We start from the raw sequence: 57671 nt of genomic DNA on the forward strand, positions 1-57671 counted from the left end.
ACATTTCTATCCCCGTTGATCTTTAGCTTTGGAGACGAAAAAGGAACTGTAAAAATATAACTCATAACCCACTGTCATACTTTTTAGGTCCTTATGTCAGGGTTATTGCAACGCTAGTGCATTCTATACAACTAAATGGGAAGAAATCGGCAGCAAAACGGAGTTAATTGCACTTGGTACACTTATATAAAGTTCATCCTGCTAAAAGGAGCGCATCGTCCTTTTTTAACTGTAGAGAATACATCTAAAGCCAATAATAGGAGGTTACACTGCGTTTTAATTGTAGTAAATACATTTATCGGGCCAATAGCGCTTAAGCCACCCTCATACGGATTCCGTCTTGAGGGTTTTTTGCATGTGAAAAAACAGCCTACGATTCGTTATTTTTAAGATGGCTTTCAGTCGTGTTTATAACGATTGAGAAATTAACTATCCCTTCAACATACGATTCGTTCGAATTCGCATCCAATCCCTAACGATTAGTTAACATCGAAATGAAACATGATATAATTTGCCCAGGAGGCGGTCTTATGGATGAATTGGATATCAAAATTCTAAAGCTGCTGGAAGAGAACGGGAGGCTGTCCCATGAAGAGATCGGCAAGCTGCTGCATATCTCGCGGCCCTCGGTGCATCAAAGAGTAGGCAAGCTGGAGAAGAACGGAGTCATCAAAGGCTACAAAGGGATTGTGGACTGGGGCAAGCTGGACCAGAAAATCAAAGTCATGATCTCAGTGAAGGTGGTCAGCCAGAGCTTCAAGGAAACGGCAGGCAAGATCATCGGCCTTCAAATCCCTGGAGTGACCATTATAGAATGCCAGCGGCTGGCGGGAGAATGGTGCATGCTGCTCAAAGTCAGAGTGAGCTCACCGGAGCAGCTTACGCTGCTGCTGGATGAAATTCTCCGAATTCCTGATATCAAGGAAACCTCGACGACTTTTATTTTATCTACTATATATGAGGATGGCATAACGGGAGTTTAACAGACGCTCAAGTCTTGAGGTTATACAAATTTTTATAAGAGAGGAAGGTGCAGTATGCGGCAAAAAAATAAAGCGAGCGCGATGTATGGGGTTGGCATTGCGTTATTGTCCGTTTATTTATTTTGGGGAGGAACCTATGTCGGCATGAAGCTCGCGATTGAGACGATGCCGCCGTTTCTCATGGCAGGGGTGCGTTTTTTTACAGCGGGAGTTGTTCTGTATGTGATTTCAAGACTAAGCGGTGCCAAACGCCCGGCTGGACGTGAGTGGAGGTCTTCGGCAATTGTCGGCGCACTGCTGCTGCTTGGGGGTAATGGGCTGGTGGCCTGGTCGGAGCAGCGGGTATCCTCGTCCATTGCCTCTCTGATCGTTGCTGCTGTTCCCGTCTGGATGATGCTGTTCGGCTGGTTCGGCCGCGGCGGCAAACGTCCAAATACCGGCATCATCGCCGGGATTGTGCTCGGATTGCTGGGCATCGCCGTGCTGGTCTTCCAGCCGGGACAGGGGGAGAGCAGCACCGCTACCGACATGATCGGAATTATCACTCTGCTGGCGGCCTCCCTGAGCTGGGCTGCGGGTTCCATGTACTCGCGCAGCGCCGCAATGCCGGCGTCTCCGCTCATGTCAACGGCGGCGCAAATGCTGACAGGCGGCACGCTGCTAATAATCTTTTCCTATTTTACCGGTGACTGGTCCAAACTGGATATCTCGTCAATCTCCCTTCGTTCATACGCTGCTCTGGGTTATCTGATCGTCTTTGGCTCTATCGTTGGGTACACGGCCTACATCTGGCTGCTCAAGAACGCCGATCCTACACTGGTTTCGACCTATGCCTTCGTCAATCCGGTGGTGGCTGTGTTCCTTGGCTGGCTGCTGGCGGGAGAGCAGCTTACCATGAACACGTTGGCCGCTGCCGTAATCATTATCGCTTCCGTAATTTTGGTGACCATTTTCCGCGGCAGGCCGCAGAAGGCAAGAACTCAAGCAGCGCTTGATATACAAAAGCAACAGCAGTCGATACACTGAGGACATCACAGCCGAAGGGGTGGAAGCAATGTTCGATATGCAAAAGGTAGGCAGGAATATCGTTAGGTTAAGAGGAGCCGCAGGGCTCACGCAAATGGGACTCGCGGATAAGCTTGGGATCAGCTATCAGGCGGTCAGCAATTGGGAGAGAGGCACAAGCATGCCCGATATCTCCAAGCTCCCGGAGCTGGCGGAAATCTTTAATGCCCGCATCGACGAGATTCTGGGTGAAGGGAAGGGAACCCGATTCATCGGGAGTATGCTGGACAATAACACGGAGGATTATTTCCAGCAGAATGCCGTATCCGCCGAAGAACTTTCGGAGATTGCACCGTTACTTCAATTGGAGCAAATCGGCGAGGCGTTTGAGCATGTAAAAGAGAGTGCGGCTGTCAGCGATCTCCTCGCACTTGCTCCTTTTCTCAGTGAGGAACTGTTAGATGAATGTGCGAAGCAGGCTTTTGAAAAAGAAGGTGCAGGAGTGCTGCCGCAACTGGCCCCGTTTATCAGCGAAGAGACGCTGGATGAACTCGCCAAGGAGATTCTGGCAAAAGAGGGCTCAAAGTCACTGCCGCCGCTGGCCCCGTTTATCAGCGAAGAAACACTGGACGAACTCGCCAAGCAGATCCTCGCCAAAGAAGGTGCAAAGGCACTGCCACCGCTGGCCCCGTTTATCAGCGAAGAGATGCTGGACGAACTCGCCAAGGAGATTCTCGCCAAAGAAGGCGCAAAGTCACTGCCGCCGCTGGCCCCGTTTATCAGCGAAGAGATGCTGGACGAACTCGCCAAGGAGATTCTCGCCAAAGAAGGTGCAAAAGCGCTGCTGCCGCTCGCTCCATTTATCAGCGAGGGAATACTCAGCGAATGGGGCTCGCGGGCGTTTGCCAAGTGACCGTTGTCTGGGGATTTCATCAAATGTGCTACAGCCAAAAAGCAGGCTCACGTCATAATAAACGTGGGCCTGCTTTTAACTTTACAGGGGATTGTGCTTCTCCTTCATTGTGATAAGAAGTGCAGAAGGACTAAGGCCTCGAGCGAACAGTCGCTGGGGGCTTCAAAGGGAGTGAAGTGGAATTAGTAGACCTAAATGTGCTAGAAATCGCCTCCGCATAGGTATTAGTGGGAATTAGTAGACTTAATTGGGCGAATTCACCTGTTTTCGTGCGGATTGGCCGAATTAGGTATACTTTTTCCAACATGCGCTTGTGGGGGAGAGGGATGGGGGGATTTAAGTTTACTTTTTCCACTTGGGTTTGCCGCCGCTCTCCAAGATGGCCTGGAGTTGCTGGGAGGAGTATGGGTTCACCAATCGAGCGGTAATTCCAGTAACCCCCAACCCCAACCCCAACCCCAACCCCAACCCCAACCCCAACCCCAACCCCAACCCCAACCCCAACCCCAACCCCAACCCCAACCCCAACCCCAACCCCAACCCCAATAACCCGGCAAAGCTGTCCGGTTAAGGATGGCGTTGCCGGGTTGCAATATTTATAAGTTTATACAATAAATTACCGTTTCTACCGTTGAAGCAGCTATTTTTCCACTGCAACAAAGTGGAACAGCTTGCTCTGGAAATCGCCGTGCAGCTCCGGCAGGAGTAGTCCGGCATACATCAGCCGGTCGCCGCCGTATACAGCCCCGGTCTCCTTGAGCACATAGTCCTTCTCCGGGTCAAGCCCCTGAAGGCGCAGGCGCGGGCGGCTGGTATTCGGTCCGGCCAGGACGCGGAAGTAGCCGGCCAGAGCCTCAGAGCGGTCTGCCGCGACGAACATCCAGGCCGTTTCGTTGCCCTCGAACGGCGAGAGCAGCCGGTACATGTCGCCCTGCTGGACAAGGGAGCGGATTTTCTTGTAGAAGGCGACCTGTGCAGCAGCTTCCGCCTGCTCCTCAGGCGTGAAGCGGGTCAGGTCCAGCTCATAGCCGAAGTTGCCGGACATCGCCACATCGCCGCGCATGGAGAGCGGAGTGCTGCGGTGAACCTGATGGTTTGGCACAGCAGAGACATGCGAGCCCATGCTGCTGGCAGGATAGACGATGCTGGTGCCGTACTGAATCTTTAGGCGCTCGACGGCATCCGTGTTATCGCTGGTCCAGGTCTGCGGCATGTAATGGAGAATACCCGGATCGAACCGGCCGCCGCCGCCGGAGCAGCTTTCGAACAGCACATGCGGGAATTTGGAGGTGATTTCCTCCATCACCCGGTACAGCCCAAGCATATAACGGTGGGCTGTTTCTCCCTGGCGCTCAGGCGGCAGAGCCGCAGAACCGATCTCGGTCATATGGCGGTTCATATCCCATTTGACATAGGTGATCGGAGCCGAAGCCAGTACGCTGCTGACCGCTTGAATAATATAATCGCAGACTTCCTGACGTGAGAGGTCGAGAATGAGCTGGTTGCGGGCCTGACTGCGTCTGCGGTCCGGCACGTGCAGGCACCAGTCGGGATGGGCACGGTACAGCTCGCTGTCCGGGGAAATCATCTCCGGCTCGAACCATAGGCCGAACTGCATACCGAGCCGCCGGACGCGTTCCACCAGATCAGGCAAGCCCTGCGGTAGCTTGCGCTTATCCACGAACCAGTCGCCCAGCGAAGTGGTGTCGTCGTCGCGGCGGCCGAACCAGCCGTCGTCGAGCACGAACAGCTCGATGCCGAGCTCCCCGCCGGCACGGGCGATATCCTCGATTTTATCCGCATCGAAGCCGAAGTAGGTGGCTTCCCAGTTGTTGATCAGCACCGGACGGGGCTCGTCTCGGAACAATCCTCTCGCCAGACGGGTCCGGTACAGCCGGTGATACGTCCGGGACATGCCGCCGATGCCCTGGTTCGAGTATACCAGCACAGCTTCCGGTGTCTGGAAGCTATCGCCAGGGGCAAGCAGCCAGCGGAAGCCGAACGGATTGATGCCCATAGTCACCCGGGTAGTTCCGTACTGATCCACGTCGGCATGCGCGCTGAAGCTGCCGCTGTAGACCAGGCTGAAGCCGTAGGCCTCGCCGCTCTCTTCTCCGGTCTGCGGAGAGAGCAGGGCGAGGAACGGATTCTGCTGATGGCTGCTTGCTCCGCGCTTGCTGTCAATGCCCTGCCGGCCGTTGTGCAGCGGGGAGCGGACCAGATGGCGCTCCCGGGCCCAGGACCCGGACAACTGGATCAACTCGTAGTTGTCATGGGGGAAGTCGAGGGCTACCGACAAGGCACGGGTCAGCTTAAGCGGCCTGCTTCCGGTATTGGTCAGCCGCGCGGAGCGGATAATGGCGTCGAAGCCGTGCATTACCGTGTAGGACAGCTCGGCGCGCAGGCCTGCGGCGGCATCCTCCAGCACCAGCCGCAGCGTTTCTGCTTCTTCATCGCTTTCGGCATACACGGCAGGCAGTCCTTCGAGCGCAGGTTTTCCCTTGAGGATGCTATAGGATACATAGGTTAGCTCTGTTACCGAAGTGCCGTTTGCCAGCTCCGCTTCATAAGCAGGCTCCCGGAAGTCGCCCGAGCCATATCCCGGATATTCCTGGGGCAGCAAGTCCAGAGAGAACGCAGGCTCCTTGGGATCAACGGCGCTGCTGAAGCCCATCAATCCGGGGGCAAACAAATCGGAAACGTCTGAGGTGCGCAGCTTTTGTCCCCAATGCAGATGAGCAGGGTAAGCGCCGCGCACAAGGCCGAATATATAGCTGGTATTTGCGGTTTGCAGATGAAAGATTTGATGCTTGGCATCGTACATAATGGACAAAGTAACAACCTCCTGGAATATGCAGTATAAGCGTAATATGGATAGACAGCCTCATTATAAGTCCGTTCCGCAGCCAAGCGTATGGAGAAAAGCAGAGTCCATATGGACGAATGTCGTCTTTTTGCTGGACAGGGTTATTCCACTTGCCGTAATCTTTCCACGATAGTAGCTTTGGCCAGCATTCGATAAGAGCTTAGGGTTACCGTAAAGGCGATAATCCCAAGAAGCGGAATGACCAGAATAAATGGCAGCCAGCCCATACGGAATACGGTGAACGCGATGTTGTCTGCTATGCTCTTGGAAATACTGTAGGTCAAAAATACGCCCAAGCTGGAGGTAATGGCTACCGTGAATAGCACATTGTACATCCCTTCATAGATCAGTACTCTTTTCAACTGGCGTTTGGTCATCCCAATACTCTCCAGCAGCGCAAATTCGTTCCTGCGGCTTATCACCCCGGTCAGCACGGTATTGATATAGTTGACTATTCCAATCAATGCGATTACAAAGCTAAGCCCATATCCGACTGTTTGGAAAATACGAATAAATCCGCCCAGCTCATCCTTGTAGTCTGCTCTTGATTTATATACTAGCTCATCTGTAGCGGATGTAAGGCCCTTCACTGTTTGTTCTACACTGTCCAGCTTGGACGAGTCCACATGAAGTGTTGCGGATAATGCCAAAGATGGCTTGCTTTTCGTTGGCAGGGTCCTGTCTAATTCCGAAGAAGGGAAGAAGGCATTGTACCCATTCGCAGAGAAGGCCTTTGTTGTGGCGGCATATAGGGCATTATACTTCAGCACGGCCATTACCTCATAGCTCTTTCCAAGGCTGTCGTATTGAATAACGTCACCAGGGTGGTAGTACACTGTATTTTCTTCAGGCGTAACCAGCGATTCCGTGATCAGCACGTAGTTGCCGGAGTCAAACTTTTGTTTATCGAAGGTGCCTTCTACTACATCCTTTTGTACCAAATCATACCAACCGGAATCTATCCCATATAGCTTAAGCCAAACGAAGCCTTCTTTCATTGTGGACACGATAAGCGGGTCCGGTTTGGGAACTGCGGTCAGTGGGTCCAAAACCGCGCGTATGTTATCGTCAACAGGATACAGTTCGGAATTATAATAAACTCTGTCCACACTCTCGACTCCGTTAATCTTGCTCAGCTTGCTTCGGAATTCCGCCGAGAGACTATAAGGATCGCCCTCCCGGTCCCCTGCACGTGTGGTAATTGCAGTATTATTGATTACTAAATCACCATTAATAAAAGAAGACAGGTACTTATTGACATCCAGCGAGGAGATTACAGTAAAAATAATGCTGAACAGGATAATGCTTAAGGAGAGAGAGGTCAGCATAAGGAACAGCTTTTTTTTATTCCGGAACAGGTTGGAAAAAGCAATGCTGTACAGCTTCGCCCCGCGTCTCGAGCGTTTGTGAATCCGGCGTCCGCTGCTTAGTCCCGTGAATTTGACCGCTTCTACCGGAGCAATCCGCGCGGCCATCCGGCCAGGCTTGTTCGCGGCGATCCATACCGTGAGATAAGAGAACACAGCCGCTCCAGCAAAGATCCATGGACTGGCCGAATAGGAAGGCTCAACCGACTCACTGGATAGAGTGCTAAGCATGGGGACCAGCAATCGTCCAATCCAATACCCTGAAGCCAGACCAATAGGCAATGCTGCAATATACAGGAACTGTGCCTGAATGCCAATCATCCGTTTGAGCTGTTTGGGAGTGGAGCCAATAGCCTTCAGCAGTCCATAAAACTTCACATCCCGTACTACGGATATGTAAAAGATATTATAAATGAGCAAATATCCACTAAGCATGATGATGAACACGACAGCTATATAAGGGATTAAGGTGAGGATATTCTCCGAGAGTGAAGAAGTGCTGTATGCCCAGTTCACCCCTAACGGTACGTCGAGGCCTGTATCCTTGAGTACCTTATTGAGTTTCTTTTCGATATCAACAGCGTTGTTGAACATCACCGCCAGTTCAGAAGTGTTCACGTAGGAGTTGCTGGCTTTGGAAAGGACCGGATCGATAGAGGACAGGTTCTTCTTGACAAAGGCATCCGAGACAAAAGCCAGTCCCGCAAGCGCCAAATGCTCATCTGCTTCATAGAAACCTGAAATGACAAAATCCTGCCGGATGACCCGTTCGTTAGTATCGATGTCGAGGGATACCTTCTCGCCGAGCGCATGCTTGACTCCAAACTTGTCCATGGCCCAGGTATTAAGGACAATCTCATTTTCGGCGGCAGGCAACCTGCCTTCAATGAATTGGATAAATCCGTGTTTCGCATAGCTGCTGTCGATCCGCTTAACTTCTATCGGACTGTCCTTGAACACTGGATTGATGATGTTACCTGCGTTAAGCGAAATACCGTATTCACGTATCGAAGAGTGTTTCTTAAGGATTTCAACCTGGGCCGGAGTTAAATATTTGAAGCTGCCGTGGAAATCAGTGCCCACTGTTTTCATCTGTGTCAGTTCCATAGACTTATTGAGACTCATTGCCATCGTGAAAATCGAAGTAATTAATAGGGTAGTCAGAATGACGGCACACATGACGGCCAGATTTCGTATTGGATTTGCTCTAAGGCTCTTTAGAGAAAGACGGTACACGATTTTTCGATTATTGGTCTCTATCATAGCGGGCTTGCTCCGGGGGCAGGGGCGCTGCCGGATACGATTCTGCCGTCTTCGATTCGAATGATCCGGTCGGCTGTCTGGGCAATATTCTCATTATGAGTAATCATTACAATAGTCTGGTTGAATTTCTCGCTCATCTGTTTCAGTAGAATAAGCACTTCCTGGCTGGTTTTGCTGTCCAGATTGCCAGTGGGCTCATCTGCAAGGATGATAGAGGGCTTGGTGGCGAGTGCCCGGGCAATGGCGACACGCTGCTGCTGTCCCCCTGAAAGGTTGGACGGCAGACTGTGGATCTTGTCCTGAAGTCCCAAAGCCCGAATGACTTCATCCAGATATCCCTGATCTATCTTACTGCCGTCGAGCTCCAGGGGGAGCAGGATATTCTCCAGTACATTCAGAATGGGAACCAGATTATAGCTCTGAAAAACAAAGCCAACCGATCGCCGTCTGAAAATTGTTAGCTTCTCATCGCTCATCGTAAAAATGTCATTCCCATCCACAAATACCTTGCCTTCCGTAGCCCGGTCCAAACCGCCAAGCATGTGCAGCAAGGTGCTTTTTCCGCTGCCGCTGGTGCCGACAATAGCAACAAACTCCCCTTTCTCCACGCTAAGGGATACATCATCCAGGGCTTTGACCTTCTGAGTGCCTTTTCCGTAGTACTTCTTCAGATTTTCCATTCTTAATATGGGCATTAGTTGTCGATCCCTCCAGTATCTGTTGTTTACCCTCCCAAGATAGCAGATGATTCTAACTGGTCCATGTCTGAAATCTGACAGTAACGACACATTTAGAGCTGCGGCAGAAAAATGGAGATGACCGTACCTTTGCCGGATTCGGATGCAGCAGCAATGAAGCCTCCCTGCAGGGTAATTATTTTTCGCGCCAAAAACAACCCAATACCGACGCCTTCATATTCTCGTGCCGCCTGCCCGCGGTAGAAACGTTTGAAAATATGCTCAAGTTCATCTTCGGGAATTCCGATTCCGGAGTCTGAAATATCAATGCGGGTGAACATTTCATTGCTTGCAGCTTGAATGGTTATATTGCCGCCTGGTCTGGTATATTTCACGGAGTTCTCCAGCAGGTTGAACAAGGCTTCACCCGTCCAGGACAAATCGTGCCGGGCTTTGATTATCGGGTCACAATCCACATGAATGGAGATCTGTTTGTTCTCCGCACGGGTGTGAATTTGGTTTATAGCTCTATTCACCGTCCGTAGTACGGAGTTCGTCTTGCTGTTCAGCGTAATCATGCCTGACTCCAGCCGCGACAACTTAACTAAGGAAGAGATGAGCCAGTCGAGCTTCTCCGATTGAGTTTGAATCTGTTCCACCATGAACCGGGTGTCTTCAGAACCTTCAGGCCTCTCGGCAAGCAACTGGCTGTACAGCATGATATTGGAGAGGGGAGTTTTGGTCTGATGGGAAATGTTGGAGATTAACTCTTTCATGTTGTTCTTCTCGGTTTCCAGGCTCAGGCCGCTGGCTCTGGAAATTTCTATGTACCGCATTAATTTATGTTCCAATGAAGAGAGGGCGGTTTCCTCGAAGGGGGTCATGGGCTTTCGCCCCTGAATAGCCCCATCTATCATTTCGTCCATCGTTTCGATGAAGGCTGAAATTTGACTCCGCAGCAACCTGTTCCACACCCCGCCCAAGGCCAGCATCGTGACTGCAAAGAGAAAGGTGAGCCGAAGGAAGGCGGGGGCCGTTCCTCCCAGACTAGTGGCTGTCGCCGCATATCCCAAGACCAGCGTAACGAATATTGCGGAGAAAATCAGATTAATCCGCTTGGAACGTTGTACCTGCCGGCTTTTCTTCATGGATTCTGCCTTTCTGTCCACATATACCCGAGACCATAGATCGTTTTTATATATTTCGGTGTAGAAGGATCATCTTCAATCTTGGCCCGCAACCTTTTTACCGCTACTGTAAGTGCATTCTCATCTACAAAGTCCGCCTCCTGGGACCAGATTTTGTGGATTAACTGCTCTCTGTCCAGAATATTTCCGGGATTTGATACCAGAATTTTCAGGAGCTTCTGTTCCGTTTTGCTAAGGAGCAATGGCTCTGAGTTCTTATAATACTCCATCTTTGCAAAATCAAAGCTTAGGGGTCCAAGCGTAATCTTGTCACCGCTGAGAGACGCTGCTCTTTTGAGGACAGCCATCACTCTTGCCCGCAGAACCATAAGGCTGAACGGCTTGGTGATGTAGTCATCGCCCCCCAGCTCAAACCCTGTAACTATATCAGGCTCCATGTCATTGGCTGTCAAAAAAATGATGGGCACTTGAGAGGATCTGCGAAGCTTTTCACAATAGTCCAGTCCGCTCCCGTCCGGGAGATTGATATCAAGAATAATCAGGTCAATTTTCTGTGAAGAGACGATTTGCTCTGCAGTTGCGATGTCATAGGCTTGTTCGATATGCAGATCATTATGGGAAAGGGTGAGGGCAACCCCCTTATTGAGGCTGCGGTCGTCTTCGACGATTAGTAATCTTGTCATGACTTCATACTCCTTCGTTCTTTAAGGTGCGGTTACAGCTACAACAGGTGTACTGGAATAATTATACACAGCAATCCAGCAGCAAGTCTCTTGTAAATGGAACACCATTTCTTTGATGCCCTGAATTCGGCAGCTTGAACAGCCAAAATGAACCCGGTCCAGTACCCGGTAGTCTGCGGTCGCAGAGCCTCCCCGACTAAGGTCCAGTACATAAAACCGTCCTCGGTCTGTTTTGAAAGTCTGCGAATTACCCTAGAATAAGGCTATAAGGTTCAAGGTTAACGAAAGGCGGTGAGAAAAAATGCAAAGAAGACAAGGTAATGGACTTGCGATTATCCTGATCGTGCTTGGAGCGATTATGCTGATGGGGATTGCCCTTCCTTTGATCCACGGAGTTTTCAGACTGCTGTTCCCGGTATTGCTGGTTGTTCTCGGGTACTACGGAATCAAAAGCGGACGCAAAATTATCGGTTGGGTGGTAATGTTCATCGGTGTTATGTCCCTGATCGCCAAGCTTTCCTGGATCATCGGACCGCTGCTCGGTATCGCGCTGGTGGTTTGGGGCATCTCGGTGCTGAAGGGCAAGAGCAACAGAACATATTAATGTTCGAAAATTACTTATTAAGAAGCAGGGAGGGAGCAGGAAATCATGAGTGTTTTTCGCCGCATGAGGGATATTACCGTAGCTAACTTGAATGAACGACTGGAGCAGAGCCAGGACCCGGTGAAGCTGATTGATCAATTTCTACATTCAACCCGTGAGGAAATCGCCGAGGCCGAGAGGCTGTACCAGCAATACGCAGCTCATACAAAGCAGCTGCAGCAGCAGGTAAATCAGGCGACGGCAATGAAAAATAAACGTGAAGAGCAGGCACTGCTGGCGCTGAAGGCAGGCGAGGATCATCTGGCCAAGCTGGCGCTGCAGGAGAAGATCATTCACGAGGAAAAGCTGGAGCAGTACAGCGGTCTGCTGGAGCAGAGCCAGCAATCACTTTTTGAGCTTGAAAGCCAGCTTAACGAGCTGAAATTAGAGTATCAGACAGTGTACAGCAAACGCCAGTATTATGCAGCACGGATGGAGTCGCTGCGGCTGCAGCAGCGCATGAACCAAAGAGCCACTGCTTACGGCAATGGCGGTGACGTTCCCAAGATGTTCGGCCGGCTGGAAGACCGGATGACGGATTGGGAGCTGGAAGCGAACAGCCTGCGCGATTTGCGTCGCATGGGACAGGAATATGCACTGCAGGCTGGAGAAACGGTGGCCACTATCCTGGAGAGAGAAATGGCCAGGCTGAAGGAGAAGCTGAACAACGATGGAAAGGAGTAGGACTATGACCCGATTGTATCGTTCAACCCGTGACAAGGTGATGACAGGGCTGGCTGGTGGATTGTCCGAGACGCTCGGTATCGACTCCACGCTGTTCCGGATTCTGCTGCTGGTCAGCATTCCTTTTACCGGCGGAGCAACAATTCTGGTGTATTTCATCGCAGCAATTGTTATTCCAAAGGAGCCTACCCAGTATAATCCCTTCGGACCTGGGCCCGGAGCACCGGGCGGACCTTATGGCGGACCCTACTCAGGCAGACCTGAGCATGGACGCGGACCTCAAGGCCCTCAGGGTCCTTACGGACAGGGAGGATATGGCCCCTACGGCGGCCATCCGGGCTATAACCCCGGTTATGACAAAGCTAATGCTAATCCGGCACAGGACTCCGGTCTGGATGCCATGATGAAAGATATTGAGAAGAAGGCCCTGCAAAAAGAAGTCGAAGAACTCAAACAAAAACTTGCTAAATACGAGAAGGGAGAAGTGTAAATTATGGGAGTATTTCAACGGATTAAGGATATGACGAAAGCGTCGGTTAATGACCTGCTGGATAAGGTAGAGGACCCAATTGTAATGCTGAACCAATATCTGCGCGATATGGAGGCTGAAATTCACGAAGCTGAGGTTACCGTAGCGAAGCAGATGGCTAATGAGCGGCGCATGAAGCAGCGTGTTGAGGAAGCCGCCAAGGTATCCGGACAACGTGCGGCACAGGCTGAGCTGGCACTGAAAAATGGCCAGGAGGAAGTTACCCGCAAGCTGCTGGAAGAAAAGATCTACTTCGACCAGAAGTTCACCGAATACAGCGAGCTTCATGCTCAGGCAGAGGCTCAGGCCAAGGAATTGGTACAGCAGCTGCATGATATGAAGGATGAGTTCTACAAGCTGCGCAACAAGCGCAACGAGCTGGTATCCCGGGCTCAAATGGCTAAGGCCAAGAAGCAAATGTCGCAAATCAGCAGCGTTCATGCTATCGAAAGCGGCAGCGCATCGCTCGGCTTCCACCGCATGGAAGAGAAGATTATGCAGCTTGAAGCGGAAGCAGATGTTCTGCGCGCCCCTTACAGCCCTTCATACGCCAAACCGGTTGATGCCGAAAAGCAACTGAAAGTAGATGAGCAGCTCGCCGCACTCAAGAGCAAGCTGAACGCAGCTCCTGCGTCCCCATCTTTGGATAAAAAAGAAGAATAAAGCCTGTTCCTAAACACCAGGCAGATATGATATGCTGTACAAGGTAAAGCCATACGGTATGGATTCCCATACCGGTATGGCTTTTGTAGCGGGATGCGGCAACAGGTGCAGAATATAAATTGCTTAAGAAGACAGTTTTGCTTCGCAAAACTTAGCTTATGCTTACGAAGATAGTTTTGCTTCGCAAAACTTTTAGGAGGTGCGATATGGATAAACGGAACCGTATGCTTGCCATCGGACTGATCGGGATTGGCTGTATGATGATATTTGGCAAATGGCTCGGATTTTTCTCCATTGTCGCGCTTCTGCTCCTGCTGCTGGGGGTTTACCGGACGACGTCGGGCAAGGTGAAGCAGGGCTACAGGCTGCTGGGAGTTGGCGCCGTATTGCTGCTTCTGGACCACATGGTGCTGGTGCTGGCGATATGTCTGATTTCTCTGGGATTGTTTTTTGTCAAATCCAAAAGGATGCAGCGCAGGGGCGGGTTTATGCAGAAGCAGAGCTTCTCCTCCAGATTCGACTGGGATCTTTCGCCGTGGGTGATGCGCAGTCTGAGCGCCTGGCATGTGCTGGGCGAGGCGGATGTTGATCTGTCGCTGGCGATGGCGGAGGATCGGGAGACAGTGATGGTGTTCCAGGGGATCTTCGGAGACATGGATATCCATCTGTCCGAGAATTATGGAGTGGAGATCGAGGCGTTTGTGCTGTTCGGCTCCATTGAATTCGGCAGTCACCGCGATACAGGAATGCTGAACCGGCTGAACTGGAAGTCTGCCAATTATGATAGCTGTGAGCATAAGGTGAAGATTAATATTTCTTATATTATGGGTGACCTGGATGTGCGGTCGGACTGACCGCACTGCATTTGTTCAAAGGAGGAGGGCTCCCGCATGGATAAAAAAAGCAGCAACATGGTGACGCGCAGCATGGGCGAGGGGGCTCTCTTCTCCTTGGTCATGCTGCTGGTTATCCTGTACATTATGTATACATACGGATATTTACAGCCGTTTGAGGATTGGAAGATCGGCGTAAGAACAGCGGTGACGCTGATCCTGCTGCCGGTGGTCTTTGGGACGGTTTTCGGCTTCTATCAGAGCTTCCGCACCAAACACAAGCTGGAGCGGCTGCGGTCGACGCTGGTCTCTTGGGAGAAAGGCAACCTGACTCCGGCTATGCCGGAGCTGGGCAATGATGAGCTCGGCAGGCTCAGCGAGCAGCTTGGCCGGATCAGCGGTAAGTGGGAAAATCAGGTGAACACGCTGCAGCGGCTGTCCACCAATAACGCCAAGCTTGCCGAGCAGGCCCGCGTATCGGCAATTATGGAGGAGCGGCAGCGCCTGGCGCGCGAGCTGCATGATGCCGTGTCGCAGCAGTTGTTTGCCATCTCGATGACGGCAACGGCGGTGGGGCGGACGCTGGAGAAGGACTTTGACAAGGCGCAGCGGCAAATTGCGCTGATCGAGGAAATGTCGGCGGTGGCCCAGTCCGAGATGCGCGCGCTGCTGCTGCATCTGCGTCCGGTCTACTTGGACGGCAAGGGGTTGCGGCAGGGGCTGCAGGAGCTGATCAAGGAGCTGGAGATCAAGGTTCCGATTCATATCGTGTTCGAGATGGACCCGGATGTGCAGCTGATGAAGGGCGTCGAGAACCATTTGTTCCGCATTGTGCAGGAGGCCATCTCCAATACACTGCGCCATGCCAAGGCGGAGAAGATGGAGATCCGGCTGCACCGCCGTGGCGATACTGTCCGGCTCACGCTGCGTGATGACGGGATCGGCTTCGAGATGGATGAGAGCAAGCAGACATCCTATGGCTTGTCCAACATGCAGGAGCGGATTAATGAGACCGGGGGCTCGATCCAGTTCATCACTGCTCCCGGCAAGGGCATGCGGATTGAGATTACCGTACCGTTAGTCAATGAATAGGAGGCAAGGACAGCCATGGAGATGGAAGAGATAAAAGTACTGCTTGTCGATGATCATGAAATGGTCCGGATCGGACTTGCCGCGGTGCTTGGCACCGAGGATGGAATCGAAGTGGTGGGCGAGGCCGGAAGCGGAGAAGAAGGGATACGGCTCGCCCAGGAATACAATCCTGATGTGGTACTGATGGATTTGGTTATGGAAGGCATGGATGGCATTGAAACGACAAGACAGCTCCTCAAGCTGTACCCGGATTGTAAAGTGATTGTGCTGACCAGCTATTTGGATGATGAGAAAATGTACCCGGTGATTGAAGCGGGCGCATTCAGCTATTTGCTGAAGACCGCCCGGGCCAGTGAGGTAGCGGATGCGATCCGCGCTGCCGCAAGAGGCCAGTCGGTGCTGGAGTCCCAGGTAGCCTCCAAAATGATGAACCGCTTCCGTTCCAGCGCCAAGGGCAGCGAAGCTCCGGCCTACAAGGAGCTAACTGAACGCGAGATGGAGGTACTGAAGCTGCTGGCTCAAGGCAAATCCAATCAGGATATCGCCGATCAGCTTATTATTGGCATTAAGACTGTGAAATTTCATGTTACGAATATTCTCGCCAAGCTGGGTGTGGAGGACCGGACCCAGGCGGCAATTTACGCATATAAGAACGGACTGGCTGAATAGCCGCAGGTATATAATCTCTCTTCTTGGATATCCTGTTTAGTAGATTACTAGACCGGATAGAAAGGGAGATTGTCAATGAAGAACAGAGGGACAAGCAAGGGAACGCTGCTGCTGATTGGATTATGTACGGCGGCAATTCTGCTGGCCGGGTTTCGCAGCGTGGGAGCTGCCGGAGCACAGGATACGCTAATGAGAATGACTTCAACAGTTGCTTCAACCGCCGGTCAAGCTGCTCTTCCCGCTTCAGCGCAAGCCTCCTCACAGGAGCTCAACCCGAAAGAGGCATCCGGCACTGCCGGGCCTGCAAGCTCCCTCGCACTTTTAACCACACTTGGCAAAGAAGCTGCCTTACCTGGTTCCCCGCTTCGCCTCGTATTTAAATGGCAGGGCGAATATAGCGGCGCGGTATCCGCAGCGGATACCGTGCAGAGCCTTGTGGCACAGCTCGGGCTTGGAGCTGTCAGCCGTGCTGACGAGAACGGCCATATGACCTCGCGTGCCGCCGCCACTCTTGCCGGTGCGCAGGTCTCGCTGTTCTGGAGCGAGCTGGGAGAGGGACGCAGCTATGTGATCTTAACCCTGGAGACGGCGGACCTGCTTAAGTCGCCGGAGCTTCCGGCCGCTGCGGAGAGAGCAGGACGGGAGCTGGCACAGGCGGGCATTGCCGCTGAGTGGAATGCCTCCCTGCAGGGCACGGCGAAGGATCAGGGCGAGCCGCAGGACGCACTTTTTTCGATAGAGCAATCCATTAACACCCGGCTTCAGGGCATGAATGCGGCAGAAAGCTATGAAGATGAGTCTACATACAGCCGCTCCTACAGTGTTCCTGGCCTTGAACGCACCGTAAGCAGCGGCAGCCATAAGCTTGCTCTCCAGGTGGCTGTTCATAAGAACGGCAACAATAATACGAATCGGGTGACGCTTGGATTTCCTTTGATTACTATCGAGTACTAATGAAATTGGCAAGCTGATAATGGGCATAACTAAGCATTAAGGCTCCGCGTTGCGGAGCTTTTTTCTTAAGGGTATAATATGCTGTGAGCAGCAATTTTATCGTTATATAAGCGGGAGCGCACAAAAGGATAAGAAAATGTAATGGAAATTTGCGAAATCCCGAGAAAAACTGTCAGGAATGTGATGGCATCCTTATCGCGGATATGATAAAATGACATCACGTCGTCGTACGTATTTTATTAACTGACTGACGTTGAGAATGATTGTCAACTATATTACATACAGAGAGATGAGGAGCCATGGCTGAAAATCAAACCCTTGATGCACTGCATACACCCGGAGCTGTATTTTTTATCTTTGGGGCAACCGGCGATCTAGCCCGGCGTAAGCTTTTTCCGGCGATTTACAGTTTGTACCGTGAAGGCAAGCTGACCCGTGATTTTGCGGTAATTGGCGTGGCTCGGCGTCCCCGTACCCAAGATGAATTCCGCGAAGACGTGAAGGAATCCATTCATGAATTTTGCCGTTATCAGGCGGGCGATGATGCGGAATGGAATGAATTCGTACAGCATTTTGAATACAAATCCTTGGACATTAACAATATTGAGGGCTTCCGTGAGCTGAACGCACAGACGGAGGCGCTGGAGGAGAAGTTCCATATTCCGGGCAACCGGATGTTCTACCTCGCCTTGGCACCTGAGCTGTTCGGCAGTGTCTCATTCAACCTTAAGGCTGGCGGCATGCTGCAGAGCCGGGGCTGGAACCGTCTCGTTATCGAGAAGCCGTTCGGCTATAATCTGGAGTCCGCTGAGCAGCTGAACGAGCAGATTCGCCAGGTGTTCAAGGAAGAAGAAATCTACCGGATTGACCATTACCTGGGCAAGGAAATGGTGCAGAACATTGAAGTCATCCGTTTTGCAAATGCGTTCTTTGAGCCGCTCTGGAACAATAAGCACATTGCCAACATTCAGATTACCCTCGGTGAGACCGTCGGTGTGGAAGAGCGCGGCGGGTATTATGATCATGCCGGAGCGCTGCGCGACATGGGTCAGAACCATATTTTGCAGCTCCTAACGATGATCGCTATGGAACCGCCAAGCCGTCTGCTGGCCGAAGATATCCGCGACGAGAAGGTGAAGGTGCTGCGCTCGCTGCGTCCTTACGCTTCCTCCGATGAGGTCCGTGAGAATGTGGTGCGCGGACAATATACCCAAGGCCTCCACAAAGGCAAGACGCTCCCGGCTTACCGCCAGGAGGACAAGGTTGATCCTGAATCAAATACCGAAACGTATTTTGCTGCGCGTGTGTTTGTAGATAATTTCCGCTGGGCGGGTGTTCCGTTCTATATCCGTACCGGCAAACGCCTTCCTGTGAAAACGACGGAAGTGGTTGTGGAGTTCAAGGGTATGCCAACCAACGTTTATTTGGGCCAAAAGCATAAGCTGGAGCCGAACCTCCTCGTAATCCGTGTCAATCCGATGGAAGGCATCTATGTGAAGATCAATGCCAAGAAGCCAGGCTCAGAGTCGGAGATTCAGCCGCTCGCGATGGATTTCTGCCAGAGCTGTCTGGTCGGCATCAACTCACCGGAAGCCTATGAGCGTCTGCTGCATGACGCGGCACGCGGCGATTCGACCTACTTCACCCGCTGGGATGAAGTCTCATCCGCCTGGTCCTTCGTGGACCGTATCGCCAATGCCTGGAAAGAAGGCCCTGGCGATCTGGCTTCTTATCCAGCCGGTTCCTGGGGTCCTGTGGAAGCCGATGAGCTTCTGGCCAAGGAAGGTTTCCACTGGTGGCCGGTCAACGGACAAGATGAAGACAATGTGGTATGGCAGGTTAACGCTTAGTTAAGCCTGTAAATGATATATGGTGTGAAGTGAATCCCCCTGCAGACGCTGCAGGGGGATTTTTTGCTGTTTAGGTAATTATGATTTCTCTTTCTTGTAGATAAGATATGCATAAAGTTGGGGATAAGTAGATGTGAATTCAGCGAATTAACACAAATGAGTGGAAATCAGTCGGATTCGATCGTCTTCATGTTGGATAACCATAGTGAATTTTTTGCATGACTGCACTTCTTGCAATAGAAATACGTATTATTTTGCGTCGAATCGCCTTCTGTTGTATTTCGTGCAGTAGATTTTCGGATATAGAGTTAAAAACAGCTTTTCCAAGGGATTCTAATGTACAGAGTGCAGTAGATTGAATTTTTCGAAGGATTTATGGGTCATCTGCTGTAGAGAATGCAATAGAATGCGAGTTCGAAGCTACCTGCTTTTTTAAGTTCAAGTGATATAGTTGGAAAAAGGGAACTTATTTCTCCCCAAAATCAACCATTGTGAGTTTTAGGTGGAAAAAGGAAACATAATTGGGTCATATTCCTTCGTCAAGAACAAAATGAGCTGAATTAGTTAACCTTTTTCCACTTTGCAGCTGCTTTTGTCCGAAGAAAAATAAAAAGAAGCGGCGCCTCCCGACAAAAGAACGACGCCACTTCCCAGACGCAATCACAACTGAAAGGCAGACTGCATAAATATCCTAACATGTGCAGGTTCTCCTTTCAAGGAGTTGCGAATCCAACTGTTATCTCCACAGATCCTGAATATCGCCCATTAAATCGAAAGATATCTGAAGCGGTCGAGAACTGGAAAAATAGGCTTTCGGAGCAGGGTTTCGAAGACCTGGAAGAATTGCTTTATCTGTGTGGACAAGCGGATTCCATGCAGACCAGGGCGGCATTTTTGCATGGTTTCAAGCTCGGTTCAGCAATTATAATGAAGTTATGACTGGAAAAGAGGAGCTTGTCCGGCATAGAAGCTAAGTCATCTGGGTAACAATTTTTAAGTTGCTGCTTCCGCCGCCTTTTATGTAGATAATCCTTGCCCGATTTTGTTATACTGAGAAGGATGCTTTCACTAAGAAGCGGAATTGTAACTCAAGAGGCACTACAGAACTACAAATTCACCAATGAAGGGGTTTGTACGAATGAGCAGAGCACCGATTTGATGGATACCGGTAATTGAGGCAGAAGCATGAATTTATATATGAAGGGATATGTGCAATGAATAAGGCACCGGATCAGAAGCTGCAACAGGAAGTGGACAAACGCAGAACGTTTGCGATCATTTCCCACCCGGATGCGGGTAAAACAACACTCACGGAGAAGCTGCTGCTGTTCGGCGGCGCGATCCGGCTGGCGGGTTCGGTTAAGGCCCGTAAAGCAAGCAAGCATGCAACAAGTGACTGGATGGAAATTGAGAAGCAGCGCGGGATCTCCGTAACCTCCTCCGTCATGCAGTTCGACTACATGGATCATCGGGTGAACATTCTGGATACTCCAGGTCACCAGGACTTCAGTGAAGACACCTACCGTACTTTAACGGCTGCGGACAGCGCAGTCATGCTGATTGACGTGGCAAAAGGTGTGGAAGCACAGACAATCAAGCTGTTCCAGGTCTGCGCCAAACGCGGAATTCCGATCTTTACATTCATCAACAAGCTGGACCGCGAGGGCCGCAGCCCGTTCGAGCTGATGGAAGAGCTGGAGAATGTGCTGGGCATCCGCTCCGTACCGATGAACTGGCCAATCGGCAGCGGACGGGAGCTGTGCGGTGTGTACGACCGGATGAAGAATCAAGTGGAGCTGTTCCAGGGCGACGACCACTCTGTAATCAAGGTGCAAAAGGTAGACAGCTACAACGATCCCGTTATCCGCGAGATGGCCGGAGAATACCTGCATGACCAGCTGTGCCAGGATCTGGAGCTGCTCGATGTGGCAGGGGATGCTTTTGACTATGAAAAAGTACTGCGCGGAGAGCTGACACCGGTGTTCTTCGGCAGTGCGATCAACAATTTCGGCGTGCAGACCTTCCTGGACAACTTCCTGGACCTGGCACCGAAGCCGGAGCCGCGCCGCAGTACCGAAGGTTCTGTAGAGCCGACTAACGAGAAGTTTACCGGGTATGTGTTCAAAATCCAGGCAAATATGAACCCGGCCCACCGTGACCGGATTGCCTTCCTGCGAATCGTGTCCGGCAAGTTCGAGCGCGGAATGAGCGTAAAGCATGTGCGTGCAGGCAAGGAGATCAAGCTGTCCCAGCCGCAGCAATTCCTGGCCCAGGACCGCGACATTGTCGAGGAGGCTTTTCCGGGGGATATTATCGGTCTGTTCGATCCGGGGATTTTCCGGATTGGGGACACGCTGAGCCAGGCCGGGGATATCGAGTTCGATGAGCTGCCGACATTCTCGCCGGAGATTTTCTCCAAAGTAAGCATTAAGAACGCGCTCAAATCGAAGCAGTTCCAGAAAGGAATCGACCAGTTAACCGAGGAAGGCATGATTCAGGTGTTCCGTACGGTCAACTTCGACGATATTCTGCTGGGCGTTGTCGGACAGCTGCAGTTCGAGGTATTCGAATACCGCATGAAGGGCGAATATGGCGTGGATGTCCAGCTACAGCGGATGAGCTACCAGTTCGCGCGCTGGATTGTGGACGAAGACAAACCAGACCCAAGCAAGTTCCGCATCAACTCCACGCTCGTCACAGACAAGAAGGGCAACTATGTTGTGCTGTTCGAGAATGAGTATGCGATGCGTACCGCTATGGAGAAGAATCCTACAGCCAAATTCCTGGAAACTGCTCCTTGAGTAAAGAGAATGTAGAACGAGAGCAGGTTGTGTGAGCTGAACAAGCTGCTGATTAAGTAGCGCGGTTCTTCCTTAAATAAAAATCTTTCTGCTAAAAAACCTCCGCCTTCACGTGTGCAGCTGCAGCGTGGATGGCGGAGGTTTTTGGCTCATTGGCTTTCGCTAGGAGGTGATGGACCCTGGTGTGATTGTCTCCAGATGCTTATGCAGCATTGAGACCAGCGCATCCTGCTTCGCGTGATCGAGATCCTTCCACATCATTTCAAAAACAGCGCCAAGCCCGGGAAGCGCCGCTTCCGGTCCGTCTACAGAGCCTTCAATCATCTGCCGCAAATCGGCTTCAGACTGTCCGTGTACTTTATGGATAATCGCCTGGCGTAAATCAATGGTAACCGGCATAAGTGTTCCTCCTCAAAGTTGTGTGACTCAACTAGATAAGTTGAACTAAAGAAAACATAAAAAGGGCAGAAGTGACGAAGGGGAAGTTTGGATACTTACGGAGCGGAGGCGTCCGCCTGAGAGCTTTCCGTAGGAAAGCTGGCCGTATGATTAGGGTGTCTGCGGATTTCCACCGCGAAGAGCGGTATAAATCAAGAAATCTGCAGACGGGCAGCGACCGGAAGTCCAAACATTCCCCGTAGTTACGACCAGACCCCATATGAAAATCTATAGTTCAACTTATATAGATTGCTTGTTCTAATATGCCCTGCGGCCGCGATGAAAATTCAAGTTTGGGTATGCTTATGCTATACTGTGTGAGATGCAAATTGTGAGCGGGAGGAACGGATATGGCTGCGAAAAAACAATATGCCATTATCGGCATGGGGCGGTTCGGTTCAAGTGTTGCAAAAGCACTCAGTGGCATGGGATATGATGTGCTGGCCATAGATGCCGATGAGCAGCGCACACAGGAAATCTCGGGAATTGTAACCCATGCCGTATCTGCGGATTCCACGGATGAAGAGGCGCTGCGCGCGCTGGGCATCCGCAACTTTGATGTGGTGGTCGTGGCGATTGGCGAGGATATTCAGGCCAGCATTTTGACGACACTGATTCTGAAGGATCTGGGCGTACCGGCGATTCTGGTCAAAGCCAAAAGCGAGCTGCACGGCAAGGTGCTCAGCAAGATCGGTGCGGACAAGGTGATTTATCCTGAACGGGACATGGGCTTGCGGGTGGCGCATCATTTGGCCTCGCCTAACATTCTTGACTACATCGAGCTGTCGCCGGATTACAGCATCCTCGATATGAAGGTCTCCGGAGCCATGCTGGGCAAAAATCTGCTGGAGCTTAACATCCGCGCCAAATTCGGCTGCAATGTCATGGCGATCCGCCAGGGTGAGGAAATGAACATTTCCCCCAGAGCGGAGGACCGTCTCGTTGAAGGGGACGTACTCGTTATCGTTGGCCGGAAGGATAATTTGGCGAAGCTGGAGATGGCGTATCAATAAGCGTGACAATAGAAAGGTAGGACCACATGGAAATTATGTCTCCGCAAAATACGCGGGTAAAGGAATGGGCCGGGCTGCAGGAGAAAAAGCACCGTGACAAAGCCCGTAAATATATTGTGGAAGGCATCCACCTGGTGCTGGAGGCGCTGCTGGCTGAAGCCGATGTGGAATGCCTGGCTTATGATCTTGACAAAGGCATGCCGGCTGAGCTGAAGCCTCATCTTCAGTCGGTGCAGGGCATGGAAGTGATCGGTGTCTCGGCGGCGGTCATCGCCAAATGCAGCAGCACAGGGTCGCCGCAGCCGGTGTTTGCCATTGTGCGCAAGGAGCAGCAGGGATTGGAGGCAATCCTGGACAAGCAGGATAGCTGGGTCATCGTGCTGGACGGAGTTCAGGACCCCGGCAATGTGGGGACAATCATCCGCAGCGCAGATGCCGCAGGCGCGGACGGAGTCATCCTCGGCCTGGGCTGCGCCGATCTGTACAATCCCAAGACCATCCGTTCCACGATGGGCTCGATGTTCCATCTCCCGGTAGTGGAGGGAGATTTGAGTGTCATTCTGCCGCAGGCACGGAAGCGCGGCGCCCTGCTGGTCAGTACTTCACTTACGGGAGTGGATTCCTGCTACACCCATGATTTTCACGGCAGCCAGTGGCTGCTGATCGGCAGCGAAGGCCAGGGTATCTCGCCGCAAACCGCCGCCCTCGTCGACAAGAGCATCATCATCCCGATGGCCGGCCGCGCCGAATCGCTGAATGCAGCGATGGCGGCAACGATCCTGCTGTTCGAGGGGATGCGGCAGCGGGGGGCGGCTGTGTAGAACTGGATAATTTGTGAGTTGTAATTCACTTTGACACCGTTTGTAACGTAGTTTGGCACCGATTAGTAACTTCGTTTTGGCATAACAAAGTCAGTCCTGATAATCAAGAAACCCTTGGTATATCAGGACTTTTTTATAATTCTCAATTTATTTTCACAACAGGTTTTTCCATGGCTGATGAACTGGAAGGTACAATTGGCATAAAGCGTAATCTGGATGCGCAGTCTTAGCGATCTGGGGTCTGGTAAAAGTAAGCAGCGATAGAGACTGTTATCTCAATCTGTTCTGTATTTGGTTGTTCATTTGAATGGATTTAACAGCTATTGGAACAAACCATTCTTCACATTCCTAATATAACATGGTATATTAGGTTATGTCATTAAGAGAGAGTTGCAATGGAGGTACTTGATTATGGCTAATGACTCAGGTTCGAAGCCGATGTACGAAATGATTTTTCAAACGCTTCGGGAGCGGATAACAAGGAATGAATATAAGATCGGTGACCGGGTCCCGTCTGAGAAAGAGCTCTGCAGTGAGTTTGGGGTCAGCCGGATTACCTCAAAAAAAGCGTTGAAAATGCTGGCTGAAGAGCAGTTAATCATACGTCAGCCGGGCAGAGGTTCATTTGTAGCGGATTCAAATTCTGCTTTGCTGAAACCATATGACAACCAGCAGACCGTCCGGACAGCCGGCAAGAAAAGAATTATCGGGCTGGTAATTACGAATTTCAGCGATATGTACGGCACAGAGCTTATATACGGGATGGAAGAAGCTTCACGGGAGAATGACTGCTTCCTTGTTGTGCGGCGGTCCTTCGGGATCCCGGAATTAGAGGAGAAGGCGATCCAACAGTTGTTGGGACTTGGGGTAGACGGTCTGATCATCTTCCCTGCACAAGGAGAATACTTCAGTGCCGAAATTTTGAAGCTGGTGATTCAGAAGTTTCCGTTTGTTATGATCGACCGGTATTTGAAGGGGATACCAGCCTCCTCAGTCAGTACTGATAATGTTCAGGCTGCCAAAGAGGCGACTCGTTATCTCTTCGAACTGGGACACCGGCATATCGGGTTTCTCGCACCGCCGCCGGCAAATACAACGACAATAGAGGAACGGATCGATGGTATCATTGAAGCCCATGTGGAGCACAACCTGCTGGTGGATCGCGAAATATGGATGGAAACGATTACTTCTACGATGCCGAATGTATTTGATCCGCAAGCCCGCGTAGATGATGTAAACAAGCTGGTGGAGCATCTAGAGAAATTCCCCAATATTACTGCACTGTTTGCTGCGGAATATAATATTGCTCTGCTGGTGGAAGAGGCGGCAGGCAAGCTCGGATTACGCATACCAGAGGACTTGTCCGTCATTTGTTTTGACAGCCCTGAGTCCCATGAGGGTTGCCGGATTACGCATATGCGGCAGAACCAGTTCAGCATCGGCAAGCAGGCATTCGAAATTGTCCTTAATATGCAAGGGAATGAGCAGCCAATTACGCGGATTCTTTTACCGGCGACATTAATCAAGGGGAAATCCGCATCGTCTGTCAAAAAGTACTGACCGGGAGCGCAGTGCTTTATAACAGGAACGAAATCAAAGCCTTCAAAAAGAAGGCTTTTTTTGTTATATGATTAAATATATTACATTGATTTTGGTACTAATATATCAATAAGACATATTCTATTATGAATATACCAATAATTATATTGACATATTAATATTATTTGTTTACTATGATGAAAGCGCTTGAAATTGATATATTAACAATCTGGAGGTGCCACTTTCAACCTTGAAACTGCAGAATGAAATCCCAAAGTCAGTATATGGTCTGATTGAAAAGGTGAAAAGAGAGCTAACTGACTCACCAAAACTCGCAAAAATGTTTGAGGACTGCATTATTAATACGATTGGAACGACAATTTCACGAAAACCAGATGGAACAACATTTGTTATAACAGGTGATATACCAGCTATGTGGCTGCGCGATTCAGCCGCTCAAGTTCGTCCTTATCTGCTGCTTGCGGCAGAAGATCCGGGGATGGAAGAGATGATTGCCGGTCTGGTCAGACGGCAGATGAAATATATCCTGCTTGATCCATATGCGAATGCCTTCAACGAACAGCCAAACGGCAACGGACATCAATCGGATCTTACCGAGATGAGTCCATGGATATGGGAGCGCAAATATGAAATTGATTCTCTGGCCTATCCCATTCAGCTGAGTTATCTGCTGTGGAAGAATAGCGGCTGTGTTACCCAATTTGATGAGAGCTTCCATCGGGCTGCATTTGAAATAATTAAGTTATGGAGAGTGGAGCAGCATCATGAGACACAATCGGCCTATCTGTTCCAGCGTTTGGATGCACCGCTTACGGATACGCTGGTCAGAGAGGGAAAAGGCAGTGAGACAGCATATACGGGGATGACCTGGTCCGGCTTCCGCCCGAGCGATGATAACTGTGAGTATGGCTACCTGGTCCCATCCAATATGTTCGCAGTAGTCGTGCTCCGATACCTGGAAGAAATCGCAAATGAGATTTATGCAGATCTTGAGCTGGCGACCGCCGCACAAAAACTGGGAGATGAAATTAACCAGGGCATTCAGGATCATGGTATCTTCACGCACCCTGTATATGGAAGAATCTATGCTTATGAGACAGATGGCAAAGGCCACTATAATCTTATGGATGATGCCAACGTTCCAAGTCTGCTGGCGTTGCCTTATCTGGGCTATACTGACGAGAACGATGAGGTATACAGAAATACCCGGAGGTTTATTCTGAGTGAGGATAATCCTTATTACTATAAGGGAAAAGTTGCTGAAGGTATTGGAAGCCCGCACACCCCGGAAGGATATATTTGGCATATTGCGTTGTCTATGCAGGGTTTGACTTCTCCAGAACGCAGTGAAAAAGCTCGTTTGCTGCAATTAATTCAGGATACGGATGCGGATACAGGCTTCACTCATGAAGGATTTTCCGCAGATGATCCCCGGGAGTTTACCCGTCCATGGTTTTCCTGGTCGAACATGCTGTTCAGTGAACTGATTATGGATTATTGCGGATTCCGGGTATTGAAATAGCTCTATTACTGTCCTATCAGTGAAGATAACGGCCTAGCCGTTATTTTCGAAACAGTTATGAAAGCGTTATGAAATTAAATAAAAAGGGGCAAAGACAAATGATGACAAACAAATTGAAAGTGACAATCACTGCAGCCATGGCTTCACTTCTTCTCTTGACAACAGCATGTTCTAGTGGCAACTCAAATTCAGGAGCAGCAAAGGGCGGTAAGGAAGAGGTTACGATTACTTTCCGTTCGTCGGGTTCAGAAGATACGCTGACCAAATACTTTAAATCCGGCCTTATTGAGAAATTTGAGACAGAGAATCCGGACATTAAAATCAACATAGCTCCGGTATTGGCCAGTGAAGGCGACTATACTTCCAAGATCGTTCTTCAGATGAAATCCCCTGACACAGCGCCGGATATTGTGGCAGAAGATACATCCATTATTAAATCGGATGCGGCAGCGGGATATCTTGAACCGCTGGATACGCAGGTAGCCGGGTGGAGTGACTGGAAGGGCAAGTTCATTGAGAACCTTAAATCCGGTGTAACCGGGGAAGACGGCAAAATTTATGGTGTCCCTGCTACTTCAGATACACGTGGCATCTGGTACAATAAAGAACTGCTTGCAAAGGCGGGAATCGCTGTTCCCTTCAAGCCTGCTAGTTGGGAAGAGGTACTTGAAGCTGCACGTACCATCAAAGATAAGCTGCCGGGCGTAACTCCGCTGAATTTGATCGTGGGTAAATCGAGCGGTGAAGGTGTGACGATGCAGACACTGGAAATGCTGCTGTATGGAACGAACGATACGCTCTATGATAATGAAAACAAGAAATGGGTTGTAAGCAGTACTGGTCTTTTGGATTCTTTCAAATTTATCAATCAAGTATTCAATGTAGATAAAACAGGACCAACCATGCAGGTTGCCCTTAATGGGCAAGCCGGCAGCATCGCCTTCCAGCAGCTCTTCCCGCAAGGCAAATTGGCCATGGCGGTTGATGGAAGCTGGGCAGGATCGACCTGGTTTGAGAATGGGGCGGCTCCTATCGAAAATGTAGCAGACAAAATGGGCTTCGCTCCATTCCCGACGCAGAATGGTCAAGAGCCTGGAGCAATCACCATGTCCGGCGGATGGGCCTGGTCGATTCCTGCACAGTCGAAGAACAAAGAAGCAGCATGGAAATTTGTCGAGTTCCTGATGAACAAGGAGAATGCTACTGCTCGTGTAGTGGCCGAAGGTAACCTGAGCCCGCGTAATGATTCTGTGGATGTAGCAGGATACACGGATCGTACATTTACTGCTGAGGCTCAAGCCTTGTTGGATGTGGCGAAATTCCGTCCGGCTAATGATCAGTATGCTACCGTATCAGCACAACTGCAGAGTATTGTAGAGAGCGTTGCATCAGGCAAGCTAACTCCGGAAGATGCAGTAAAACAGCTGCAGGATAATGTAACCCGCTCGCTTGGTGAAGACAAAGTAGAAGTTAAATAGAGATTTGAAAATCTGTATAAAGAGGAGAAGAAATTCTCCTCTTTCGGATTTGGAGGGGGAGTGACCTATGAAAAGGAAGTCGCGGGGCGCATTTTTATTTCTGACGCCTTCTGTCTTGCTGCTGCTGATATTCTTCATTGTTCCGATCATTCTGACCATTTGCTTTGCATTTACCAACATGGCCCTGACCGGGAGCGCAGCCCAAAATCTGCAGTTTATCGGTTTTCAGAATTTCACCAACATGTTTCAAGATCCTGATTTCCGGATCAGTGTCTGGAGAACATTAGTATTCCTGATTTTCTCGGCAGTAATCGGCCAGGTTGTCCTGGGATTCATTCTGGCCTTATTAATGAAGGAAAAGAATGTAACCTTCCGCCGGATCATCGGCATCATTGTTATTGCGGGCTGGGTAACACCAGAGATCGTAGTGGCGTTCTGTATGGTTGCTTTCTTCAGTGATAATGGATCTTTGAATCAGATCATTGGCTGGTTTGGAATTAGCCCGGTATCCTGGTTATTCAGCTTTCCGATGGTTAGTGTAATTATCGCAAATATTTGGCATGGTACAGCCTTTTCAATGATGGTCTATCAATCTGCACTGGATGAAATCCCCAAAGATATAGAGGAAGCAGCTACGATTGATGGAGCAGGTAATTTCAAAATTCTGCGTTACATCACGATTCCAATGGTAAAAAGTTCGATTGTCACTAACATGATGCTGGTCACGCTGCAGACACTGGGAGTGTTCACGCTCATCTATACGATGACCGGAGGGGGGCCGGGAACAGCTACTCAAACCCTGCCGGTATTTATGTACAATCAGGCATTTGTCAATTATCAATTCGGATATGGTACAGCCATCTCACTGGTGCTGCTGCTGATTGGAATTGTTGCAAGTTTGTTCTACATGAGATCAATGAAAGTCAAGGTCTAACCCTGGAGGAGGTGCATCACTGTGGTCAAGCATAGGCTTCAACGTAATATCCAATATGGAATCCTGGTTGTTCTAGGACTGTGTTTCCTGCTCCCGCTGCTCTGGATTCTGCTCGCTTCGTTTGATACAAATGCCCAGCAGGGCATACGACTGCCCAATTTCACGCTGGATAACTTCTCAGCGGTGCTCGGAGACAGCGGTAATCTGCGTTCGTTCGGTGTAGGTATAATTCTCTCCGGCGGGCAGGCAACACTGGTCGTAATCGCATCGGTTCTGGCTGCGTATCCTTTGTCCCGATATGAGATGAGATTCAAAAAGAGCTTTCTGCTAAGCATTCTGTTTATGACTGCGCTGCCGATTACGGCGGTTATGGTTCCTGTATTTCAGATGTTCCTTTACTTCAAATTACAGAACTCAATCTTTGCCACTATGCTCTTTCTCACTTCATCCTCCTTGCCGTACGGAATCTGGATGATGAAGAGCTTCATGGATTCCGTACCTATTGATCTGGAAGAAGCAGCCTGGATTGACGGCTCATCCGTATGGGGCGGACTAAGAAGAATTGTAGCTCCGCTGATGCTTCCGGGTATTGCAACCATTGCGATCTTCACATTCTCGGGCAGCTGGGGCAATTTCTTCGTGCCATATATTCTCCTGCAGACACCTGAGAAGCTGCCGGCATCCGTTACCATCTATCAATTCTTCGGCAGTCATGGCATGGTTGAATACGGAAGACTTGCTGCTTTCTCATTGCTCTATACCATGCCTTCCGTAGTGCTGTACATGTTCTCCCAGCGGTATATGTCCAAAGGGTTCAGTATGGGCGGAGCGACTAAAGGATAATTGGAGGCATACGTAAATGACCAATAAAAAAACGGCGCATATCATCTCGCATACACACTGGGATCGTGAGTGGTATATGCCTTACGAGCATCATCATATGCTGCTAATCGAATTGATGGACAAGCTTTTGGATACACTCGATCAAGATCCGGAATACCGTTATTTTCACTTGGACGGACAGACGATTATCCGCGAGGATTATCTGCAGGTCCGGCCGGAGCAGAGAGAGCGGCTGGATCATTATATCCGTGAAGGACGCATCCATTTCGGACCCTGGTATGTGCTGCAGGATGAGTTCCTTACCAGCGGTGAAGCTAATCTCCGCAACCTGCTGATCGGGCACATGGACGCCAAGCCTTTCGGGATCATCTCCAAAACGGGGTATTTCCCGGATTCCTTTGGGAATATGGGGCAGGCGCCACAAATTCTGCAGCAGGCAGGAATTACGAATGCAATCTTCGGGCGTGGTGTTAAGCCAACGGGCTTCAATAATACAGTCGGTGAAATGGATAGCTATGAGTCGCCTTACTCTGAAATGATCTGGCGTTCTCCGGATGGCTCGGAAGTGCTTGGTGTGCTGTTTGCCAACTGGTACTGCAACGGGATGGAGGTTCCTGCCGATCCTGTCCTTGCGAAAGCTTACTGGGATAAAAATCTCGCTGACGCTGAGAAGTTTGCTTCTACGACGCATCTGCTGTTTATGAACGGATGTGATCATCAGCCTATTCAAACCGACTTGTCACAGGCTATTCAGACAGCATCAATCCTCTATCCTAATGTTGAATTCGTGCATTCAAATTTTGACCAATACCTGAAGGCGCTGGAAGACAATCTTCCCGGAGACCTGGTGACTGTAGAAGGCGAGCTGCGCAGCCAGCATACGGATGGCTGGGGGACGCTGGTCAATACGGCATCTTCCCGGGTGTATCTGAAGCAGCTTAATCAGGCAGGCCAGACCCTGCTCGAAAAGGTTGCAGAACCGCTCGCTGCGTTTGCCGGACTGGCAGGATTGCAGGCCTATCCGCATCATCTTCTGAATTATGCGTGGAAGACGCTGATGCAAAATCATCCGCATGACAGTATCTGTGGCTGCAGCGTGGATGAAGTGCACCGTGAAATGGTGACCCGCTTCGCCAAGAGCAGCCAGATGGCGGAAGCAATCGCAGCACAGAGTGCTGGTGCATTGGCTGAAGCCATTGATGTAGCCGGGGTAGCAGCATGGGGAGAAGCCCCTGTTCCGTTTACAGTGTTTAATACGAGCGGCTGGCCAAGAACCGGAACCATTACTGTGGAGCTGATTACGGCGAAGAAATATTTCCCTGAAGGGCCAACCCCGCAGTCCCTGGCGAGAGAACTGGGGCAGGAGCCTCTGGATTCCTTACAGGTTATGGATGAAGAGGGCACAGTATATCCGGCTAAGCTTGAGGATCTGGGTGTCCATTTCGGATACGAGCTTCCCAAGGACCGTTTCCGGCAGCCATATATGGCCCGGAAAGTCCGGGTTACATTCCCTGCTGCGGAGATTGCCGCTCTGGGATACCGTACGTATGCACTGGTTGCCGGCGCAGCGGATACGGCAAGTGCCGTACTTGATGCCGTAAAGGTACAGGGCAACACTATGGAGAACGCCAAGCTGAGTATTACTGTTGCTGACAATGGTACGGTCACGGTCACAGACAAGGCGTCAGGTGCTGTATACGCTGGACTTAATGCTTATGAGAATACAGGTGATATCGGCAATGAATATGTATACCGCCAGCCGGAAGGTGAAGCCGCGCTCACTACTGAAGGCTTGCAGGCTGAAATTACATGGGTTGAGCAATCCCCATTCCGTGCTGTGGTTGAGACAGTTCTGCGCTGGGAGATTCCGGCCAGCGCCGATGAAACCTTCCTTACGGAGAAACGTGAAATGGTTCCATTTACAGAACGCCAGGCCAAGCGTGCTGCGCAGATGGTTCCGCTTGTACTGACTACGCGTTATACGCTCGAAGCCGGCAGCGGAATGCTTCAGGTGAGAACAAGCTTCGACAATCTTGCCAAAGACCATAGGCTGAGAGCGTTGTTCCCTACGGGCCTTGCCGCAGATCATCATTATGCAGATTCCGTCTTTGAAGTGGCCAGACGAAGCAACAAGCCTGCAGCGGAATGGGTGAATCCGAGCAATGCCCAGCATCAGCAGGTATTCGCCAGCGTTGCTGACGGAGTGAACGGGCTTGCGGTTGCGAATAAGGGCTTGAATGAATATGAAGTGCTGCTGGACGGGAAGAACACGATAGCAGTTACGCTGTTGCGTTCATCCTCCGAATTGGGAGACTGGGGCGTGTTCGAAACCCCGGAGGCACAGTGCTTGGGTGCGCAGGCTGTAGAATATGCGATCATTCCTTATACAGGTGATGGGGCAGTATCCGGTGCATACGTACAGGCATATCAGTATCAGATTCCGTGGACAGTTGTCCAGACACAAGGTCCTGCCAGCAGAGTTGCTGCAGTGTCCAGTAACGGACAGAACCCCGATAGAGTCACATTGCCGGTATCCGGGCAGTGGCTAAGCTGGAACTCAGAGGCTTCACCGCTGGCGTTCTCTACTTTGAAGTTCGCCGAGGAGACGGGGGATCTCGTTGCACGCTGGTACAATCTTAATGCAGAAGCGGCTGAACTTAAGGTTCATCCTTCGTTTGGAACAGAAGCGATATATGAGAGTGATGTTCTGGAACGCCGCATCTCCAAACTTGACACAGAAGAACGGAAAGTGGATGGGTACAAAATAATTACTCAGGTTTACCAGTTAGTGAAGAAATAAAAAGGCTTATTTCAAAACACCTCCAAGAGATGGTCTCGACTCATAAATAATGACCTTGGAGGTGTTTTAAGCGTACATTTTTATGGAAAAGAGTAGACAAAATAAAAATAATGGTTTATGTTTTTACTTATTGCAAGTATTGTAATAAGTATTGGCATAAGGGGGGATGATGATGAATCCAATTACAAATAATACGATGCGCGTTAAAAAAATGAATCAGGAGCTTGTCCGGCAGACACTCAAAGCAAATAGGAAGGCTACAAAAGCTGCAGTGGCAAAATCAACAGGTTTAAGCATAGGCACATGCGGGAGCATTCTGAATGAACTTTTAGCAACAGGTGAAGTGTTGGAGATTGCAACAGAAGAATCTAGCGGTGGGCGGCCAGCCAAAGTATATCAATACAATATGGATTTTGCTTATATTGCTTGTATTATCATCAAGGCTGGATTGAAAAAGCATTCTATTGAATTTATGGTAACTAATTTAGCTGGGGAAGCAGTGGAGCAGGGGCATGAGGAATACATGCCGCTGGATTTTGCCGCTATAGATCAAATAACTGGTCGTCTTGTCGCCCACTATCCAAAGATTCAGGCTATAGGATTTGGTGTTCCCGGAGCAGTTAATCAAGGAATTATGAATATCAGTGATATTGAAGAATTGATTGATGTTGAAATTGAGACGTTAATCCGTGAGAAGTATGGTGTAGAGGTTATTTTAGAGAATGATATGAATTTAACTGTGTATGGTTTTTACCACAAACAAGAATATGAAGAAGAGAAGTCTGTTGCTGTTGCGACTTTTATCGATGGCTGCTTCCCTGGATCAGGCATGATGGTGAACGGGCATATTCATAGAGGGAGTACTTGTTTTGCCGGAGAGATATCTTTCCTGCCCTATGGGATGTCCCGTGCAGAGCAATTTCAGCGGTTGCATGACCGGAACACCTTTCATTCTACGGCCGCCCGTGCAGTAAGCAGTCTAATCGCCGTCATGAATCCGGAAATGATTGCTTTGACAGGAAGTCTGGTGCAGCCTGCAGATATTGATCTGATTCGTCAGGAGTGTCTAAAAGATATTCCGGAGATGCATATGCCACAGCTTACGTTGCTCAAGCATCCGGAAGAGGACTACATGCATGGTCTAATCAGAATGACGCTAGAAAGCCTATCCTATTCATACCATCTGGTGGAGAAGAGAAACTGAGATAAAACTTGCCTTTATATAAATTTAACGAAAGGGCAACATGAAGTACAAGAAAGGTAGGAACAGAAAATGAATCAAAAAGAAAGAATGCTTGCAGGACTCCCGTACAAAGCTTGGCTGGATGGATTAAGTGAAGAGAGGGTCGCTAACAAGCTAAAAATTCATGAATATAATCTGCTGCGCCCTGACGAAACTGGGAGAAGAGATGAATTGATCCGCAGCATCCTTGGCAATACAGGCAAGAGTGTGTACATCGAAGCCCCCTTCCATTGCGACTACGGCTCGAATATCTCGGTGGACGAAAACTTCTACGCTAATTTCAATTGCACCATTCTAGACGTCGGCAAGGTTGTTATTGGAGAGAATGTCATGCTTGCTCCGAATGTGTCCATCTATACGGCGGGTCATCCTATTCATCCGGACTCCAGAAACTCAGGATATGAGTATGGTATTGCGATTACAATCGGAAATAATGTGTGGATCGGAGGCAACGTTGTCATTAATCCCGGCGTGACTATCGGAAACAATGTGGTGATTGGAGCAGGCAGTGTGGTAACCAAAGACATACCAGATAATGTTATCGCGGTAGGAAGTCCTTGCAAGATTATCCGTGAGATCACGGAGGAGGACCGGAAATATTATTTTAAAGACAAAGAGTTTGACGTGTCGGATTATGTTTAATGAAACCAGTATATAGTCCATGGTGATGAGATTTTTGTCCAGTATGACTCTTAGTTATTTTCATGAAGGCAATTATCTCCCTTTGTTTTGTTCAGGCGCAGTATAGGGCGAAAAAAAGAAAATTGTCCATCTTATTCCGAACTTCCTGAATTGTGACCACTATAGTATTCCTGTATTGTTGAGTTATTAAGTTAACTTTACACACAGGAGTGATTATGTTGACAAAGCCCATCTCCACAACAAAAATATGGGAAGAAACCGTTCATATTCCGACATACGGTGTTGGTGAGCCAAATAAAAATCCAATGTTTCTGGAAAAACGAGTGTATCAGGGGAGTTCCGGTAGAGTTTACCCGCATCCTGTCATTGAAAAAATCGAAGACGAGAAGAAACCTGTCCCTTATCAGATCGTCGTCTTAGAGAATGAGTATCTGCATATTGAAATTATGCCTGAACTGGGCGGGCGCATTTACCGGGCAGTGGATCGCACGAATAATTATGATTTTGTCTATTACAATCAGGTCATTAAGCCGGCGCTTGTCGGACTTGCCGGACCGTGGATTTCCGGCGGTATCGAATTCAACTGGCCGCAGCATCATCGGCCTAACACGTATGGTCCGGTAGAATACAGGCTGGAAGAGAAAGCTGACGGCAGCGCGACCGTATGGGTTAGCGAAATTGACCGGATGTATGGAACGAAGGTGACGGCAGGCTTTACGCTTCAACCGGACAAAGCATACCTGGAAATTTCGGCGCAATTGTACAACCGTACATCGGAGCCGCAAACCTTCCTCTGGTGGGCGAATCCGGCCGTTGCCGTAAACGATCATACCCAGTCGGTATTTCCTCCGGATGTGACCGCAGTTTTTGACCATGGCAAACGAGACGTGTCGCGCTTCCCTATAGCGACAGGTACCTATTATAAAATGGACTATTCTTCCGGCGTAGATATTTCCCGTTACAAAAATATTCCCGTGCCGACCTCATACATGGCTTACAAATCGGACTACAATTTTGTGGGCGGGTACGATCATTCCGTACAGGCCGGACTTTTGCATGTAGCGAACCATCATATTTCACCGGGCAAAAAGCAATGGACCTGGGGGAATGGCGAATTTGGCCAGGCATGGGACCGCAACTTAACGGATGAAGATGGCCCATACATCGAGTTAATGACAGGGGTATTCACGGACAATCAGCCGGACTTCACATGGTTGCAGCCTTATGAGGAGAAGACCTTTACACAATACTTTATGCCTTACAAAAATATCGGGGTGGTAAAAAATGCAACGACCGAAGCGGCGGTTAACCTCGAAGTAGACGAAGAGCAGGGAATTGCAGCCGTATTTGTGTACACCACTACCCGCTATGAAAATGCAGTAGTGGAGCTGGTTGGACCGGAGGGCATTTTGTTGTCCCAAAAGATTACATTCACCCCGGTGGATACCTACTCTGCGGAAGTGAAGCTTGCACCAGGTGTTCAGGACCATGAACTCACACTTACGGTTAAAGATGCTGCGAACAACCTGCTGGTATCATATGCTCCGCAGCCAAAGGACATTGAACAAGTGCCGGCTGCCGCCAAGCCACTGCCTGAACCGCAGGATCTGGCTACCAACGAGGAGTTGTATTTGGCCGGACTTCATCTGGAGCAGTACCGTCATGCGACTTTTGAACCGGAGCCTTATTATCTGGAAGGTCTCAAACGGGACGAAAACGACAGCCGCATTAATATTGCCTATGGTACTTTGCTGTTGCGCAGAGGGTTGTTTGCCGAGAGTGAACAGCATTTCCACAAGGCAGTTAAACGGGTGACCTGGCGCAATCCAAATCCATATGACGGCGAAGCGTATTACCAGCTCGGACTTAGCCTAAAGCTGCAAGGGCGTCTGGATGAAGCATTTACCGCTTTCTATAAAGCAGTCTGGAGCGCGGCATGGCAAGACGGTGGATATTTCTCACTGGCACAAATTGCTGCTGAAAAGGGAAATAATGCAGAGGCGCTGGAGCTTGCGGAACGTTCACTGATTCGCAATGCGCGGAACTACAAATCCAGAAATATTAAAACAGCGATGCTGCGTAAGCTGGGAAGATTCAGCGAAGCCGAAGCCTTTGCGGAAGAAACGCTGAAGCTGGATGTTGCCGACTTTGGAGCGCATTATGAACTGGCTCTTATCCGGGAAGCGTTGGGAAGAAGTGAAGATTTCATATTGATGCTTAGCCAGCTTCAGGAGCTGATGCGCCGTGAACCGAAAAACTATCTTGAGCTATCCTCCGACTATGCGAATGCCGGGCTATATGAAGAAGCGGTCAATGTTCTGCTCTTGCTGGACCACTCCCAGGATCCGATGGTGAACTACACACTAGGTTATCTGTACGGTAAATTAGATCAGGAAGAAACCGCACGGAACTATATTGCTGACGGAGGAAAAGCTAAAGCGGATTACTGCTTCCCGAACACTTTGTTCGAGCTTCAGGTGCTTGAATATGTGATTTCTGTTAACACTGGAGATGCCAAAGCCTGCTATTATCTCGGCAATCTGCTGTATGACAAGAAACGCTACCAGGAAGCTATAAGCTATTGGGAGCAGTCCCGTTCCTTCGATGACAGTTATTCGGTCGTGCACCGGAATCTGGCTTTGGCGTATTACAACAAACAGAGCAATGCCGAGGCTGCGCGCACTTCACTGGAGAAGGCGCTGGCATGCGACCCGAGCGATGCCCGGGTGCTGTTCGAACTGGATCAGCTCTATAAAAAGATCGGACTTTCGGCGAGTGAGCGCCTGGAGTTTCTGGAGAGCCGTACCGGAATCGTAGGTGCCCGCGATGATCTGTATCTGGAATATGTTACACTGCATAACCTTCTTGGCAAACATAACGAAGCGATCCAACTGCTAGGATCACGGAATTTTCATCCGTGGGAAGGCGGCGAAGGTAAAGCAACAGGGCAATATGTACTGGCGCATGTGGAACTGGCAAAGCAGCATATTTATGAAGGCAGCTTCGAAAAGGCTGCGGTTCTGCTTCAAACTGCACTTGTATATCCGCTGAATCTTGGGGAAGGCAAGTTGGCCGGCGCTCAGGAGAACAATATCTATTATTACCTTGGCTGCGCATACGAAGGACTGGGACGGCGGGAAGAAGCAGAAGCTTCGTTCCGTATGGCCTCCAACGGTCTGGAGGAACCGACCAGCGCGATGTTCTATAACGATCAGCCGCCTGAAATGATCTTCTACCAAGGTCTTGCCTGGTTGAAGTTAAATGATATGCATGAGGCTAAACGCCGATTTAACAAACTGGTTGATTATGCGGAAAAACATCTGTTTGATGATGTGAAAATCGACTACTTCGCCGTATCGCTTCCGGACTTCCTGGTGTTTGATGAGGATTTGAATAAGAAAAATGAAATTCACTGCCGATTCATGAGAGGTTTGGGATTGCTCGGTCTGGGCAAAAAAAGCGCAGCTGAGTCTGAATTCAAAGAAGCGCTTCGTATGGATTGCAATCATATCGGCGCAAATCTCTGGAGGTATGGAAATGGAGAACGTGGTGTGGATTGAATTTGTACATCAAGGCTATACATGCGTAAAAGGTGAGAATGACTGCTTATCGGTGACAGTTGTACCGCAACGCGGGAGTAAAATCGTTTCATTATTTGACAAAATTAACGGCAGAGAATGGATTTACCGGACTGAACGGCCCTGGGAGCCGCTGAATCCGGGGATGGACTGGAACGAAGGTGACCGGGGAGGCTGGGATGAAATGTTCCCGACAATTACACCTTCGCCTTGTCCTGACGAGGCTTGGGAGCACGTGTTCTTCCCCGATCATGGAGAGGTATGGAGCCGCCCTTGGCGGTATGATCTGGACGGGGATAAGCTGCGAATGGAAATTGACGGCGTTCAGTTTCCGTACACGCTGAGCAAGATCATCTCGCTCGAAGGAAACAGGCTGAACATCAATTACGAACTGGAGAACCGGACATCAGAAGCGTTTTCCTATCTCTGGGCGGCTCATCCGCTGCTTCAAGTCCAGCCGGGAATGAAGCTGATTACTATGCCGGCCCAAGCAAGTATTCAGCTTACCTACTCGCATCGGGAACGGCTCGGCGGACTTTTTGATATCACCAGCTATCCTCTGGCGGCAACGAAAGAAGGAGGGATTACAGACCTTTCTACGCTTGAGGATGCTTCCGGTGGACATGCAGAGAAATATTATTTTACCAATCCGCTGGAAGTGGGTTATGCCGGTATCTGTGACCCGACCTCCGGAGCGGGGATTTTCTTCAGCTTTGTACCTGAAGAGATTCCTTATCTGGGAATTTGGGCACATTACGGCGCTTTCGGGAACTACACCTTTGCAATTGAACCGGCGACCGGTTACCTGGACAGCGTGCAGGAAGCGTACAACAGGGGCAAAGTGAAGAGGGTAGCGGGTAAATCAACTGACCGCTGGCGGTTGGAGGTTCAGCTAAGAAAGAATTAATTAGTATCCTAAGCCGATACTGCAACCAAGATCCGAATAATGTAGCTGTCTGGATTTTTTTCTGAGAAATAATTAAGCAGGTCCATCGAGTAAGCATTTCCGCATATCTTCATTCCATTACGCACAATGTACTCTTTCAGGATGGAGCAAGTCTCGGATACAGTATCATAAGAGCCCCTATGGTCCATTCCGGCATACAAACCTTTAGATTTGTTTGAAGAAAATCTTTGATTTCCTGCAAGGAACTCCCCGCCTTCTTAAGTACATTAATGATGTCTAACAAGTAGGTTTGTCGAAAAGAATAATAACGGTAACTGTTGGACTTGCGATATTCGGGGCAGGCTTGGGGGTGGGGATGACTGCAGCATCTCACTCGATTATGAGCTACGCTCCACCTGAAAAAGCAGGAATGGCAGCTTCGATTGAGGAAGGAATCGCGATCATCGGAAGTATATCTGGTCTTGTGTATACGATGTCCTGAACACCCTTATAGGGTTAACGGCGTTCTTGGTAGTCGCTTCGTTAATCATCGGTTGGATCGGGCTTAGAACAAAGAAGGATTCGAGAAGGAACGCATTAAGCCGCTGAGCCGATTCAATTAATAGTAATACAGGACGAAGCAACCCCTTTGGATCATCCGTAACCAAGCATCTGTCAAGATGACTTGGTTACGCTGTTGATCGGAGGGGATTTTTTTATCACTCAAAGCTGTTTTTCCTGTTCCGGTACATACTTGGAGTTGTCCCCGTCAGTGCTTTAAATACCCGGTAAAAATGCGTCGGTGTATCAAACCCGCATATCTCGGAAATGAGACTGACATTATCCTCTGTCTCAAGCAGCAGTTCTTTTGCCTTAATAATACGCTTGGCATTGATATAACTGGTGATATTCATGGAGGTCAGCTTCTTGAACAAACGCGAAAAATGAGGCGCTGATACATTGGCATCGGCGGCTAAAGACGCCAGGCTGCATTCGCACTCCGGGTGCTCGTCAATTTTTCTCAAAGCCTTCATCATCCACGAGGGAGCAATCCGCGGGCTCTTTGGGTGAGTGTGGATGCTTACCAGCAGGTGCCGGTTATAGCTTAACAGCAGTTGATTCAGGCTGAGTAATGCCGATTCCCGGTAGCCGATGTTTTGGGCATGGAGTTCTTCCGACATTAGGGCCAGCGCTTCCTCTGTCTGTAGTTTCAGATTATCGGGCAAGGTGAACTTATAGGACGATTGCTGCCTTGCGATTTCGAAGCATAACAGGTGGGAGTATGAGTCATCCAAAGTGGTTCTGGAGATCAAAGCGGGCGCAAAAAATATAGCAGAAGAAACGATGGGATTGTGATGATCAGGCAGGGAATGATGAATGGTATTGCCCGGAATAACAAATAAATCTCCAGGCTGCTGTTCATACCAGGTATTATCAATGAAAAAAATACCGTTCCCCTGATGAATATAGACAAGCTCATACCGGTCATGGATGTGGTCCGGAAGCTCGTTGTCCTGATTTTTGGCCGTTTTATAGACCAGCTCAAACGGAAACAAAGGGTCTCCGTAAAATGGTTTGCGAATCGGCTTCATGGGTAAGATCCCTCTTTATAGAACGGATAAAAGATGAATGTATAATATCAAAAAATGTTATAAACATGCAAGAAACAGACATTACAATAACTTTAATTTTGATATATTCTAAAAAAAGAAGCCCTTACATTCAGCAGAGAGACTACTAATAGGATGTGACAAACATGAGAATTGACTCCCATCAGCATTATTGGAAGATTTCCCGGGGGGATTATGGCTGGATTACACCGGCGCTCCCGGTGCTGTATCGTGATTTTACGCCGGACGATTTGGAGCCGTTGCTGGAACGGCATGAGCTGGACGGAAGTATTCTGGTCCAGGCTGCGCCTACTGCAGAAGAAACGGAATTTATTTTGTCTATCGCAGATCGTCATTCATCCGTGCTAGGTGTTGTGGGATGGCTGGATTTATTTGATCCCGGGCATCGCTTGCAATATGAAAGCTACCGCCGGAACCCCAAATTCGCCGGGTTTCGTCTAATGATTCAAGATATGCCGGATGCGTCCCGTATTCTGGAACCAGAATTTCTGGAGGCGCTTCGCGGCTATGCGGCGGAGAAGGTTCCTGTTGATCTGCTGGTGGTATCAAGCCAACTGGAGCATGTGCTTCTGATGCTGCGGCAGATACCGGAGCTGCATGCCGTTATCGACCATATTGCCAAACCGGCGATCAAGCAAGCGGAGATTGAGCCGTGGTACTCTTATATGGAAGAAATTTCACGTTTTCCGAACATCTATTGCAAGCTGTCGGGTATGGTGACTGAAGCCGATGCGAAGACATGGAAGCTTGAGGACTTTACCCCCTATATAAAGCGGGTGCTGGAGCTGTTTGGCCCCGAGAGAGTAATGTTTGGCAGCGACTGGCCGGTATGCCTGCTGGCTGCTGAATACGGTGAGGTTGTGGAGATTTTACTTCGTGCTTTACCAGAGAACTGGGGAGAGCGGGAACAAGCGCGTTTGTTCGGCTTGAATGCAAAGGAGTTCTATCAATTATGAGCAGCCTGAATACGGTTCACCCAGAACGTTTGGAACAAATAGGAAGGCTGCCGGTAACCGTCCTGCAGATTGGCGAAGGGAATTTTTTACGCGGTTTCTTCGACTGGATGATGAGCGAATGCATCAGGCGGAATATATTCACGGGAAGCATTGCCGTGATGCAGCCCCGTCCTTCAGGTCAAGCAAGCATTGCCAGGCTGGCTGCCCAGGATGGCTTGTACACGCTGGTGACACGCGGTTTGGAGGAAGGGGTCCCTGTCAGCAGGACAGAGATCATTTCCGTGTTCTCTAAGGTATTTGATCCCTATACAGAATGGGAAGAGTTCAAGAGATTGGCCGCTAGCCCTGAACTCCGGTTCGTTGTATCCAACACGACGGAAGCAGGACTAAGCTATCGGCCGGAGCCGCTAGGTTCAGGTCCAATTCTTTCGTTCCCGGGAAAAATAGCCTATCTGCTGTATTTAAGATATACTGCCTACCCGGATTCAAGCAGTCATGGACTGATCTTTCTTCCCTGTGAGCTGCTGGAGCGCAATGGAGAAGCCTTGCGCGATGCCGTGCTCCAATATGCTGATGATTGGGGATTTTCGGATGAATTCAAGGAATGGGTCATCCGCCACAACCGTTTCCTGAATTCACTGGTTGACCGCATTGTTACCGGGTACCCGGAAGAAGCCCAAGCGGAGGCCTGGTTCGAAGAATGGGGATACCGGGACAGCATGCTGTGTACGGCAGAGCCCTACCATCTCTGGGCGATCGAAGCTGAGCCGGAGCTGGGCAAGCTGCTTCCTTTTCATGAAGCGGGACTTAACGTCCACTTAACGAACGACCTTGTTCCTTTTCAACAACGAAAGGTGAGGATACTTAACGGCATGCATACCTGGATGGCTCCGCTTGGACTGTTGTACGGCGTGGGTCATGTGCGGGAACTGCTGGAGCATGAAGAACTGGGAGCACGCCTCCGGGTTCTGGCGGATCGTGAGATTAGTCCGACGCTTCCCTATCCTGCAGAAGAAATAGAGGCTTATGCGGCCGAGGTTTTTGACCGATTCGCCAACCCGTACATTGTTCACCGGCTGTCTGCCATAGCCATGAATACACTGAGCAAGTTCAGGATACGGCTGCTTCCTTCACTGGCCTGGTATGAAGAGCAGAATCGGGTTGTGCCCGAACAAATGATATTGGGACTTGCCGGGTTATTGCGTTATTACAAAGTAAACCGCGAGACGGATGGTACATTCACCGGAAGAGATCTTAACGGGCAGACCTATACCGTCAGCGATAATGCGGCCCAGCTTGAACGGATGGCTGAAATCTGGAGCTATGCATCAGCAGGAGAGGAGTTAAGCCAGACCGTAAGGCGTCTGCTGGCTGAGGAATTATTCTGGGGCCAATCGCTCGCGGAATGGGCTTCGCTTGCCGATAATGTGACCGCCTGTCTAACTACTTGGGAAAGGATGAATACCGTATGAGCGATTGGGTCCGGTTGTCGCACAAGGATCAAGTGGTGATTGCGTTGCGCCCTTTTCAAGCCGGAGAAAGACTTGGACTTGAAGATGGCGCGGAGATCGTTATTAAAGATGATGTCGTGAAAGGGCATAAGATCCTGACCGTTCCTGTAGCAGAGGGCGGGGATATATTGAAGTTCGGGTACTCCATAGGGAAAGCAAAGGCCGATCTGGAGCCGGGAGTCTGGGTGCATACTCATAATTTGCGTACAGGACTCTCCGGGATACTGGACTACCGCTATGAGCCGAATTCGACACCATTTCAAGCTGCGCCAGCCGGTTCGGGTGTGTTCCAAGGATATGTGCGCTCAAACGGCGAGGTGGGTATCCGCAACGAAATATGGATAATCAACACGGTGGGATGCATTAATAAAACCTGTGAAATTCTAGCCAGGAGAGGCGGAGAGCAGTTTCGGGACCTGGTAGACGGTGTGTATCATTTCGCCCATCCTTATGGTTGTTCTCAGCTTGGCGATGATTTGGTTCATACGGCTGAGTTACTGGCTTCGCTCGTCAATCATCCGAATGCTGCAGGAGTGCTTGTTGTAGGATTGGGCTGCGAAAATAATCAAATCGATGACTTCCGCCAAGCTATCGGAGCTATCGATCCGAACCGTATCCGGTTTATGCGCTCACAGGATGAGGAGGACGAGCTGGGAACCGGGATGTCCTTAATCAAAGAGCTTGCAGACTATGCTGCGACCTTTAAACGGGAGCCCGTGCCGGTTTCAAAGCTGAAGATCGGATTAAAATGCGGGGGGTCCGACGGTTTGTCCGGTATTACGGCTAATCCGCTGGTCGGCTCAATCGCCGATCGCGTTACTGCGCATGGCGGGACGGCCATTCTGACAGAGGTTCCCGAAATGTTCGGAGCCGAAACCATCTTAATGAACCGGGCCAAAGACGAAGCAGTTTTTGGACAGATTGTCTCGCTGATCAATGATTTCAAACAATATTTTATCCGCCATGATCAGGAAATCTATGAGAATCCATCGCCGGGGAATAAGGCTGGAGGAATAAGCACGCTGGAAGAAAAATCACTGGGCTGCACTCAAAAGGGCGGCCACGCCATTGTCAGTGATGTTACCAGCTACGGTAAACGTGTAACGGAAACAGGTCTCAATTTGCTGGAAGCTCCGGGCAACGACCTGGTGTCCGTAACAGCCTTGTCGGCAGCAGGAGCTCATCTGGTGCTGTTTACAACCGGGCGGGGAACACCTTTTGGCGGACCTGTGCCGACGGTGAAAATATCTTCAAACAGTGAGCTCGCTGCCAGAAAACGGAATTGGATCGATTACAATGCAGGCCAGCTTCTTGAAGGCAAGACGATGGGCGGATTGACGGATGAGCTGTGGGAGCAGATCATTCGGATTGCTTCCGGAGACAGCCGGACGCTGAACGAAGTTAATGGCTTTAAAGAAATTGCCATATTTAAGGATGGGGTGACTTTATAATGAAATATCGAAAATTGGGAAACACGGGGCTTGAGGTTTCGGCACTCAGCTTCGGCGCGTCTTCTCTGGGGTCCGTGTTCCGGCAGACCGATGACAAGGAGAGTATCCGAACCGTTCATACCGCAATTGATGCCGGCATTAATTATATTGATGTTTCGCCTTATTACGGACTTACCAAGGCGGAGACTGTGCTTGGTCAAGCCATATTGGAAATTCCGCGCGACAAGTTTCTCTTGTCTACGAAAGCGGGAAGGTACGGAGAGGACAAGTTTGATTTCAGCGCCAAACGTATTTTTAGCAGTGTGGACGAAAGCTTGGCGCGTCTTCATACCGACTATGTGGATGTGCTGTTCCTTCATGATATCGAGTTTGTGCCGGCCGAGATCATCCTGGAAGAAGCTGTGCCCGCGCTGCACAAACTGAAAGAGCAAGGGAAAATCCGGTATACCGGTATAAGCGGACTGCCGTTGCAGCTTTTCGAGAAGCTACTGCCGCAGATTGAAGTGGATGCCATTCTTTCATACTGCCACTATTCCTTGAATGATACGTCCTTGCTTAATCTTCTGCCACATCTTGACCGCAAGGGAATTGGGCTCGTGAATGCTTCCCCGTTATCTATGGGACTGTTGAGCACGCGTGAACCGGCAGACTGGCATCCGGCACCACCAGAATTAAAGAAAGTCTGCAAACAAGCCGCGGAATTTTGTGCAGATCAGGGAGTGGATATTGCGAAACTGGCAGTCCAGTACGCTACCAGGGATGAACAGATCCCGACCACCCTGGTAAGTACCGCCAGCCCGGATAATATACAGAAAAATGCAGCCTGGTCGGATGAGCCTCTGGATGAGGATTTGCTCCGCGCAGTGCTTGAAATCCTTGCTCCGGTCCATAATCTAACCTGGGCAAGCGGACGTCCCGAATATAACGGCTCATTCAAATAGACAAGGAGATGCTTGGAGCATGAAAGGAATTGTATGTGAAGAGATCGGAAGATTTGCTTATCATGAGGATCTTGCAGAACCGGTAAGAGCAGAGGGCGAAGCGGTTGTCCGGATTCATAGGATCGGTATTTGCGGTACAGATTTGCACGCCTACCAAGGGAATCAGCCGTTCTTCAGCTATCCCCGCGTACTGGGGCATGAGCTGGCTGGTATTATTGAAAGCATTGGTGCGAATGAGGCAGGGCTCCGTGCAGGCGATCAAGTAAGCATCATTCCATATATGCATTGCGGAGAGTGCCAGGCCTGTTTGAACGGTAAAACAAATTGCTGCAAAAACATGAAGGTCTTCGGCGTGCATATTGACGGTGGCATGAGGGAACGCGTAGCCATACCTGCCCATCATTTGCTCAAAACGGAAGGTCTTACCCTGGACCAGTCTGCGATGCTTGAGCCGCTTGCGATTGGAGCGCATGCCATTCGCCGCTCTGGAATCCGGGCCGGCGACACCGTGCTGGTTATTGGAGCGGGACCAATTGGTCTGGGCGTTATGGCGTTGGCCCGTTTTGCCGGTGCTAAAGTCATTGCAATGGATGTGAATGAAGAACGTTTGAAGTTTTGCCAGACATGGGCTAAAGTTGAGCATACGGTCAATGCCCTTGTGTCCCCGAAAGAGCAGCTTTCCAAGCTGACAGACGGTAATCTGGCACCGGTTGTCATTGATGCGACCGGCAACGCAGGCTCCATGACCGGGGCCTTTGGATATGTCTCGCATGGCGGCACGCTCGTGTATGTTGGACTGGTGAAGAGCGATATTACATTTAATGACCCGGATTTTCACAGCCGCGAACTGACCCTCATGGGAAGCCGCAATGCAACCAAGGAGGATTTCGATTATGTCCTGAAGGGGATAAGTGCCGGATACGTGGATATAGACCGTTATATTTCGCACCGCAGCTCCTTTGAGGATATGATTTCGAATTTTGACGGCTGGTTGAAGCCTGAATCCAAAGTAATTAAAGCGATAGTAGAGCTATAGCTGTATTCTAAAGACTTGATGGAGGCTGCAACTAGATGAATATTCAATTTAACTCCCCTGCGGTGTATTGGGTAGAAGCGCTGCCTGTCGGCAATGGCAGGCTCGGCGCAATGGTCTTCGGCGGTATTGAAAATGAACGTCTTGCGTTGAATGAAGACACGCTTTGGTCCGGTTATCCGAGAGACTGGAATAATCCGGGAGCCAAAGAAGTCCTGCCAAAGGTAAGAGAACTCATTGCAGACCAGAAGTATGAAGAAGCGGATCAATTGTGCAAGCAGATGATGGGGACATATACACAATCCTACCTGCCGTTCGGTAATTTGCAAATCTTGATGGAGCATGGTCAGTTGAGCAGCCGTGATTACAGCCGGAAGCTGGATCTGTCCACAGGTATCGTAAACGTCTCTTATACCATTGGAGGCATCCGATATACCCGTGAAATATTCGCGTCGTACCCGGATCAGGCAGTGGTCATCAGGCTGTCAGCGGGCAAGGAGGGCGGGCTAAGCTTCCGGACAAGGCTGGATAGTCCGATCAGGTACATGACCAAGGTGGACGGAGACCATTTTACGCTATCCGGTGCAGCTCCCGAATATGTCGCTCCCAATTATTACGATGTAGAAGATCCGGTAAGGTACGGTGATCCTGAAACCTCCAAAGGCTTGCGGTTTCACGGCCGTTTGGCGGTTGTTCAGGAAGGCGGCACATTTAAGGCTGATGCAGACGGACTTCATGTTATTGCAGCGACTGAAGCGACGCTCTACTTCAGCGCAGCGACGACGTTTGACCCTAGCATGGGCGCAATAAGTGCGGAACGTAGTCCAGAACAATTGACGGCGAATACGATTCACTCGTTAAGCGAAAAGACTTATGCCGAAATCCGCCATCGCCATCTGGAGGATCATCGCCAGTTGTTTGACAGAGTCGATCTGCAGTTGGGTGAAAGCCTGGCCCCTGCTGATATGGCGACCGACCGGCGGATTGCCGAATACGGGAGCAGCGATCCCGGCCTGGTGGAACTGCTGTTCCATTATGGCCGCTACCTGCTGATCGCAAGCTCCCGACCCGGAACCCAGCCGGCCAATCTTCAGGGAATATGGAATCAGGATACGCGTGCGCCGTGGAGCAGTAATTATACGCTTAATATCAATGCGGAAATGAACTATTGGCCGGCGGAAATCTGCAACATGGCGGAAATGCATGAGCCGCTCATTGATTATATCGGCAGACTCGCCGTCAACGGCAGGAAGACTGCAGAGACGAATTATGGGGCAAGAGGCTGGGTTGCCCACCATAATGCTGATCTGTGGGCCCAGACCGCTCCCGTAGGGGATTTTGGCGATGGTGATCCGGTGTGGGCGTTCTGGACAATGGGTGGGGTATGGCTGACTCAGCATCTTTGGGAGCACTATGCGTTCAGCGGGAACGAGTCCTATTTGCGGGATACGGCTTATCCGATGATGAAGGAGTCGGCACTGTTCTGCATGGACTGGCTGATTGAGAATAAGGACGGTTATCTGATCACCTCTCCCTCCACGTCCCCGGAGCATATGTTCAAGACTCAAGAAGGGGGCTACGCCGCCGTCAGCGAAGCTACAACCATGGATTTGTCTTTGATTGCGGAGCTGTTTGAGAATTGTATCCGGTCAGCGGAAATTCTGAAGATTGACGAGGATTTCGCTCACAGCCTCCAAGCGGCCAAGGACAAGCTACTGCCTCTGCAAATCGGAGCACAGGGCCGGCTTCAGGAGTGGTCGGTTGACTTTGAGGATGAAGACACCCATCACCGCCATGTCTCCCATCTGGTGGGCGTGTACCCCGGACGGCTCATTACCGAGCAATCTGCTCCCGGCCTGTTTCAGGCAGCGCGAAAATCGCTTGAAATCCGTGGCGACGGGGGAACAGGCTGGAGCTTGGGCTGGAAAATCGGTCTATGGGCGAGATTCAAGGACGGCGACCGGGCGGAACAGCTGATTTCGAATCTCTTGAACCTGGTGAAGCCGGGCGAACCGGCCAAACATGAAACAGGCGGAGTATATCCGAATCTCTTTGATGCGCATCCTCCGTTCCAAATTGACGGAAATTTTGCGGCAACGGCGGGAATAGCGGAAATGCTGCTGCAATCCCACCAAGGATATCTTGAATTCCTGCCTGCATTGCCCACACGCTGGCAGGAGGGCTCAGTCAAGGGTCTGAGGGCTCGGGGTGGCTTTGAAGTCAGTCTGAAATGGAAAGCTGGCCGCGTAGCGGAAGCGGAAATTGCTGCTTCTCTTGGCGGAATATGTTCCGTCCTTGCAGACTGCCCGGTATGGGTTGGCGAAGCGGGAGTGAAGAAGCAGGTGAAGCCCTCGGATGGCCTGATTAAGTTCGCGGTAACAGCCGGAGAGAAGTATGTTCTGTCTTTTATAGATTAAGCTTTGGAGAAGTGTTAAACACTAGATGAAGATTACACAGGGATGAAGCTGATAATAATACATTGTTGTGAAAGCAACTTGTCTTCCGATGAGTTGCTGTTTTTTTGCTTAAGGACTGGTGATTTCCGAGGACATGGTCCCAGAACCCATTAGTGGTCAGGCAGACTTGCTGTAGGAATAAAGGGAAATCAGGATATCAGGGGACGCATGAGCATGAATTGGCCGAAGTCCGTGGAATGACCTATCCTGAAGGTTGTCTAAATCAGTAACAATAATGTTACTTCTTGTTCTATCTATTGTTATCATATGATTTCTGGAAACGACGGGTTTCCCCTTGAAATTCATGCATTATACTGTAAGATTGTGTGGTTTCTATGTGGTTTGAAAATAAAAATAGAAAATTTGATATTGGATTGACAGAGTCAGTATAAATACAATACTATAGAAATAGTTACAAAAAGTTAATTATTGCCGAATTTCATATGGAAAACGGGGGAACCATCCTCGGGTGAATTATTCCTGAAAGCAAGGGAATATAGGGAACCTTTAACCGAACCCTCAGCTAACTCCGTAGGCATCGAAGGGAGAACCGGATTTTGAAAAAGTTCATTTTAGCCTTAGTGGGAGCTGCAGCATTGTTCACTTCTGTTCCTGCAAGCACTTACGCAAGTGACATAAGTATTGAAAGTGAAGTAAAAGAGGTATTGGGAGCTCCTTATCAATGGGGCGGGACTACGGCGGCTGGTTTCGATTGTACTGGGTTCATCCTATACATAATGGGTAAATTCAACGCTGGCGATTTGCCGCGTACATCCCAATCTCAAGCCAAGGTTGGCACACCAGTGGCTAAAGATGATCTGCGTGTAGGAGATTTGGTTTTCTTCAACACTTTTGGTTCGGGAATCTCCCATGCAGGCATTTATATCGGTGATAATCAGTTTGCCCATTCCTCAAGCAGCAAGGGCGTAAGAATAAGCAGTCTCTCTGACTCATATTACCGTGATCGTTATGTTACAGCCCGCCGCGTAGCGAGCGAAACCAGCTATCGCCAGATGATTAGTGAATAATGAGCTTGAAATATTCTTTGTAGGTCAAAGACTTCTCGCAGTGTATTTTACTGTGAGAAGTCTTTTTGCGTAGAGGCTTAGCTCTATCGTCAGCAGTCACATTCTTTCTACACAAACCCCTTTTACACTCAAAGTATGAAGACAGCATGAAGTGTCTGCGTGTTTACAGCAGTAAAGGGAGTGGAAGCGAGATATTTGCAATCTGGAATGGGGGTATCTCGATTCAAGGGGCTTTAGTTTTCAGAGGCGACTCGCCCAGGTATGCCCTTCAATGGACTGCGGGACAATGGACCAGCGCGGGTGTTTTTGCAATCTCTGTAATCCTCTTGATTTATTTCTACAAACGTCAGTCTGGTCAAAAGCTTGCAGCACAATAGGTTATATTCATAGGAAGGTGTCCAGTGATGTCGAAATTACAGGTTTTGGTTGTGGATGACGAATGGAATATGCGCAACCTGCTGCGGATTTATTTAACGAAAGAGGGCTTTGAAGTCAAAGAGGCGAGCAGCGGCAAGGAAGCTATATCAATGATTGGCAAGCATGCCTTCGATGTCGTGCTTCTTGACCTTATGCTTCCTGATATGGACGGCTGGCAGGTATGCAAATCTATCCGCGAGACGGAGAATGTAGCCATACTTATGCTAACCGCGCGTTCTGAGACCAAAGACAAGGTGTACGGTCTTGGCATTGGCGCTGATGATTATCTGACCAAACCGTTTGAACCGGATGAATTATTGGCCCGGATATACTCTCTAATCCGCAGGTCCGCCATTGTACAGTCAACTGTTCAACAACAAGAGACGGTTTTGGAGTTCCCGGGCATAAAAATTTCTCCCGAAGGCCGTGAGATCTACATTCATGATCATCCCGTTGATTTTACGCAAAAGGAATTTGATTTAATGCTGTCGATGATCAAGAGCAAGAATCGGGTATTCAGCAGAGAGGAGCTGGTTACGATGATTTGGGGCTACGACTATGACAAAGATTTCCGTGTGGTGGACACCCATATCAAGAATATCAGGGAGAAAACGCATAGGGCAGGTCTTACGTATAACCCTATTCAAACCGTGTGGGGAGTAGGCTATAAATTCAATGCTGCAGGTGTGCTGAATGATAAGGAATAGAGTTGCATTTAAGCTGGGCTGTGCAATCGTGGCAGTTTTTATTTTTGTACTAACCTTTCTTGGCTTGGCTGTTGAGCGTATGTTTTCAAGCTTTTACAGTACTGAAATGCGTACAGAAGTGAAGGAGCTGACAAGTCATATCGCTTCCATGAACGAGCCTGCAAATGTTACCGCCGAAGAAACGTTGATGAAGCTGGCTGATTTCTCGGATACACGTATTCTCTATATAGATAGGCAAGGCAGGGTGCTTGCACATTCCGGAGAGAAGGACATCGCGGATTTATCGTTTATTCGTGAAAAGGATGTGCAGGCTCTTTTTTCCGGCAAAAGAGTCGGGGTAGAATATACGGATGTAAGCGGTGAGCGTTTTTTTGCAGCGGCGGAGCCCATTCCTGATCCAGGCAGCGGGCAGATTAAGTCGGCAGTATATGTTCTGTCATCCACCAGACATATGGATGAATCCATATCTGCTATACGCAGGCTACTGGTATTATCAGCGACAGGAGCGCTTTTGCTGGCACTGGGCATTTCCTATTGTTGCCCAATTGCTATCAAGACCATTGCTGCAGATGCGGGAGGCGACGCGCAAAATTGCCTTGGGAGAGTTAGAAACGCGATTAAACATCGGCAGCAATGATGAAGTCGGTTCATTAGCGATGGAGATAAACAACTTAGCACAGGATCTTCAGCGGTACCGGGATACACGGCAGGAGTTTTTTGCTAATATTTCGCATGAGCTGCGTACGCCGATTACTTACTTAGAGGGCTATGCCAAAGTCGTTAAGAACCGCTTGTATGATAATGATGAAGAGAGGGACATGTATCTCGATATTATACATCAGGAGTCACTAAGGCTTCAGCACCTGGTCAATGATTTGTTCGAGCTGTCCAAAATGGAGGAAGGCAAGATCAGCTTATCCCTGGACTGGATTGATCTTGCCGATATTACGGGGACCGCAGTGCGGAGAATCCAGTTGAAGGCACATGAAAAGGAATTGCAATTGCATGCCCACATAGGCACGGATATCCCGTTGATCTATGGTGACGGCTTACGAATAGAGCAGGTGCTTATCAATTTATTGGAGAATGCTGTCAGATATACGAACAATGGTGAAATTAACGTTCATCTGAACAGCGATAATCACTTTATTCATTTGGTCGTGGAGGATACAGGAATCGGGATACCTGAAGCTGAGCTGGCTTTAATCTTTGAGCGTTTTTATCGGGTGGAGAAATCCCGGTCAAGACAGTATGGGGGAACCGGACTGGGGCTGCCTATTGCCAAAAAATTGATTGAGCTTCATGGGGGGGAACTGCTGGTCACAAGCGGAAATGGCGTCGGCACCCGTTTTGAGATTCGTCTGAAGCACGAGCTCCAGGAGGAACATAAATGAAAAAGGCGGAATGGCTGATCGTAATTTTTATAATGTCTATGGGGATGATGTGCCTGTTTGTATCTGCGACATCGTTTCGTAGCGAAACCATTACCTATTATTTGCGCTGGGGTGCGAGGATTGGGGTGCTGCTGATTAGCGCAGTTCTGATATCGGGTTTCGTACATTTTTTGATTAAAAAATATAAAAAATAAAATGTGCAAACTTCATTAAAAGCGCATAATTTCAACACTGTATTCACATAACCTTTTTCTATACTGAAGATAATTCAAGGAAAGCATATGAAAAAGGAGGAAACATAATGGCTTGGTCAGCGTTGAAGGTACTGGTTGTTCCGTTAAGTATAGGCTCCATGGTGTTTGGCAGACAAGGGATGCAAGACCTAACCTTGCAAAATAATTAAATCGAAAGAAGGAATACACATGGGCTGCTGCGGAAACCACAATCATGAAAGCCAGGATTCAGAAAAGCAAGAGCATCAGCATCACGGAAAGCAACATTCTCATCGCTGGATAATGATGATTTGCTGCATTTTGCCAATTGTATTGTTTGCCGCGCTGATTTTATTTAATGGAGCTACGGGATCAGGGACAAGTGCTTTGCCATTGCTGCTCATTCTTCTCTGTCCTTTGTCACATATGATCATGCCTCTTTTCATGAAGAAGAAAAATCAACATGGGCTGTGCATGGAACTCTTGTTGAATGTTTTGCGGTACCGGTTTAGCTAAGAGACCTGAAACGGTCTGAGGCACCGCCGTAATAACCAGAACTATGGATAGGATGGATGAAATGAGATACACCCATGCTGCAGGGCGGTTTTTCTGCCACTTCCGCTTCGCCACAACGATAAACCAAATGGACAACAGAAGAGAAACGACTAAGAAAACGAGTTTGACAGATGGAGGCATGGAGAATATCCCAGCTCCTAAGGATATTAGGCCCAAGGCAATCAACAGGGTATGAAGCCGGATTCACTTCCTTATTAAGGAGCCGAAGGAGAATGCTTCTCTTCCGACTCCTGTCATAGAATTAGGATAGACGATATTATTCAGGCAAATTCCCGGCCTCTGGATCTGGGACATAGTTGCTTTTGTAATCCGTATACTTCAAATCTGTAATCATTCCGGCTACGGCGTGGTGCAGATCATGACAGTGGAACATCCAGTCTCCGGGGTTATCCGCCTCAAATGCGACAACGTACTCTTCACCCGGAAGGAGATTAAGCGTATCCTTCACAATCGGTGAACCATTCAGAGGTTGTCCGTTTTTGCTGAGCACCTGGAAGAAGTGGCCGTGCAGATGCATCGGATGCTGGTCTGTTGCTGAATTGTTAACCAGGCGCACCAATACTTTATCGCCGGTTTTTACTTTGATTGGGTCTGAATCAGGAAATGCTTTGCCATTGATCGTATAAATCGTATTCCCCTTGTCCGAAGCTGTTCCGAGGTTCATGGTGTAGTTGAGATCGTACTTTTGATCAAGTGTAAAAGCCGAGCCTGCAACCTGGCCATATTTGGTGAAATCAAAGACCGGAAGGTTAACCAGGGAAGCATTTGGCTGATCTTTGGTTTCAGTAGAATCCTCGTAGGAAATCTTGATCTTCATGCCTTCAACACCGGCCTCAGTGCCATGTGCTTCCAAATACCACTGCCCCGGAATGTTGGCTTCAAATTCAACGTCATATCGTTCTCCAGGCGCAATAGTCAAAAGAGAATCCTTCAGGAGCTGGGGGTTGTTAACGGGCTGACCATCGGTTGCTGTCACCTTCCACTCATGGCCGTGCAAATGCAGCGAATGCGACTTGTATCCGGCATTAATCAGCCGCAAGCGGACTTTATCTCCTTCTTTGACCACAAGATCTTCAATGCCTGTCCCCGATTTCCCGTTAATCGTAAGCAGATCATACATGCTCATATCATGCCCCTTGTCTGCATTGCCGCTGTTATCCTGCGGGCTGGCGTTGCTCATGCCCTCCATATTACTGTGATCCATTCCCTTCATATCAGCCATACTTGTGCTGCTGACATCGCTCTTGCCGATGCTCGTGGACATCCATTCATCCAGCATGAGTGTGTAATCCACAGTCGCCGGGTCATCCTTGGCTTCGACAATCAATGAACCATATAAGCCGCGATCCAATTGATTTACGCTGTCTTGATGGGAGTGATACCAATACGTTCCCGGGACTGTGGCCGTAAATTCATACGTATAAGACTTCCCGGGCTGTACCGCATCCTGTGTAACTCCGGGAACGCCATCCATATCAATCGGAACCGGAAAACCGTGCCAATGAATGGACACTGGCTCCGGCAGTTGATTTTTTAAGGTTATTTTCACCTTGTCTCCCTGCTTCACCCGAATTTCAGGACCGGGGACGGAATTGTTGAACGTCCAGACAGGGATTGTTTTACCGGGCGCGACTTCCAAATTGCTGGCCTGAGCGGTTAACGTAAACTCGGTTTGCGTGATTGCAGACATTTTTACGGTCTTGAGGGGTGAACTGCCTTGCTCTGTGCTGTTCGCCGATTCCTTGTCCTTGTTCAGACAGCCGGAGAGAATGAGCACCATTAAGCCAACGGCTGCGAAAAGCAAATACTTATTTTTCATCTTGACCTCCCAGATATGGTTTATTTTAAAAAAGAATATTTCAAATTTGTGTGTAAAGTATGGAGTCCGCATATTTTTGCCAAAAAATAAAGGCGGGTATACTCAAATATTTTTTAACAAAAATTTAATATGATCCTTACATCTCAAGAAGAAGCTTGGAATCTCTTGAGTGACGAGTTGCTCACAACAAATAAAAATCAGGAGGAGTTTACATGCGTTTGGACAATAAAGTAGCAGTCGTTACAGGGGCGGCCTCAGGCATGGGGAAAGCAATCGCGGAGCTGTACGCCAAAGAAGGCGCGAAGGTGGTTGTTTCTGATTTGAATCTTGAAGGAGCAGAAGCGGTTGCTGCTGCGATTTCGGCAAACGGTGGAGAAGCGGTCGCCGTTAAAACCAACGTTGCGGTCCGCGTCTGGGTCAGCCGGAGGAAATCGCCACGGTCGCTTTGTTCCTGGCATCGGATGAATCGAGCTTTGTAAACGGTGCTGTTATTACTGCTGATGCAGGCTGGACGGCGGGCTTCTAATACAGGCAGGATATAACATATAATCAAAGTCGGTCCTAATGATCAAGAAACTCTTGATTGTTAGGACTTTTCTTTTAGTTAGATAGAAATTTTTTCATATTAAACTTTGACTTTCACCGGAAACACATATAAGATAGCATATATTGGTTAACAATGATAATCATTATCACATGAATGATAATAATTATCACAGAACGCTGTTTTTAATTTTTATATTATAGGGGGATTTGCAACATGCACAAAAGGTTAAAGGGTCTAATCATGCTTATGGTTGTCATTCTGATTGCAGCGGGCTGCGGCTCTAACAACACAAATAATTCGGCGAAGAACGGAGGAGCGGCTAATAATGCAGCGGCTACAACTTCGCCTACAACTGCGCCTGCTGAAACTGCCGGAAGCGAAGCCGCGAGCGGCCCTATTGTTCTGAAGGATGCCAAAGGCGAGGTTAAGCTGGATAAGCCCGCGAAAAAGGTTGTAGTTCTGGAGTGGACATTTACGGAAGATGTTATTGCACTCGGTGTTCAGCCGGTGGGCAATGCGGATAACAAAAACTATAGTGTGTATGTAACCTCCGAAGCGCCGCTTGATGCAAGCGTGACGGATGTGGGAACCCGCGACGAGCCAAATCTGGAGACGATTGCTTCCCTGAAGCCGGATTTGATTATCGCCATTACGGGTAGCCACGAAGCTATCTATGATCAATTGAAGGGGATTGCGCCAACGCTGATGTTCGATCTGTATCCGACAGAAGGTCAGGTAGATCAATATACGCTGATGGAAGACACCTTCAAAACCATTGCGGCGGCGCTTGGCAAAACAGCGGAAGGCGATAAGGTCCTCTCTGATCTGGACGCCCATTACGCAGAGGCGAAGACCAAGCTGGCCGCAGCAGGTAAGGAGGGCTTGAATTATGTGCTGACCCAGGCCTACAGCTATCAGAATGCAGCGACAATGCGTCTTTTTACAGATAACTCCCTTGCTGTACAAACCTTGGACCGGATTGGTCTGAAGAATGACTGGAAGCCGGAAAAATTCGAGTCTTACGGATTCAGCACTTCAACGGTTGAAGCTTTGCCTGCGGTTCAGGATACGAATCTGCTCTACATTGTTCAGAAGGACGATGATATTTTCTCAAAGGAACTGAAGGATAATTCCGTCTGGAACGGCCTTAACTTTGTTAAGGAGAAACGCACCTTCGGACTAGACAGCGCGACCTGGGTGTTCGGCGGTCCGGTCTCCTCCAAGGTTATTGTAGATGAAGTTGTAAAAACATTAACGAAATGAGCACTTCGATGAACAGCAAAAACAATACCGCAGCCTCAAATAATGGTATGGCCTGGCGGCTAATTGGAATTTTGGGGGGCGGCCTTGCCGCCCTTTTCGTTCTGTTTATTCTGAGCCTTGGCTTCGGAGAAGCGAAGATTCCGGCAGCCACCGTATGGGATGGATTGCTGCACCGCAAGGATGTGATGGAGCATAATCTGCTCTGGGATATCCGGATGCCGCGAACAGTGATCGGCATTCTGGCCGGGGCTGCTCTTGCCGCAGCCGGAGCCTTGCTGCAGACGATAACGAAAAATCCGCTCGCTTCCTCGGATACACTGGGGATCAATGCCGGAGCTTACTTCATGG

51 protein-coding genes, 1 pseudogene and 1 riboswitch (1 of these 53 running past the window's edge) are annotated in these 57671 nt (G+C 49.5%); of the genes and pseudogenes, 43 read left to right on the forward strand and 9 right to left on the reverse strand.

The features are described 5' to 3' along the window. The first annotated feature begins 530 nt into the window (after positions 1-530). Genes ACX1DY_RS22855 through ACX1DY_RS22865 form a run of 3 tightly spaced genes read left to right on the forward strand, consistent with a single transcriptional unit; the run spans position 531 to position 2901 of the window. The gene (locus ACX1DY_RS22855; RefSeq protein WP_458966499.1) at positions 531-983 is read left to right on the forward strand and encodes an Lrp/AsnC family transcriptional regulator; all 453 of its coding nucleotides are present in this window, start codon (positions 531-533) and stop codon (positions 981-983) included. 54 nt (positions 984-1037) lie between these two features. Next, positions 1038-2009, forward strand: a complete 972-nt coding sequence (locus tag ACX1DY_RS22860; RefSeq protein ID WP_458966500.1) for an EamA family transporter — start codon at positions 1038-1040, stop codon at positions 2007-2009. Between the two features lie 28 nt (positions 2010-2037). Continuing rightward, the gene (locus ACX1DY_RS22865) at positions 2038-2901 is read left to right on the forward strand and encodes a helix-turn-helix domain-containing protein (RefSeq protein WP_458966501.1); all 864 of its coding nucleotides are present in this window, start codon (positions 2038-2040) and stop codon (positions 2899-2901) included. Positions 2902-3541: 640 nt separating this feature from the next. Here the strand turns inward: ACX1DY_RS22865 and ACX1DY_RS22870 are convergent. The 5 genes from ACX1DY_RS22870 to ACX1DY_RS22890 form a co-directional block, all read right to left on the reverse strand. After that, positions 3542-5734, reverse strand: coding sequence for an alpha-galactosidase (locus ACX1DY_RS22870; RefSeq protein WP_458966502.1), 2193 nt, complete (start codon positions 5732-5734; stop codon positions 3542-3544). A gap of 134 nt (positions 5735-5868) precedes the next feature. Beyond that, positions 5869-8397, reverse strand: coding sequence for an ABC transporter permease (locus ACX1DY_RS22875; RefSeq protein WP_458966503.1), 2529 nt, complete (start codon positions 8395-8397; stop codon positions 5869-5871). Then, on the reverse strand, positions 8394-9092 hold the full coding sequence (locus ACX1DY_RS22880) for an ABC transporter ATP-binding protein (RefSeq protein ID WP_458966504.1): 699 nt from the start codon (positions 9090-9092) through the stop codon (positions 8394-8396). The genes ACX1DY_RS22875 and ACX1DY_RS22880 overlap by 4 nt, the downstream gene beginning before the upstream one ends. Before the next feature lie 95 nt (positions 9093-9187). Then, positions 9188-10222 (reverse strand): sensor histidine kinase, encoded by a 1035-nt coding sequence (locus ACX1DY_RS22885; protein WP_458966505.1) that lies wholly within the window; start codon positions 10220-10222, stop codon positions 9188-9190. Then, positions 10219-10905: a response regulator transcription factor gene (locus ACX1DY_RS22890; protein ID WP_458966506.1), complete on the reverse strand. Its 687-nt coding sequence runs from the start codon at positions 10903-10905 to the stop codon at positions 10219-10221. Before ACX1DY_RS22890 ends, ACX1DY_RS22885 begins: the two co-directional genes overlap by 4 nt. A gap of 301 nt (positions 10906-11206) precedes the next feature. Here ACX1DY_RS22890 and ACX1DY_RS22895 point away from each other — a divergent pair, with 301 nt between their 5' ends. The 11 genes from ACX1DY_RS22895 (at position 11207) to ACX1DY_RS22945 (ending at position 21623) form a co-directional block, all read left to right on the forward strand. Continuing rightward, positions 11207-11509, forward strand: a complete 303-nt coding sequence (locus ACX1DY_RS22895; protein ID WP_458966507.1) for a hypothetical protein — start codon at positions 11207-11209, stop codon at positions 11507-11509. A gap of 45 nt (positions 11510-11554) precedes the next feature. Next, on the forward strand, positions 11555-12232 hold the full coding sequence (locus ACX1DY_RS22900; protein ID WP_458966508.1) for a PspA/IM30 family protein: 678 nt from the start codon (positions 11555-11557) through the stop codon (positions 12230-12232). A gap of 4 nt (positions 12233-12236) precedes the next feature. Further along, a complete protein-coding gene (locus ACX1DY_RS22905; RefSeq protein WP_458966509.1) occupies positions 12237-12722 on the forward strand; it encodes a PspC domain-containing protein in 486 nt (161 codons plus the stop codon). A gap of 3 nt (positions 12723-12725) precedes the next feature. Further along, positions 12726-13424: a PspA/IM30 family protein gene (locus ACX1DY_RS22910; protein WP_458966510.1), complete on the forward strand. Its 699-nt coding sequence runs from the start codon at positions 12726-12728 to the stop codon at positions 13422-13424. A gap of 206 nt (positions 13425-13630) precedes the next feature. Next, positions 13631-14278 (forward strand): cell wall-active antibiotics response protein LiaF, encoded by a 648-nt coding sequence (gene liaF, locus ACX1DY_RS22915; protein WP_458966511.1) that lies wholly within the window; start codon positions 13631-13633, stop codon positions 14276-14278. Between the two features lie 36 nt (positions 14279-14314). Beyond that, positions 14315-15349 (forward strand): sensor histidine kinase, encoded by a 1035-nt coding sequence (locus ACX1DY_RS22920; RefSeq protein ID WP_458966512.1) that lies wholly within the window; start codon positions 14315-14317, stop codon positions 15347-15349. A 15-nt stretch (positions 15350-15364) separates the two neighbouring features. Then, positions 15365-16018, forward strand: a complete 654-nt coding sequence (locus tag ACX1DY_RS22925; RefSeq protein ID WP_458966513.1) for a response regulator — start codon at positions 15365-15367, stop codon at positions 16016-16018. Between the two features lie 75 nt (positions 16019-16093). Beyond that, positions 16094-16972 carry a YwmB family TATA-box binding protein gene (locus ACX1DY_RS22930; protein ID WP_458966514.1) on the forward strand — a complete coding sequence of 293 codons (879 nt, stop codon included), beginning with the start codon at positions 16094-16096 and terminating at the stop codon, positions 16970-16972. A 299-nt stretch (positions 16973-17271) separates the two neighbouring features. Next, positions 17272-18822, forward strand: a complete 1551-nt coding sequence (gene zwf, locus ACX1DY_RS22935) for a glucose-6-phosphate dehydrogenase (protein ID WP_458966515.1) — start codon at positions 17272-17274, stop codon at positions 18820-18822. A gap of 696 nt (positions 18823-19518) precedes the next feature. Then, positions 19519-19761 carry a DUF6809 family protein gene (locus ACX1DY_RS22940; RefSeq protein ID WP_458966516.1) on the forward strand — a complete coding sequence of 81 codons (243 nt, stop codon included), beginning with the start codon at positions 19519-19521 and terminating at the stop codon, positions 19759-19761. Positions 19762-20036: 275 nt separating this feature from the next. After that, entirely contained in the window at positions 20037-21623 is a 1587-nt protein-coding gene (locus ACX1DY_RS22945; RefSeq protein ID WP_458966517.1) for a peptide chain release factor 3, read from the forward strand. Between the two features lie 162 nt (positions 21624-21785). Here ACX1DY_RS22945 and ACX1DY_RS22950 read toward each other — a convergent pair whose 3' ends face one another. Then, a complete protein-coding gene (locus ACX1DY_RS22950; protein WP_458966518.1) occupies positions 21786-22022 on the reverse strand; it encodes a small acid-soluble spore protein SspI in 237 nt (78 codons plus the stop codon). A gap of 389 nt (positions 22023-22411) precedes the next feature. Between ACX1DY_RS22950 and ACX1DY_RS22955 the strand changes: the two genes are divergently transcribed. The 12 genes from ACX1DY_RS22955 to ACX1DY_RS23010 all read left to right on the forward strand — a co-directional run bounded on the left by ACX1DY_RS22955 (position 22412) and on the right by ACX1DY_RS23010 (position 39402). Continuing rightward, positions 22412-23074, forward strand: coding sequence for a potassium channel family protein (locus ACX1DY_RS22955; protein ID WP_458966519.1), 663 nt, complete (start codon positions 22412-22414; stop codon positions 23072-23074). A 26-nt stretch (positions 23075-23100) separates the two neighbouring features. Continuing rightward, a complete protein-coding gene (locus ACX1DY_RS22960; protein WP_458966520.1) occupies positions 23101-23895 on the forward strand; it encodes a TrmH family RNA methyltransferase in 795 nt (264 codons plus the stop codon). Positions 23896-24306: 411 nt separating this feature from the next. Then, positions 24307-25455: a GntR family transcriptional regulator gene (locus ACX1DY_RS22965; protein WP_458966521.1), complete on the forward strand. Its 1149-nt coding sequence runs from the start codon at positions 24307-24309 to the stop codon at positions 25453-25455. Positions 25456-25684: 229 nt separating this feature from the next. After that, entirely contained in the window at positions 25685-26977 is a 1293-nt protein-coding gene (locus ACX1DY_RS22970) for a glycoside hydrolase family 125 protein (RefSeq protein ID WP_458966522.1), read from the forward strand. 98 nt (positions 26978-27075) lie between these two features. Then, positions 27076-28455 carry an extracellular solute-binding protein gene (locus ACX1DY_RS22975; RefSeq protein ID WP_458966523.1) on the forward strand — a complete coding sequence of 460 codons (1380 nt, stop codon included), beginning with the start codon at positions 27076-27078 and terminating at the stop codon, positions 28453-28455. Positions 28456-28522: 67 nt separating this feature from the next. After that, entirely contained in the window at positions 28523-29389 is an 867-nt protein-coding gene (locus tag ACX1DY_RS22980) for a carbohydrate ABC transporter permease (protein ID WP_458966524.1), read from the forward strand. Positions 29390-29410: 21 nt separating this feature from the next. Continuing rightward, positions 29411-30232, forward strand: coding sequence for a carbohydrate ABC transporter permease (locus tag ACX1DY_RS22985; protein ID WP_458966525.1), 822 nt, complete (start codon positions 29411-29413; stop codon positions 30230-30232). Between the two features lie 16 nt (positions 30233-30248). Further along, positions 30249-33032 (forward strand): alpha-mannosidase, encoded by a 2784-nt coding sequence (locus ACX1DY_RS22990; RefSeq protein WP_458966526.1) that lies wholly within the window; start codon positions 30249-30251, stop codon positions 33030-33032. A 172-nt stretch (positions 33033-33204) separates the two neighbouring features. Beyond that, positions 33205-34236 (forward strand): ROK family protein, encoded by a 1032-nt coding sequence (locus ACX1DY_RS22995; protein ID WP_458966527.1) that lies wholly within the window; start codon positions 33205-33207, stop codon positions 34234-34236. 69 nt (positions 34237-34305) lie between these two features. Next, a complete protein-coding gene (locus ACX1DY_RS23000) occupies positions 34306-34917 on the forward strand; it encodes a sugar O-acetyltransferase (RefSeq protein ID WP_458966528.1) in 612 nt (203 codons plus the stop codon). Positions 34918-35132: 215 nt separating this feature from the next. Continuing rightward, positions 35133-38477, forward strand: coding sequence for a DUF5107 domain-containing protein (locus ACX1DY_RS23005; protein ID WP_458966529.1), 3345 nt, complete (start codon positions 35133-35135; stop codon positions 38475-38477). After that, entirely contained in the window at positions 38455-39402 is a 948-nt protein-coding gene (locus ACX1DY_RS23010) for a DUF4432 family protein (RefSeq protein ID WP_458966530.1), read from the forward strand. Before ACX1DY_RS23005 ends, ACX1DY_RS23010 begins: the two co-directional genes overlap by 23 nt. Positions 39403-39538: 136 nt before the next feature. On the opposite strand, the gene ACX1DY_RS23015 is transcribed toward ACX1DY_RS23010, so the two are convergent. Beyond that, positions 39539-39775 (reverse strand): MerR family transcriptional regulator, encoded by a 237-nt coding sequence (locus tag ACX1DY_RS23015; protein WP_458966531.1) that lies wholly within the window; start codon positions 39773-39775, stop codon positions 39539-39541. On the opposite strand from ACX1DY_RS23015, the gene ACX1DY_RS23020 reads away from it, so the two are divergent. Then, positions 39758-39883, forward strand: a complete 126-nt coding sequence (locus ACX1DY_RS23020; protein WP_458966637.1) for a hypothetical protein — start codon at positions 39758-39760, stop codon at positions 39881-39883. The genes ACX1DY_RS23015 and ACX1DY_RS23020 overlap by 18 nt on opposite strands. A 217-nt stretch (positions 39884-40100) precedes the next feature. Here ACX1DY_RS23020 and ACX1DY_RS23025 read toward each other — a convergent pair whose 3' ends face one another. Further along, positions 40101-40973 carry a helix-turn-helix domain-containing protein gene (locus tag ACX1DY_RS23025; protein ID WP_458966532.1) on the reverse strand — a complete coding sequence of 291 codons (873 nt, stop codon included), beginning with the start codon at positions 40971-40973 and terminating at the stop codon, positions 40101-40103. Positions 40974-41137: 164 nt separating this feature from the next. Here ACX1DY_RS23025 and ACX1DY_RS23030 point away from each other — a divergent pair, with 164 nt between their 5' ends. From ACX1DY_RS23030 to ACX1DY_RS23085, 12 genes are all read left to right on the forward strand, one after another. Further along, complete coding sequence (locus ACX1DY_RS23030; RefSeq protein WP_458966533.1) at positions 41138-41968, forward strand: amidohydrolase family protein; 831 nt, start codon at positions 41138-41140, stop codon at positions 41966-41968. After that, the gene (locus ACX1DY_RS23035) at positions 41965-43440 is read left to right on the forward strand and encodes a tagaturonate reductase (RefSeq protein ID WP_458966534.1); all 1476 of its coding nucleotides are present in this window, start codon (positions 41965-41967) and stop codon (positions 43438-43440) included. Before ACX1DY_RS23030 ends, ACX1DY_RS23035 begins: the two co-directional genes overlap by 4 nt. Continuing rightward, on the forward strand, positions 43437-44930 hold the full coding sequence (locus ACX1DY_RS23040; RefSeq protein WP_458966535.1) for a UxaA family hydrolase: 1494 nt from the start codon (positions 43437-43439) through the stop codon (positions 44928-44930). The genes ACX1DY_RS23035 and ACX1DY_RS23040 overlap by 4 nt, the downstream gene beginning before the upstream one ends. After that, positions 44930-45871: an aldo/keto reductase gene (locus tag ACX1DY_RS23045; protein WP_458966536.1), complete on the forward strand. Its 942-nt coding sequence runs from the start codon at positions 44930-44932 to the stop codon at positions 45869-45871. The genes ACX1DY_RS23040 and ACX1DY_RS23045 overlap by 1 nt, the downstream gene beginning before the upstream one ends. 19 nt (positions 45872-45890) lie before the next feature. Next, on the forward strand, positions 45891-46907 hold the full coding sequence (locus tag ACX1DY_RS23050; RefSeq protein ID WP_458966537.1) for a zinc-binding alcohol dehydrogenase family protein: 1017 nt from the start codon (positions 45891-45893) through the stop codon (positions 46905-46907). A gap of 35 nt (positions 46908-46942) precedes the next feature. After that, complete coding sequence (locus tag ACX1DY_RS23055) at positions 46943-49321, forward strand: glycoside hydrolase family 95 protein (protein WP_458966538.1); 2379 nt, start codon at positions 46943-46945, stop codon at positions 49319-49321. Between the two features lie 459 nt (positions 49322-49780). Next, positions 49781-49913, forward strand: a riboswitch (cyclic di-AMP (ydaO/yuaA leader). A gap of 4 nt (positions 49914-49917) precedes the next feature. After that, complete coding sequence (locus tag ACX1DY_RS23060; protein ID WP_458966539.1) at positions 49918-50388, forward strand: C40 family peptidase; 471 nt, start codon at positions 49918-49920, stop codon at positions 50386-50388. Between the two features lie 404 nt (positions 50389-50792). Next, positions 50793-51512 carry a response regulator transcription factor gene (locus ACX1DY_RS23065; protein ID WP_458966540.1) on the forward strand — a complete coding sequence of 240 codons (720 nt, stop codon included), beginning with the start codon at positions 50793-50795 and terminating at the stop codon, positions 51510-51512. Continuing rightward, a complete protein-coding gene (locus ACX1DY_RS23070) occupies positions 51499-52149 on the forward strand; it encodes a hypothetical protein (RefSeq protein ID WP_458966541.1) in 651 nt (216 codons plus the stop codon). The genes ACX1DY_RS23065 and ACX1DY_RS23070 overlap by 14 nt, the downstream gene beginning before the upstream one ends. Further along, a complete protein-coding gene (locus tag ACX1DY_RS23075; RefSeq protein ID WP_458966542.1) occupies positions 52109-52906 on the forward strand; it encodes a HAMP domain-containing sensor histidine kinase in 798 nt (265 codons plus the stop codon). Before ACX1DY_RS23070 ends, ACX1DY_RS23075 begins: the two co-directional genes overlap by 41 nt. Then, positions 52903-53100, forward strand: coding sequence for a hypothetical protein (locus ACX1DY_RS23080; RefSeq protein ID WP_458966543.1), 198 nt, complete (start codon positions 52903-52905; stop codon positions 53098-53100). The genes ACX1DY_RS23075 and ACX1DY_RS23080 overlap by 4 nt, the downstream gene beginning before the upstream one ends. 228 nt (positions 53101-53328) lie before the next feature. Beyond that, complete coding sequence (locus tag ACX1DY_RS23085) at positions 53329-53634, forward strand: DUF2933 domain-containing protein (protein WP_458966544.1); 306 nt, start codon at positions 53329-53331, stop codon at positions 53632-53634. Between the two features lie 316 nt (positions 53635-53950). Here ACX1DY_RS23085 and ACX1DY_RS23090 read toward each other — a convergent pair whose 3' ends face one another. Then, the gene (locus tag ACX1DY_RS23090; RefSeq protein WP_458966630.1) at positions 53951-55474 is read right to left on the reverse strand and encodes a multicopper oxidase family protein; all 1524 of its coding nucleotides are present in this window, start codon (positions 55472-55474) and stop codon (positions 53951-53953) included. A 251-nt stretch (positions 55475-55725) separates the two neighbouring features. Between ACX1DY_RS23090 and ACX1DY_RS23095 the strand changes: the two are divergent. The 4 genes and pseudogenes from ACX1DY_RS23095 to ACX1DY_RS23110 form a co-directional block, all read left to right on the forward strand. Further along, positions 55726-55917, forward strand: a pseudogene (locus ACX1DY_RS23095) (SDR family NAD(P)-dependent oxidoreductase); the annotation flags it as partial. A gap of 41 nt (positions 55918-55958) precedes the next feature. After that, a complete protein-coding gene (locus ACX1DY_RS23100) occupies positions 55959-56039 on the forward strand; it encodes a hypothetical protein (protein WP_458966631.1) in 81 nt (26 codons plus the stop codon). A gap of 234 nt (positions 56040-56273) precedes the next feature. After that, positions 56274-57323 carry an ABC transporter substrate-binding protein gene (locus tag ACX1DY_RS23105; protein ID WP_458966545.1) on the forward strand — a complete coding sequence of 350 codons (1050 nt, stop codon included), beginning with the start codon at positions 56274-56276 and terminating at the stop codon, positions 57321-57323. Positions 57324-57331: 8 nt separating this feature from the next. Next, positions 57332-57671: the 5' portion of an iron ABC transporter permease gene (locus tag ACX1DY_RS23110; protein ID WP_458966546.1), read on the forward strand. It continues 1718 nt past the right edge of the window; the window shows 340 of its 2058 coding nt (coding positions 1-340); its start codon is at positions 57332-57334; its stop codon lies off the right edge, out of view.

The sequence above is a fragment of the Paenibacillus sp. BAC0078 genome, from assembly GCF_054483875.1.

What these genes read in the sequence shown, in the direction of transcription:
- ACX1DY_RS22855 (WP_458966499.1), top strand. Translation starts at nt 531, where the DNA reads ATGGATGAATTGGATATCAAAATTCTAAAGCTGCTGGAAGAGAACGGG.
- ACX1DY_RS22860 (WP_458966500.1), top strand. Translation starts at nt 1,038, where the DNA reads ATGCGGCAAAAAAATAAAGCGAGCGCGATGTATGGGGTTGGCATTGCG.
- ACX1DY_RS22865 (WP_458966501.1), top strand. Translation starts at nt 2,038, where the DNA reads ATGTTCGATATGCAAAAGGTAGGCAGGAATATCGTTAGGTTAAGAGGA.
- ACX1DY_RS22875 (WP_458966503.1), bottom strand. Translation starts at nt 8,397, where the DNA reads ATGATAGAGACCAATAATCGAAAAATCGTGTACCGTCTTTCTCTAAAG.
- ACX1DY_RS22880 (WP_458966504.1), bottom strand. Translation starts at nt 9,092, where the DNA reads ATGCCCATATTAAGAATGGAAAATCTGAAGAAGTACTACGGAAAAGGC.
- ACX1DY_RS22885 (WP_458966505.1), bottom strand. Translation starts at nt 10,222, where the DNA reads ATGAAGAAAAGCCGGCAGGTACAACGTTCCAAGCGGATTAATCTGATT.
- ACX1DY_RS22890 (WP_458966506.1), bottom strand. Translation starts at nt 10,905, where the DNA reads ATGACAAGATTACTAATCGTCGAAGACGACCGCAGCCTCAATAAGGGG.
- ACX1DY_RS22895 (WP_458966507.1), top strand. Translation starts at nt 11,207, where the DNA reads ATGCAAAGAAGACAAGGTAATGGACTTGCGATTATCCTGATCGTGCTT.
- ACX1DY_RS22900 (WP_458966508.1), top strand. Translation starts at nt 11,555, where the DNA reads ATGAGTGTTTTTCGCCGCATGAGGGATATTACCGTAGCTAACTTGAAT.
- ACX1DY_RS22905 (WP_458966509.1), top strand. Translation starts at nt 12,237, where the DNA reads ATGACCCGATTGTATCGTTCAACCCGTGACAAGGTGATGACAGGGCTG.
- ACX1DY_RS22910 (WP_458966510.1), top strand. Translation starts at nt 12,726, where the DNA reads ATGGGAGTATTTCAACGGATTAAGGATATGACGAAAGCGTCGGTTAAT.
- liaF (WP_458966511.1), top strand. Translation starts at nt 13,631, where the DNA reads ATGGATAAACGGAACCGTATGCTTGCCATCGGACTGATCGGGATTGGC.
- ACX1DY_RS22920 (WP_458966512.1), top strand. Translation starts at nt 14,315, where the DNA reads ATGGATAAAAAAAGCAGCAACATGGTGACGCGCAGCATGGGCGAGGGG.
- ACX1DY_RS22925 (WP_458966513.1), top strand. Translation starts at nt 15,365, where the DNA reads ATGGAGATGGAAGAGATAAAAGTACTGCTTGTCGATGATCATGAAATG.
- ACX1DY_RS22930 (WP_458966514.1), top strand. Translation starts at nt 16,094, where the DNA reads ATGAAGAACAGAGGGACAAGCAAGGGAACGCTGCTGCTGATTGGATTA.
- zwf (WP_458966515.1), top strand. Translation starts at nt 17,272, where the DNA reads ATGGCTGAAAATCAAACCCTTGATGCACTGCATACACCCGGAGCTGTA.
- ACX1DY_RS22940 (WP_458966516.1), top strand. Translation starts at nt 19,519, where the DNA reads ATGTGCAGGTTCTCCTTTCAAGGAGTTGCGAATCCAACTGTTATCTCC.
- ACX1DY_RS22945 (WP_458966517.1), top strand. Translation starts at nt 20,037, where the DNA reads ATGAATAAGGCACCGGATCAGAAGCTGCAACAGGAAGTGGACAAACGC.
- ACX1DY_RS22950 (WP_458966518.1), bottom strand. Translation starts at nt 22,022, where the DNA reads ATGCCGGTTACCATTGATTTACGCCAGGCGATTATCCATAAAGTACAC.
- ACX1DY_RS22955 (WP_458966519.1), top strand. Translation starts at nt 22,412, where the DNA reads ATGGCTGCGAAAAAACAATATGCCATTATCGGCATGGGGCGGTTCGGT.
- ACX1DY_RS22960 (WP_458966520.1), top strand. Translation starts at nt 23,101, where the DNA reads ATGGAAATTATGTCTCCGCAAAATACGCGGGTAAAGGAATGGGCCGGG.
- ACX1DY_RS22965 (WP_458966521.1), top strand. Translation starts at nt 24,307, where the DNA reads ATGGCTAATGACTCAGGTTCGAAGCCGATGTACGAAATGATTTTTCAA.
- ACX1DY_RS22975 (WP_458966523.1), top strand. Translation starts at nt 27,076, where the DNA reads ATGATGACAAACAAATTGAAAGTGACAATCACTGCAGCCATGGCTTCA.
- ACX1DY_RS22980 (WP_458966524.1), top strand. Translation starts at nt 28,523, where the DNA reads ATGAAAAGGAAGTCGCGGGGCGCATTTTTATTTCTGACGCCTTCTGTC.
- ACX1DY_RS22990 (WP_458966526.1), top strand. Translation starts at nt 30,249, where the DNA reads ATGACCAATAAAAAAACGGCGCATATCATCTCGCATACACACTGGGAT.
- ACX1DY_RS22995 (WP_458966527.1), top strand. Translation starts at nt 33,205, where the DNA reads ATGAATCCAATTACAAATAATACGATGCGCGTTAAAAAAATGAATCAG.
- ACX1DY_RS23000 (WP_458966528.1), top strand. Translation starts at nt 34,306, where the DNA reads ATGAATCAAAAAGAAAGAATGCTTGCAGGACTCCCGTACAAAGCTTGG.
- ACX1DY_RS23005 (WP_458966529.1), top strand. Translation starts at nt 35,133, where the DNA reads ATGTTGACAAAGCCCATCTCCACAACAAAAATATGGGAAGAAACCGTT.
- ACX1DY_RS23010 (WP_458966530.1), top strand. Translation starts at nt 38,455, where the DNA reads ATGGAGAACGTGGTGTGGATTGAATTTGTACATCAAGGCTATACATGC.
- ACX1DY_RS23020 (WP_458966637.1), top strand. Translation starts at nt 39,758, where the DNA reads ATGACTGCAGCATCTCACTCGATTATGAGCTACGCTCCACCTGAAAAA.
- ACX1DY_RS23025 (WP_458966532.1), bottom strand. Translation starts at nt 40,973, where the DNA reads ATGAAGCCGATTCGCAAACCATTTTACGGAGACCCTTTGTTTCCGTTT.
- ACX1DY_RS23030 (WP_458966533.1), top strand. Translation starts at nt 41,138, where the DNA reads ATGAGAATTGACTCCCATCAGCATTATTGGAAGATTTCCCGGGGGGAT.
- ACX1DY_RS23035 (WP_458966534.1), top strand. Translation starts at nt 41,965, where the DNA reads ATGAGCAGCCTGAATACGGTTCACCCAGAACGTTTGGAACAAATAGGA.
- ACX1DY_RS23040 (WP_458966535.1), top strand. Translation starts at nt 43,437, where the DNA reads ATGAGCGATTGGGTCCGGTTGTCGCACAAGGATCAAGTGGTGATTGCG.
- ACX1DY_RS23045 (WP_458966536.1), top strand. Translation starts at nt 44,930, where the DNA reads ATGAAATATCGAAAATTGGGAAACACGGGGCTTGAGGTTTCGGCACTC.
- ACX1DY_RS23050 (WP_458966537.1), top strand. Translation starts at nt 45,891, where the DNA reads ATGAAAGGAATTGTATGTGAAGAGATCGGAAGATTTGCTTATCATGAG.
- ACX1DY_RS23055 (WP_458966538.1), top strand. Translation starts at nt 46,943, where the DNA reads ATGAATATTCAATTTAACTCCCCTGCGGTGTATTGGGTAGAAGCGCTG.
- ACX1DY_RS23065 (WP_458966540.1), top strand. Translation starts at nt 50,793, where the DNA reads ATGTCGAAATTACAGGTTTTGGTTGTGGATGACGAATGGAATATGCGC.
- ACX1DY_RS23070 (WP_458966541.1), top strand. Translation starts at nt 51,499, where the DNA reads ATGATAAGGAATAGAGTTGCATTTAAGCTGGGCTGTGCAATCGTGGCA.
- ACX1DY_RS23080 (WP_458966543.1), top strand. Translation starts at nt 52,903, where the DNA reads ATGAAAAAGGCGGAATGGCTGATCGTAATTTTTATAATGTCTATGGGG.
- ACX1DY_RS23085 (WP_458966544.1), top strand. Translation starts at nt 53,329, where the DNA reads ATGGGCTGCTGCGGAAACCACAATCATGAAAGCCAGGATTCAGAAAAG.
- ACX1DY_RS23090 (WP_458966630.1), bottom strand. Translation starts at nt 55,474, where the DNA reads ATGGTGCTCATTCTCTCCGGCTGTCTGAACAAGGACAAGGAATCGGCG.
- ACX1DY_RS23105 (WP_458966545.1), top strand. Translation starts at nt 56,274, where the DNA reads ATGCACAAAAGGTTAAAGGGTCTAATCATGCTTATGGTTGTCATTCTG.